Annotated in this window: 54 protein-coding genes and 3 tRNA genes (2 of these 57 cut by a window edge); 30 read left to right on the top strand and 27 right to left on the bottom strand. The window is 30.0% G+C overall.

Annotation, left to right across the window (positions count from 1 at the left end; genetic code table 11):
- The 8 genes from BMY86_RS03860 to BMY86_RS03825 all read right to left on the bottom strand — a co-directional run.
- Positions 1–405, bottom strand: partial view of a DUF389 domain-containing protein gene (locus BMY86_RS03860; protein WP_091465381.1) — the 5' end (the start) only. The gene continues 636 nt to the left of window position 1, outside the view; only the first 405 of its 1,041 coding nucleotides appear in the window; its start codon is at positions 403–405; the stop codon falls past the left edge of the window.
- A 10-nt stretch (positions 406–415) separates the two neighbouring features.
- The gene (locus BMY86_RS03855; RefSeq protein WP_091465378.1) at positions 416–1,471 is read right to left on the bottom strand and encodes a porin; all 1,056 of its coding nucleotides are present in this window, start codon (positions 1,469–1,471) and stop codon (positions 416–418) included.
- A 95-nt stretch (positions 1,472–1,566) separates the two neighbouring features.
- Positions 1,567–2,898, bottom strand: a complete 1,332-nt coding sequence (locus BMY86_RS03850) for an outer membrane beta-barrel protein (RefSeq protein WP_091465375.1) — start codon at positions 2,896–2,898, stop codon at positions 1,567–1,569.
- An 8-nt stretch (positions 2,899–2,906) separates the two neighbouring features.
- The gene (locus BMY86_RS03845) at positions 2,907–3,170 is read right to left on the bottom strand and encodes a hypothetical protein (RefSeq protein WP_091465373.1); all 264 of its coding nucleotides are present in this window, start codon (positions 3,168–3,170) and stop codon (positions 2,907–2,909) included.
- 72 nt (positions 3,171–3,242) lie between these two features.
- Positions 3,243–5,225 (bottom strand): KUP/HAK/KT family potassium transporter, encoded by a 1,983-nt coding sequence (locus BMY86_RS03840; protein ID WP_091465370.1) that lies wholly within the window; start codon positions 5,223–5,225, stop codon positions 3,243–3,245.
- 95 nt (positions 5,226–5,320) lie between these two features.
- Positions 5,321–5,998: a response regulator gene (locus BMY86_RS03835; protein ID WP_091465368.1), complete on the bottom strand. Its 678-nt coding sequence runs from the start codon at positions 5,996–5,998 to the stop codon at positions 5,321–5,323.
- Positions 5,991–7,067, bottom strand: coding sequence for a sensor histidine kinase (locus tag BMY86_RS03830; protein ID WP_245745596.1), 1,077 nt, complete (start codon positions 7,065–7,067; stop codon positions 5,991–5,993). The genes BMY86_RS03835 and BMY86_RS03830 overlap by 8 nt, the downstream gene beginning before the upstream one ends.
- A gap of 3 nt (positions 7,068–7,070) precedes the next feature.
- A complete protein-coding gene (locus BMY86_RS03825; protein ID WP_245745595.1) occupies positions 7,071–7,532 on the bottom strand; it encodes a nuclear transport factor 2 family protein in 462 nt (153 codons plus the stop codon).
- A gap of 145 nt (positions 7,533–7,677) precedes the next feature.
- Between BMY86_RS03825 and panB the strand changes: the two genes are divergently transcribed.
- The 9 genes from panB to ribB all read left to right on the top strand — a co-directional run bounded on the left by panB (position 7,678) and on the right by ribB (position 16,440).
- The gene (gene panB / locus BMY86_RS03820) at positions 7,678–8,496 is read left to right on the top strand and encodes a 3-methyl-2-oxobutanoate hydroxymethyltransferase (RefSeq protein ID WP_091465367.1); all 819 of its coding nucleotides are present in this window, start codon (positions 7,678–7,680) and stop codon (positions 8,494–8,496) included.
- A 50-nt stretch (positions 8,497–8,546) separates the two neighbouring features.
- Positions 8,547–8,900 (top strand): four helix bundle protein, encoded by a 354-nt coding sequence (locus BMY86_RS03815; RefSeq protein ID WP_091465366.1) that lies wholly within the window; start codon positions 8,547–8,549, stop codon positions 8,898–8,900.
- A gap of 71 nt (positions 8,901–8,971) precedes the next feature.
- A complete protein-coding gene (locus BMY86_RS03810) occupies positions 8,972–9,661 on the top strand; it encodes an RluA family pseudouridine synthase (protein ID WP_091465364.1) in 690 nt (229 codons plus the stop codon).
- Between the two features lie 49 nt (positions 9,662–9,710).
- Complete coding sequence (gene tpx, locus BMY86_RS03805) at positions 9,711–10,208, top strand: thiol peroxidase (RefSeq protein WP_091465361.1); 498 nt, start codon at positions 9,711–9,713, stop codon at positions 10,206–10,208.
- 3 nt (positions 10,209–10,211) lie between these two features.
- Positions 10,212–10,592, top strand: coding sequence for a diacylglycerol kinase family protein (locus BMY86_RS03800; RefSeq protein WP_091465358.1), 381 nt, complete (start codon positions 10,212–10,214; stop codon positions 10,590–10,592).
- A complete protein-coding gene (locus BMY86_RS03795; RefSeq protein ID WP_091465356.1) occupies positions 10,592–13,096 on the top strand; it encodes a DNA translocase FtsK in 2,505 nt (834 codons plus the stop codon). The genes BMY86_RS03800 and BMY86_RS03795 overlap by 1 nt, the downstream gene beginning before the upstream one ends.
- A complete protein-coding gene (locus BMY86_RS03790; RefSeq protein ID WP_091465353.1) occupies positions 13,077–13,766 on the top strand; it encodes an outer membrane lipoprotein periplasmic chaperone LolA1 in 690 nt (229 codons plus the stop codon). Before BMY86_RS03795 ends, BMY86_RS03790 begins: the two co-directional genes overlap by 20 nt.
- Before the next feature lie 66 nt (positions 13,767–13,832).
- Positions 13,833–15,317: an LptF/LptG family permease gene (locus BMY86_RS03785; protein ID WP_091465351.1), complete on the top strand. Its 1,485-nt coding sequence runs from the start codon at positions 13,833–13,835 to the stop codon at positions 15,315–15,317.
- Positions 15,310–16,440 carry a 3,4-dihydroxy-2-butanone-4-phosphate synthase gene (gene ribB, locus BMY86_RS03780; protein WP_091465349.1) on the top strand — a complete coding sequence of 377 codons (1,131 nt, stop codon included), beginning with the start codon at positions 15,310–15,312 and terminating at the stop codon, positions 16,438–16,440. The genes BMY86_RS03785 and ribB overlap by 8 nt, the downstream gene beginning before the upstream one ends.
- 56 nt (positions 16,441–16,496) lie before the next feature.
- On the opposite strand, the gene BMY86_RS03775 is transcribed toward ribB, so the two are convergent.
- Positions 16,497–21,803, bottom strand: coding sequence for an HYR-like domain-containing protein (locus BMY86_RS03775; protein ID WP_091465347.1), 5,307 nt, complete (start codon positions 21,801–21,803; stop codon positions 16,497–16,499).
- A 337-nt stretch (positions 21,804–22,140) separates the two neighbouring features.
- Here BMY86_RS03775 and BMY86_RS03770 point away from each other — a divergent pair.
- Positions 22,141–22,225, top strand: a tRNA-Ser gene (locus BMY86_RS03770).
- 41 nt (positions 22,226–22,266) lie between these two features.
- Positions 22,267–22,351, top strand: a tRNA-Ser gene (locus BMY86_RS03765).
- A 122-nt stretch (positions 22,352–22,473) separates the two neighbouring features.
- Here BMY86_RS03765 and BMY86_RS03760 read toward each other — a convergent pair.
- Positions 22,474–23,664 carry a pyridoxal phosphate-dependent aminotransferase gene (locus tag BMY86_RS03760; RefSeq protein ID WP_091465345.1) on the bottom strand — a complete coding sequence of 397 codons (1,191 nt, stop codon included), beginning with the start codon at positions 23,662–23,664 and terminating at the stop codon, positions 22,474–22,476.
- Between the two features lie 226 nt (positions 23,665–23,890).
- Between BMY86_RS03760 and BMY86_RS03755 the strand changes: the two genes are divergently transcribed.
- Positions 23,891–25,096: a PDZ domain-containing protein gene (locus BMY86_RS03755; RefSeq protein ID WP_091465342.1), complete on the top strand. Its 1,206-nt coding sequence runs from the start codon at positions 23,891–23,893 to the stop codon at positions 25,094–25,096.
- Between the two features lie 51 nt (positions 25,097–25,147).
- Here BMY86_RS03755 and BMY86_RS03750 read toward each other — a convergent pair whose 3' ends face one another.
- A complete protein-coding gene (locus BMY86_RS03750) occupies positions 25,148–25,543 on the bottom strand; it encodes a DUF1573 domain-containing protein (RefSeq protein WP_091465339.1) in 396 nt (131 codons plus the stop codon).
- Between the two features lie 155 nt (positions 25,544–25,698).
- Between BMY86_RS03750 and BMY86_RS03745 the strand changes: the two genes are divergently transcribed.
- Positions 25,699–28,329, top strand: coding sequence for a valine--tRNA ligase (locus tag BMY86_RS03745; RefSeq protein ID WP_177177115.1), 2,631 nt, complete (start codon positions 25,699–25,701; stop codon positions 28,327–28,329).
- A 113-nt stretch (positions 28,330–28,442) separates the two neighbouring features.
- Here the strand turns inward: BMY86_RS03745 and BMY86_RS03740 are convergent.
- A tRNA-Met gene (locus BMY86_RS03740) sits at positions 28,443–28,516 on the bottom strand.
- Between the two features lie 172 nt (positions 28,517–28,688).
- On the opposite strand from BMY86_RS03740, the gene BMY86_RS03735 reads away from it, so the two are divergent.
- Positions 28,689–29,081, top strand: coding sequence for an START-like domain-containing protein (locus BMY86_RS03735; RefSeq protein WP_091465335.1), 393 nt, complete (start codon positions 28,689–28,691; stop codon positions 29,079–29,081).
- 46 nt (positions 29,082–29,127) lie between these two features.
- Complete coding sequence (locus tag BMY86_RS03730) at positions 29,128–29,961, top strand: aminotransferase class IV (protein WP_091465332.1); 834 nt, start codon at positions 29,128–29,130, stop codon at positions 29,959–29,961.
- Here the strand turns inward: BMY86_RS03730 and BMY86_RS03725 are convergent.
- From BMY86_RS03725 to BMY86_RS03705, 5 genes are all read right to left on the bottom strand, one after another.
- Positions 29,954–30,514, bottom strand: a complete 561-nt coding sequence (locus BMY86_RS03725; protein WP_091465329.1) for a YqgE/AlgH family protein — start codon at positions 30,512–30,514, stop codon at positions 29,954–29,956. The two genes, BMY86_RS03730 and BMY86_RS03725, sit on opposite strands and share 8 nt — an antisense overlap.
- Before the next feature lie 174 nt (positions 30,515–30,688).
- Positions 30,689–30,964, bottom strand: a complete 276-nt coding sequence (locus BMY86_RS03720; RefSeq protein WP_091465326.1) for an HU family DNA-binding protein — start codon at positions 30,962–30,964, stop codon at positions 30,689–30,691.
- A 160-nt stretch (positions 30,965–31,124) separates the two neighbouring features.
- Entirely contained in the window at positions 31,125–32,072 is a 948-nt protein-coding gene (gene fmt, locus BMY86_RS03715; protein ID WP_091465323.1) for a methionyl-tRNA formyltransferase, read from the bottom strand.
- Positions 32,073–32,119: 47 nt separating this feature from the next.
- Positions 32,120–34,003, bottom strand: coding sequence for a RecQ family ATP-dependent DNA helicase (locus BMY86_RS03710; RefSeq protein WP_091465320.1), 1,884 nt, complete (start codon positions 34,001–34,003; stop codon positions 32,120–32,122).
- 10 nt (positions 34,004–34,013) lie between these two features.
- Positions 34,014–34,550 carry an AAA family ATPase gene (locus tag BMY86_RS03705; RefSeq protein WP_091465317.1) on the bottom strand — a complete coding sequence of 179 codons (537 nt, stop codon included), beginning with the start codon at positions 34,548–34,550 and terminating at the stop codon, positions 34,014–34,016.
- Between the two features lie 118 nt (positions 34,551–34,668).
- Between BMY86_RS03705 and BMY86_RS03700 the strand changes: the two genes are divergently transcribed.
- From BMY86_RS03700 to murA, 3 genes are read left to right on the top strand one after another with little or no spacing between them, the layout of a single operon-like run.
- Positions 34,669–34,953, top strand: coding sequence for a DUF493 family protein (locus BMY86_RS03700; protein WP_091465315.1), 285 nt, complete (start codon positions 34,669–34,671; stop codon positions 34,951–34,953).
- Between the two features lies 1 nt (position 34,954).
- Positions 34,955–35,761 (top strand): DUF4290 domain-containing protein, encoded by an 807-nt coding sequence (locus BMY86_RS03695; protein WP_091465312.1) that lies wholly within the window; start codon positions 34,955–34,957, stop codon positions 35,759–35,761.
- Complete coding sequence (gene murA, locus BMY86_RS03690; protein WP_091465310.1) at positions 35,762–37,072, top strand: UDP-N-acetylglucosamine 1-carboxyvinyltransferase; 1,311 nt, start codon at positions 35,762–35,764, stop codon at positions 37,070–37,072. It begins immediately after the preceding gene.
- 122 nt (positions 37,073–37,194) lie between these two features.
- Here the strand turns inward: murA and BMY86_RS03685 are convergent, their stop codons facing one another.
- The 3 genes from BMY86_RS03685 to BMY86_RS13020 all read right to left on the bottom strand — a co-directional run bounded on the left by BMY86_RS03685 (position 37,195) and on the right by BMY86_RS13020 (position 41,021).
- Positions 37,195–38,298 carry an endonuclease gene (locus BMY86_RS03685; RefSeq protein ID WP_091465308.1) on the bottom strand — a complete coding sequence of 368 codons (1,104 nt, stop codon included), beginning with the start codon at positions 38,296–38,298 and terminating at the stop codon, positions 37,195–37,197.
- 11 nt (positions 38,299–38,309) lie between these two features.
- The gene (locus BMY86_RS03680) at positions 38,310–39,527 is read right to left on the bottom strand and encodes an RsmB/NOP family class I SAM-dependent RNA methyltransferase (RefSeq protein ID WP_091465305.1); all 1,218 of its coding nucleotides are present in this window, start codon (positions 39,525–39,527) and stop codon (positions 38,310–38,312) included.
- A 138-nt stretch (positions 39,528–39,665) separates the two neighbouring features.
- The gene (locus BMY86_RS13020) at positions 39,666–41,021 is read right to left on the bottom strand and encodes a hypothetical protein (protein ID WP_177177114.1); all 1,356 of its coding nucleotides are present in this window, start codon (positions 41,019–41,021) and stop codon (positions 39,666–39,668) included.
- A gap of 123 nt (positions 41,022–41,144) precedes the next feature.
- Between BMY86_RS13020 and BMY86_RS03670 the strand changes: the two genes are divergently transcribed.
- Entirely contained in the window at positions 41,145–42,161 is a 1,017-nt protein-coding gene (locus BMY86_RS03670) for a WD40/YVTN/BNR-like repeat-containing protein (protein ID WP_091465302.1), read from the top strand.
- Here BMY86_RS03670 and BMY86_RS03665 read toward each other — a convergent pair whose 3' ends face one another.
- From BMY86_RS03665 to BMY86_RS03655, 3 genes are read right to left on the bottom strand one after another with little or no spacing between them, the layout of a single operon-like run.
- The gene (locus BMY86_RS03665) at positions 42,162–42,608 is read right to left on the bottom strand and encodes a sensor of ECF-type sigma factor (protein ID WP_143065583.1); all 447 of its coding nucleotides are present in this window, start codon (positions 42,606–42,608) and stop codon (positions 42,162–42,164) included.
- Positions 42,609–42,647: 39 nt separating this feature from the next.
- Positions 42,648–43,097, bottom strand: a complete 450-nt coding sequence (locus BMY86_RS03660; RefSeq protein WP_091465296.1) for a hypothetical protein — start codon at positions 43,095–43,097, stop codon at positions 42,648–42,650.
- Positions 43,098–43,128: 31 nt separating this feature from the next.
- Positions 43,129–43,671: an RNA polymerase sigma factor gene (locus BMY86_RS03655; protein ID WP_091465291.1), complete on the bottom strand. Its 543-nt coding sequence runs from the start codon at positions 43,669–43,671 to the stop codon at positions 43,129–43,131.
- A 91-nt stretch (positions 43,672–43,762) separates the two neighbouring features.
- Between BMY86_RS03655 and BMY86_RS03650 the strand changes: the two genes are divergently transcribed.
- On the top strand, positions 43,763–44,413 hold the full coding sequence (locus BMY86_RS03650) for an HAD family hydrolase (protein ID WP_091465289.1): 651 nt from the start codon (positions 43,763–43,765) through the stop codon (positions 44,411–44,413).
- A 1-nt stretch (position 44,414) separates the two neighbouring features.
- On the opposite strand, the gene BMY86_RS03645 is transcribed toward BMY86_RS03650, so the two are convergent.
- Together BMY86_RS03645 and BMY86_RS03640 are read right to left on the bottom strand one after the other, a co-directional pair.
- Positions 44,415–45,701: a cryptochrome/photolyase family protein gene (locus tag BMY86_RS03645; protein WP_091465287.1), complete on the bottom strand. Its 1,287-nt coding sequence runs from the start codon at positions 45,699–45,701 to the stop codon at positions 44,415–44,417.
- Positions 45,702–45,703: 2 nt separating this feature from the next.
- The gene (locus tag BMY86_RS03640) at positions 45,704–46,165 is read right to left on the bottom strand and encodes an SRPBCC family protein (RefSeq protein WP_091465284.1); all 462 of its coding nucleotides are present in this window, start codon (positions 46,163–46,165) and stop codon (positions 45,704–45,706) included.
- Positions 46,166–46,304: 139 nt separating this feature from the next.
- On the opposite strand from BMY86_RS03640, the gene BMY86_RS03635 reads away from it, so the two are divergent.
- Positions 46,305–47,150, top strand: coding sequence for a DUF2911 domain-containing protein (locus BMY86_RS03635; protein ID WP_091465281.1), 846 nt, complete (start codon positions 46,305–46,307; stop codon positions 47,148–47,150).
- A gap of 161 nt (positions 47,151–47,311) precedes the next feature.
- On the opposite strand, the gene BMY86_RS03630 is transcribed toward BMY86_RS03635, so the two are convergent.
- On the bottom strand, positions 47,312–48,433 hold the full coding sequence (locus BMY86_RS03630) for a cysteine desulfurase family protein (protein ID WP_091465277.1): 1,122 nt from the start codon (positions 48,431–48,433) through the stop codon (positions 47,312–47,314).
- 56 nt (positions 48,434–48,489) lie between these two features.
- A complete protein-coding gene (locus BMY86_RS03625; RefSeq protein ID WP_091465274.1) occupies positions 48,490–49,029 on the bottom strand; it encodes a Smr/MutS family protein in 540 nt (179 codons plus the stop codon).
- Positions 49,030–49,263: 234 nt separating this feature from the next.
- Between BMY86_RS03625 and BMY86_RS03620 the strand changes: the two genes are divergently transcribed.
- The 9 genes from BMY86_RS03620 to BMY86_RS03580 all read left to right on the top strand — a co-directional run.
- Positions 49,264–50,661 (top strand): anthranilate synthase component I family protein, encoded by a 1,398-nt coding sequence (locus BMY86_RS03620; RefSeq protein WP_091465272.1) that lies wholly within the window; start codon positions 49,264–49,266, stop codon positions 50,659–50,661.
- Between the two features lie 65 nt (positions 50,662–50,726).
- Positions 50,727–51,290, top strand: a complete 564-nt coding sequence (locus BMY86_RS03615; protein ID WP_091465270.1) for an anthranilate synthase component II — start codon at positions 50,727–50,729, stop codon at positions 51,288–51,290.
- Positions 51,291–51,384: 94 nt separating this feature from the next.
- A complete protein-coding gene (gene trpD / locus BMY86_RS03610; protein ID WP_091465268.1) occupies positions 51,385–52,377 on the top strand; it encodes an anthranilate phosphoribosyltransferase in 993 nt (330 codons plus the stop codon).
- Entirely contained in the window at positions 52,377–53,159 is a 783-nt protein-coding gene (trpC, locus tag BMY86_RS03605; protein ID WP_091465265.1) for an indole-3-glycerol phosphate synthase TrpC, read from the top strand. Before trpD ends, trpC begins: the two co-directional genes overlap by 1 nt.
- 32 nt (positions 53,160–53,191) lie before the next feature.
- Positions 53,192–53,815 carry a phosphoribosylanthranilate isomerase gene (locus BMY86_RS03600; RefSeq protein WP_245745594.1) on the top strand — a complete coding sequence of 208 codons (624 nt, stop codon included), beginning with the start codon at positions 53,192–53,194 and terminating at the stop codon, positions 53,813–53,815.
- Entirely contained in the window at positions 53,802–54,986 is a 1,185-nt protein-coding gene (trpB, locus tag BMY86_RS03595) for a tryptophan synthase subunit beta (protein ID WP_091465614.1), read from the top strand. The genes BMY86_RS03600 and trpB overlap by 14 nt, the downstream gene beginning before the upstream one ends.
- Before the next feature lie 117 nt (positions 54,987–55,103).
- Positions 55,104–55,865 carry a tryptophan synthase subunit alpha gene (gene trpA, locus BMY86_RS03590; protein ID WP_091465258.1) on the top strand — a complete coding sequence of 254 codons (762 nt, stop codon included), beginning with the start codon at positions 55,104–55,106 and terminating at the stop codon, positions 55,863–55,865.
- A gap of 155 nt (positions 55,866–56,020) precedes the next feature.
- Positions 56,021–56,635: a TetR/AcrR family transcriptional regulator gene (locus tag BMY86_RS03585; protein ID WP_245745593.1), complete on the top strand. Its 615-nt coding sequence runs from the start codon at positions 56,021–56,023 to the stop codon at positions 56,633–56,635.
- Between the two features lie 2 nt (positions 56,636–56,637).
- On the top strand, positions 56,638–57,671 hold the 5' portion of the coding sequence (locus BMY86_RS03580) for a TolC family protein (protein WP_091465256.1). 250 nt of this gene lie beyond the right edge of the window; only the first 1,034 of its 1,284 coding nucleotides appear in the window; it begins with the start codon at positions 56,638–56,640; its stop codon lies beyond the right edge, outside the window.

The following is a 57,671-nucleotide window of genomic DNA, read 5'->3' as shown; positions in this document are numbered from 1 at the left end:
AAAAGTGGGTTTAGAAAAACTTATTAATTCTGCAGTTTCAATAGAATAAGGATTAATTAAATAATACAACGTCGAGAAAAATATACTTACCAAAATAATTCTGAAAGCATTTTTCAAGCTTAATTTAAATAATTCTGTATTTGATGTTCCAAGCGAAAATCCGATTCCAAAAACAGGTCCCATTACAGGAGAAAGTATCATGGCTCCAATTACCGCACTTTTAGAATTGATGTTTAATCCAATGCAAGCAATAAATATAGCAAAGGCTAATAACCAAAGGTTTTTACCTTTGAAATCAACACCTTCTTTAATTTCTAAATAGGTTTTATGTTCGTCTTCTTGAGTTGATTTTAAGTCGAATAAATATCGAATGAATCTTTTAATTAAGGAAATTTTTTGAATCATTATTGTAAAATTAAAATTCAAAACTCAAAGTTGTAGTTATAGAGAAATTATCTTTCTTTTTTCCATCATCAAAAATGTTATTTGTTACATGATACCATTTTCCTTCTGTTCTTAATTTGCATTTTGAATTTGGTAAAAAGTCGAAATTGATAGAATTGCCAATAGTTTCGAAAGGTAATAAACTAGAAATAATTGCATTTTTATCATCTTGATAATATTCAATTCTATGAGCCATTTGCCATTTAGAATTGATCGAATATTGTGTTATCATAACAGGGCTATACCAAGTTGTACTTTCATTATTTAAAGTGGAAAGATCTTGATATCCATAATCAAATCCAAAAATAGAATGCCATTTCGAATTCCAAGTTGAATCCCAATATAAATTACTGAAATAACGCATGTTAAAATCACCAGCGTAAGTTTCTTTTCCTAAAAACGTACTCCAATTGATAGTGTTTTTACTGTTTGGCTTATATACTAATTGTGTTCCAAAAGACGGAATAATATCACTTTTAGGTTTTTCAATGTGTTGCCAACCATTTGTAATTAAACCTGCAAAACTCCATTTGTCATTAAATTGATGATTTATTTTTGCGCCAGTCATATAGTAAGGTGAATTTTCTGCTAATAAGGATCTAGTAGCAGTTAAATTAGAATGAGTAGTTGCTGATTCAAATCCAATATAACTTGGCATAATTCCAACTTCAAGAGTAGTTTTTTTACTTTGATTTAAATATACTCCTAAATAGGCTTCGTTTAAATATTTGATATTTTCAGCCGCATAATTATCTTCAACATAGGTTCCAGAATGTACAGAAATTTTAGCATATACATTTTCATAACTTATTGTTGCTCTTAATAATGCGATGTTTATATTAAAGCTATTATTTCGGTTGTAATTGTATAAAAAAGATTGTTTGTACTTTGTTTCAGGTTGGTCAAAATCATATGAATAATAAGTGTCAATATAACCTGATACTTCAATTTTTATTTTTGAAATACTGTCTTGAGCATTAACAAAAATTATTTTTAAAAGAAATATAAATATAACAACTTTTCGCATGTATTATTTTTTGCCAAATGTAACGTAATATTTAAAAATAAAAAAAGGCAAAAATCTATTGATTTTTACCTTTTATAAATTATAAGAAGAATTAACTATAGTCTAAAATTTACAGCTAAAATTATTCTGTTTTCGAATTTTTTTAAGTCGGCTTTCCAATTTGGGTCTAAAGTGTCATTTGAAAATCCTGTTTGAGATGTAGTTCCACCAGAACCTGTAAAATATGGAACATTTGCATTTCTATAAGCATATTCTAACCTAAATGTTACAATGTCGTTTGGCATAAAATCAAAAGTTGTGCTGAATTGACACATTTTTAAATCCTTTCCATTAGCAATTGCGATTTCGTAATCGTTTGGAATTGCGCCTGATTGAGCAGGAGTGAAAGCAAGATATCCACCTGGATTAGTTACATAATCTATTCTACTTGTCCAGCCAATTTTATTTTGATTGAACCAAAGACGATTAACTAATGAAGATCCCATCATAAAATTTTCTTTTGATTTTAATCCATCTCCCTGTTGAAATCCGTAATGATTATTCAAACTAAATGCTGCTTGTGATAATCCGTGTTTTTTTGTTTCATTTTTAAAATAACGGTAAACAATGCTGTTATCATGGTGAAAACGCATAATATTAGATAATTCAGGAGAACCACTTTTGCTATCTTTTCCATAATAAAAATTTGCTACTAACTGAATGTTTTCAGTAGGTCTATAGTAATTTGAATTACCAATTCCTGGATTTTTATTCCAGCTGTTATAGGATTGCCATCCGTTTAATAACCAAACTTCAGTTTTATAGTTTTTTGTTGGTAAATATTGAACTCTTGCCCCTTGAAAATAAAATGGAGTAAAATCACAAACCATGCTTCTTTGATAACTCCAGTTTTCTTGTGTTAAATAACTTTCTAAGCCTATATAACTCATAAAGATACCCATTTCAACATTTAATCCGTAATTTACATTGAAATGATAACCTGCAGCAGCTTCTCTAATAAATTTCAAATTACCGGTACTTGTATTTCTTCCTCTATAAATTGATCCATCAGTTTCTTGAATAATATTCAACATACTACCTGTTTGCAGCCATAAACGTCCAATAGTATTTTTATAATTTGATTCGATACCAATACTCGCTAATGCTAAACTAAATTCATTACTTCTTGCTGTAACTGCAGAAATGGTTTGAGTATTGTCTTTTGGATGTGAAAAATTATAATTAAAATGCCCATCTAAATATACAACCCCAGTTAATATTGTTTCTCCTTTACTGTCTTTTAATTGTAAGTGAAAATCTTTTTGTCTGTTTTGACCATTTACCCAATTTAAATTGTAATTTTCAAAAGGAATTTTATTGATTATTGTATCGTTTTGCGCCCATACAAATTGAGTTATTAGCGTTATAAAAATTAATTTTTTAATCATGTTTTTAGTTATAAAATAATTATGGAATGATCTTCGTAAAAATAGATTTCTAGTAAGTCGCTACTTTTTATCCATTCTCCATCTTCAATTAATAGATTGAAAGGTTTATTAGTTTTGTTTAATATCCAATATTCAATAAATGAATTGGTTCCATGGGTAAAACTCTCAATGTTTCCTATTTTTTCAGAACCATCTTTAAGTAATAATTTTACTTTTTTATTACTTAGTTGTTCCCATTTTTCATAAATAATTTTGGTTTTATCTAGTTTCATATATTTAAATTTTATTTTTCTAAGGTCTGATAAGTTATCGCATTTATTTATTGGTGATTGTTACACAAACTTTTATTTATTTGCGATTTCATAATCTTCACGTTTTAATTCAATATTTGTTATGGGTTGATAGATAAGAGGAACTTGTTCTGTTATTACATCACTTTTATCTAAACCAAAAGCTTTTTCGTCTGAAATACCCATGTTTTTCAAGTATTTATATCCGTTTAATAATAAGTTGTCTTTGATAGTAAAATCATTTTCAACCGATAAATATTTTTCTAATACAACAAATTTGAAATCAGGTTCATTATTATATTTCGTTGAACCATCAGGTCTAATGTGTAGATTCAATTCTTTATTTGCGACTAATTCTTGTACGATTTTTTTAAAGTACAATTCTGTTTTTGGCTGAATTCTAAATCCAACATTAATATTGATTTTTATAACTTTATCATCAATTAATTCCGAAACATTATAGCTTAAAGTGTAAGGTTCATTAGTTCTGTTTAAGTGTAAAAACCAATAAACATCTGCTCGTTTCGGTTTTTTAGAAAATATGGATTTGATGATTTTAGACTCTATATGATGTCTTCTATCGGCTTTTGACAAGTAAATTAAATGTGTTGCAAATTTTGGAATTGAATCGTCTTCACTCAATTCGGCTAATTTTTGACTATATTTTCCTAATTCAGTAAAATTGGTATATCGATTATGAATTTTTCTAGCTTCGTACCAAACATACATTACCATAAATATTCCTAATTCAAAGAATAAAAACATCCATCTTTCTTTAATTTTAGCTACGTTAGCAATGAAAAATGAAGATTCTACAATTGCAAATAATCCAACAATTCCCCAAACCGCAAATTTGTTCCATTTTAATCGGTATCTTAAAAAATAACCTAATAATAGGGTAGTCATCATCATGGTTATAGTTATGGAAAAACCATAAGCAGCTTCCATGTGTTCTGAAGAGCGGAAATATAAAATCATTAAAACACATCCAAACCAAAGTACATAATTTACACTCGGAATATAAATTTGTCCTTTTGTTTCTGAAGGTTGACGAACTGCAACTCTTGGCCAGAAATTTAAGTTTATTGCTTCACTTATTAATGTGTAACTTCCACTAATTAAGGCTTGAGAGGCGATAATTGTAGCTAAAGTTGCTATTATGATACTTGGTAATAAAAACCAATCGGGCATTATTTCAAAAAAAGGATTTCTACCATTTAAAAAATCTTCCGTTTGATGCATAAGCCAAGCAGCTTGACCTAAATAACACATAACTAAGCTTGTTTTTACAAAAATCCAGCTAATTCTAATGTTTTTTATGCCACAATGCCCTAAGTCGGAATATAGTGCTTCAGCACCAGTAGTACAAAGAAACACTGAGCCTAAAAGCCAAAAACCATTTGGATATTGAGAAAGCATTTCATAAGCATAATAAGGATTTAAAGCATTGATAATATCAGGATGTAAAAAGATTTGACTAATTCCAACTAATAATAACATGCTGAACCAAATTGCCATGATAGGTCCGAAAAACTTACCAATTACTTGTGTTCCAAATCGTTGAAAAAAGAAAAGAATAGATAAAATTAAAACTACTAAACCGACTGTTACATTGTTTCCTGCAATAATAGTATCTTTTAAACCATCAACCATGCCTAAACCTTCTATGGCTGAAGCTACAGAAATAGGAGGTGTTATAATTCCATCAGCTAATAAAGTAGTTGCGCCTAAAACCGCTGGAATAACTAATTTTTTTCCGTATCGTCTAACTAAAGCATAAAGTGAAAAAATTCCACCTTCACCATTATTATCTGCTTTAAGTGTTAGCCAAATGTATTTAATTGAAGTTTGAATAATTAATGTCCAAAAAATAGCTGATACACCACCGTAAACTAAAATTTCTTCTATTTTTCGGTTGCCTATAACTGCTTTTAAGGCGTATAATGGACTCGTACCAATATCACCATAAATTATTCCTAATGCAACGAGTAAACTAGCTGCTGTGACTTTCTTCGAAAAGCCGTGTTTTGTTTCCATATTGATTTGTAAAAATATTATGGTACAAATTTCGGCCTTATCCTATTGGTAAAAGATAAAGAATGATATGTGAAGTATAAAGAAAATATAAAGATTTATTGGAAACGATATCCTACACCACTTTCTGTAATAATGTGTTCTGGAGCATTTGGATTGTCTTCAATTTTTTTACGTAAAGTTCCTACGAATACTCTTAAATATTGTGTTTCTGTTTGAGCGCCAACACCCCAAATTTCTTTTAAAATATACTGATGTGTTAATACTCTACCTTCATTTTTAACAAACAATGATAATAAATTAAATTCTGTTGCTGTTAGTTTTATGATTTCGTTGTTTTTTTTAACCGTATGAGATATTAAATCGATACAAATAGTACCGTAATGGTAGATTGTTTCTTTATTGTCAATGGTATTTCTTCGAACTGATGCTCTAATTCTCGCCATTAATTCAGCATTTCGAAATGGTTTGGTTAAGTAATCTGTTGCACCATTATCTAGGGCTTTTACTATGTCTTCTTCTTGATTTAAAACGGATAGAATAATAATCGATTTATTGTACCAAGTTCTAAGTTCTTTTAGCACTTCATGACCACTTTTATCAGGTAAACCTAAATCTAAAATAATAACTTCAGGAGTATGATTTGCAGCTAATAAAATTCCTTGTTTGCCATTCTCAGCTTGAATAACTTTATAGTCATTGCTTTCCAAAGTAATTTCAAGGAGTTTTCTAATTTGTGGCTCATCGTCAATGATAAGAATATCTGCTTTACTCATTTTTTAAATTATTTATGAATGTAGTCTCTACAGGTACAAAAATATCAAATTTTAATCCGTTTGGGGTTGTGTTTTTGACTTCAATTTTTCCATTTAAAGCGTCAACAAATCCTTTTACGATTGATAATCCAAGTCCAGTTCCACCAGTAATTGTTTGAGGCACTCTGAAAAATTTATCGAAAATATTAGGTAAATGCTCTTCTGGGATACCATTTCCAAAATCTTGAAAGGATAATTGAAGTATATTATTTGTTTGATTTATGTCAATATGTATTTTTTTGTTTTCCGGAGTATAGATTAATGCGTTTTTAATAATGTTAATCACAATTTGTTCTAAAAAGCCAATATCAATTTTACAAATAGGTAAGGAGTCGTTAATATGAAATTCTATTCTAGGATTGTTTTGAAAATTGTTTTTTATGATTCGAAATAATTCTTCATTTAAATCGCACCATTCTAATTTTGGGATAAGTAATTCCGATTCTAAACGACTCATGTTTAATAGATTTTCAACATGATGATTTAGTTTTATTCCTGCGATTTGAATTTCTTGAAGTAATAAATTTTTGTTCTCTAAAGAAATTTTATCATGGTATTCGTTTAAGATATCTGTACTTCCAATAATTGTTGAAATAGGAGTACGTAACTCATGTGATAATGAGTTTAATAAAGTATTGTAAAGTTGTAAAGTTTTTTCTTTTTCTTCTTTTTCTCTAGCTTTTTCTTCAAACTTTTTGACTTTAAAAAGTAATACAGCATTTATTAATGCAACAGCAAAATACATGATGAACATTAAAAAGTCTTCAGGGTTTGAAATGTGAAAAGTAAATACGGGTGGAATGAATAAAAAGTTCCACGAAAGTGCGCTAATTACTGCTGATAAAATTGTTGGTTTTATATCGAAAAACATAGCATGTATCGATACAACTAATAATAATATTAATGCAACAATTTTATAATTAATAAATTCTTTAAAGAAAAAACAGCCTAAAACAAATACAACCAATGTAAGCAATACCCATAAATATTGTTTTTCCTTTTTAATGGTATATATTTTCGAAAGATTCAAAATTTACTTTTTTCTTCTGGTGTCAATGATATGAACAATTTTCCAGATATTATTTTCTAATAACAAAGTAAAGGAATTTGTTCCAATGTGACTCAATTTTCCGTCAATATAAAATTCGTAAGGCGTCCACACTTGAGCCATAGTTCCATCAATTTGTATGTTGTAACTCAAAAGTCTTTCTTCCAATTTCATGTTTTTAGGAATAGATGAAATTGATTTATAAAATTCTTCATTGGTTTCAAACGTTAATTTACCAACTGCATTTTTCTCCATTATCGATTGTAATTTCATGTCTTTATGACAAATGGTTTGGATTTTTAACGTATCTCCAGTTTGCAATCCTTCAAAAAATACTGAAATAGATTGTTTAATTTGATTCTCCTGTTCCTTTTGGTTTGGATTTTTCTCTTGAGCAGAAACAAATAGACACATTCCGAATAATAATAATGCAAAAAACTTTTTCATAATATTGAATTTTTAATATTGGTATTATTTGTAGAAAAATTGTTACAATCCATAACTTTATATTAATTTTGTATGATAATTTTCAGAAAAGAGGTTAGCTCGAAAAATTTCTAACTTCTAACTTCTGACTTCTAATTTATAAAAGATGTCTGTAGCGAAAAGCGATTATAAAAGAGTTACTACAAAGTCTCTTTTTGATATGAAACAAAAAGGTGAAAAAATTTCTATGTTGACCGCATATGATTACACCATGGCTAAAATTGTAGATACTGCTGGTATTGATGTAATTTTAGTAGGTGATTCGGCAAGTAATGTTATGGCCGGACATGAAACGACTTTACCAATTACGTTAGATCAAATGATTTATCATGCTTCTTCAGTTGTAAGAGCCGCTGAAAGAGCATTAGTAGTTGTAGATTTACCTTTTGGAAGTTACCAATCGGATTCAAAAGAAGCGTTGCGTTCTGCTATTCGTGTTATGAAAGAAAGCGGCGGACATGCAGTAAAATTAGAAGGTGGAAAAGAAATTAAAGATTCTATAAAGAAAATACTTCAAGCTGGAATTCCAGTAATGGGACATTTGGGTTTAACACCACAATCAATTTATAAATTCGGAACTTATACAGTAAGAGCAAAAGAAGATGCTGAAGCTGAAAAATTAATTGAGGATGCCAAATTGCTTGAAAAAATTGGTTGTTTTGCTTTAGTGTTGGAGAAAATTCCTGCAGCATTAGCACAAAAAGTTTCTGAAAGTATTTCGATTCCCGTAATCGGAATTGGAGCTGGTGGTGGAGTAGACGGTCAGGTTTTGGTATTACATGACATGATTGGTATGACACACGAGTTTAGTCCAAGATTTTTACGTCGCTATATGAATTTATTCGATGACATGACAAAAGCAATCGGACAATATGCTGCTGACGTGAAATCGAAAGATTTTCCAAATGCAAATGAGCAATATTAATTAGACTTCATAGAGTTATAGAATCTTAGATATAATATAAAATTATTTGCATGCACAGATTTAAAGAATTAGAAATTTGGAAAAAAAGTAGATTGTTTTGTTCTAAAATTTACAATGAAACTTCAATTTTTCCACAAGATGAAAAATTCGGAATAATAAATCAATTAAGACGTGCATCCGTTTCTATTCCATCTAATATTGCTGAGGGTTCTTCAAGAAGTTCTAATAAAGATTTTGCAAGATTTTTAGAAATAGCAATTGGTTCAGCTTATGAAGTTGAAACACAACTATTAATTTCAGCAGATTTAGGTTTTATAAATGAAGAGAAAGTTAAAGAATTAACGGAATTGTTAGAAGAAATAATAAAAATGACTTCAAGATTTCGTTCATCGTTAAAATTATAATAATTAAAATATTTTGTAACTTTTAAAAAAAAATCTAAAAAGTCTAAGTTCTAAGAAGTCTAATATCCAAAATGAAAATCGTTTCCAATAAAAATAACCTCCAAATTCTTCACGAAGACAATCATATTATTGTCATCAATAAACGTGTGGGTGATATTGTTCAAGGTGATAAAACCGGTGACAAACCGCTTTCAGATGTTGTAAAAGAATATATCAAGGAAAAATATAGCAAGCCAGGAGAAGTGTTTTTAGGCGTGGTTCATCGTTTGGATAGACCAACAACTGGAATTGTAGTTTTTGCAAAAACGTCAAAAGCCTTAACGCGTTTGAATGAGACATTTAAAAATAGAGAAACTCAAAAAACATATTGGGCTGTTGTTAAAAATGCACCGCCAAAACAGGAAGATACTTTAGTGCATTATTTAAAGCGAAATACTAAAAATAATACCTCAAAAGCTTTTTCAAAAGAAGTTCCCGATTCAAAACAAGCTAAATTATCCTATAAGGTTATTAAAAAACTGGATAATTATTATGCGCTGGAAATCGATTTGCATACAGGTCGTCATCATCAAATTCGATCACAATTAACGGCAATTGGTTGCCCTATAAAAGGTGATTTAAAATATGGATTTGATAGAAGTAATGCAAATGGTGGTATTCATCTTCATGCTAGAAAACTAATATTAACACATCCCGTAACAAAAGAAACATTAGAAATTATTGCGCCAGTTCCAGATGAAACAGTTTGGAAATTAGTGTAATTTTATAATAATTAATTTCGTATTTTTGACGCTTAAAAATAAATAAAAAATGGCTAAAGTAACTTTAGGAGGAAATCCAGTAAATACAAATGCATCTTTACCAACTGTTGGTTCTGCTGCTCCACATTTCAAATTAGTAGGAAACGATTTATCTGAAGTTTCTTTACAAGACTTTAAAGGTCAGAGAGTTATATTAAATGTATTCCCGAGTATTGATACTCCAACATGCGCTACATCAGTTAGAACTTTTAACAAAATGGCTAGCGAATTAGAAAATACAAAAGTATTATGTATTTCTAGAGATTTACCTTTTGCTCAAAAACGTTTTTGTGGTTCAGAAGGATTAGAAAATGTAATAAATTTATCTGATTTTAGAAATGGAGATTTTGGAAAAGAATATGGTTTAACATTAATTGATGGTAAATTAACAGATTTACATGCTAGAGCAATTGTTGTAGTTGATGAAAATGGTATCGTTGCACATACAGAATTAGTAAGTGAAATTGCAAACGAACCAAATTACGAAGCTGCTTTAAAAGTATTGTAATTTATGATTCAAGACAAAAGATTTGTTTCTGGAAGAATTAAAAGTGTTGGCTTTGCTGTAAAAGGTGCTTATAAATTAGTTACTACAGAGCATAGTGTAATGGTGCAATTTTCCATAATGATCTTAATGGTTATTGCAGGTTTTTACTTTCATATTTCTAGAGAAGAATGGATGTTACAAATATTAGCATTCGGTTTAGTTTTAGCAATTGAAGGTTTAAATACAGCTGTGGAAAAAATTGCCGATTTTATTCATCCTGAATTTAATGAAAAAATAGGTTTTATAAAAGATATTGCTGCTGGAGCCGTTATGTTTGCTGCTAGTAGTGCTATTGCAATAGGTTTTATTATTTATCTTCCTAAAATTTTAATATTGTTCAATTAATGGCAAAAAAGGAAACATCAAATACATCCGAAAATAAATTGAGTAATACAATTTTTAAAACATCCAGAGGACAAAAGTTCGTAGTGGGTGTTTTGTTTGTTATTATTGCTATCATTTTATTATTATCGTTTGTTTCTTATTACATTTCTGGTAATAACGACCAAAGTCAGATTACAGAATTAGCAAATAGAGATGTAGTAGTAGAAAATTGGTTAGGAAAAATTGGCGCTTGGTTAGCTAATTTATTCTTACATCAAGGATTTGGAGTTTCTTCCTTTTTATTCGTTAAGATTTTCTTTTTAATTGGAGCGTATTTAATTGTTGATTTGCCTTTATCTAAATTAAGAAAAATCATTTTTTGGGACATATATTTAATTATTACCATTTCAATTTTATTTGGATTATTATGGGATTTTGTTCCTCATTTGTCAGGAATTATTGGTTTTGAAATCAACGATTTAATTCAAGATTATGCCGGTAAAATTGGAACTATATTATTATTAGTTTTCACCACGGTAATATTTTTAATTTTTAAAATTAAAATGTCACCAGATAAAATTAAAGATTATTTAGATGCAAAAGCTGCTGAAAAAGCAGAAGCAGATACTATAGAAGAAATAAAAGAAGATATTACAGAAACTATTGATGAGCCTGTTGTAGATGAATTTATTGAAAATCCAGTACTTCAACCAACGACTTATAAAAAGCCAATTATTGAGGAAGATGAAGATGATGAAGAATGGAAAAACATGCAAGTGGTTAAAAGACCTGAAACTACTTCCTTTGAAGTGGATAAAGAAGCTTTAAAGCCAACTATTCAACATCCTTCGGAAATTCATTTAGATTCACAACCCAAACCGGTTGTGGAAGAAGTTCCTCACAAAGAAGCTCAAATTATTGAAACTGAAGATGCTTCATTTGTTATTGAAAAACCAGAAGAAGAAGATATCGTTGAAGAAAGTTTAGCTCAAAAATTAGTGCAAGATTTTGGTGAATTTGATCCAACCTTAGAGTTGTCTAATTTTAAAATGCCTTCAATTGAATTATTAAAAGATTATTCAGGAGTTGGAATTACTATCAATCAAACCGAATTAGAAGAAAATAAAAATAGAATTGTAGAAACTTTAAAAAACTACAAAATAGATATTGCGAGTATAAAAGCTACTGTTGGTCCAACGGTTACTTTATACGAAATCGTTCCAGAAGCAGGTATTCGTATTTCTAAAATAAAAAGTTTAGAAGATGATATTGCTCTTTCTTTAGCGGCATTAGGAATTCGTATTATTGCACCAATTCCAGGAAAAGGAACTATCGGTATAGAAGTTCCAAACGCCAATCCGTCAATGGTTTCTATGAAAAGCGCTATTGCTTCTCCTAAATTTCAACAAGCAGAAATGGAATTACCAATCGCTTTAGGTAAAACTATTTCAAATGAAACGTTAGTTGTCGATTTAGCTAAAATGCCACACTTATTAATGGCTGGAGCAACTGGACAAGGTAAATCGGTAGGATTAAATGCCGTTTTAACATCGTTATTATACAAAAAACATCCTGCTGAAGTAAAATTTGTTTTAGTAGATCCGAAAAAAGTTGAATTAACGCTTTTCAATAAAATTGAAAGACATTATTTAGCGAAACTTCCGGATACTGATGAAGCAATCATTACTGATAACGCTAAAGTAATTAATACGTTAAATTCATTATGTTTAGAAATGGACAATCGTTATTCTTTATTAAAGGATGCGATGGTTCGAAATATTAAAGAATATAACGAAAAGTTTAAAAATAGAAGATTAAATCCAGAAAACGGTCACCGATTTTTACCTTATATTGTATTAGTTGTGGATGAGTTTGCCGATTTAATTATGACAGCTGGTAAAGAAGTAGAAACACCAATAGCTCGTTTAGCTCAATTAGCGCGTGCCATTGGAATTCACTTAATTATTGCTACACAACGTCCGTCTGTAAATGTAATTACAGGTATGATTAAAGCCAATTTCCCAGCTAGAATTGCTTTTAGAGTAACTTCAAAAATTGACTCAAGAACGATTTTAGATTCTGGCGGAGCCGATCAATTAATAGGACGTGGAGATTTATTATACACTCAAGGTAACGATTTAATTCGTGTACAATGTGCATTTGTTGATACACCTGAAGTAGAAAAAATATGTGAATTTATTGGTTCGCAAAAGGCTTATTCTAATGCTTATTTACTTCCTGAGTATGTTGGAGAAGAAAGTGGCATAAGTCTTGATATAGATATTTCCGAAAGAGATTCTTTATTTAGAGATGCTGCAGAAGTTGTAGTTACTGCGCAACAAGGTTCGGCATCTTTAATTCAAAGAAAACTTAAATTAGGATATAATAGAGCGGGAAGATTAATCGATCAATTGGAAGCAGCTGGTATAGTTGGACCTTTTGAAGGAAGTAAAGCCAGACAAGTTTTAATTCCAGATTTAACTTCATTAGAGCAATTTTTTAATAATGAACAAAATAATTTATAATAGGAGCATGAGAAATTTATTAAAAACGGCAACAATTTTTTTATTTTTAATAACATTAACAGCAGGAACTACAGCACCAGCAAAAGATAATAATAAAGCAAAAGCATTATTAGATAAAGTGGTTTCTAAAGCTAAGTCATATAAAAATATTGTTATTGATTTTAAATATTCCATTTATAATGCGAAAGAGAAAATCAATCAAGATAGTAACGGAAATGTTGCTATGGAAGGAAATAAGTATGTGTTAAACTTCATGGGAATTACAAAAATTTACGATGGGAAGAAAATCTATACTATTGTACCTGAAGATGAAGAAGTTACTGTTACGAATAATGATGAAAGTGATAAAAATGCCATTACTCCAAACAAAATATTTACTTTTTTCAAAAAAGGATTTAAATATTCTATGGATATTAAACAAACCATTCCAGGTAAAACGATTCAGTATGTAAAATTAACACCATCAAGTGTAACAGATACTAGAAAAGAAATTTTAATTGGAATTGATACTAAAACGAATCACATTTATAACTTAATTGAAACAGGTAAAAACGGAACAAAAACAACTTTAACAGTTTCTACGTTTAAATTTAACCAAGCTTTAGCAAAAAATCATTTTACCTTTGTAAAATCAAAATATCCAAATTATTATATCAATAAAGCAGATTAATAATTAAAAAAATAAATTAAATAAGTGGTTAATAGTATTTTAACCACTTTTTAAATTTTTCATTAAATGAAAATTATAGATAAATATTTATTAAAATCTTTCTTAGTTACGTTTACTTCTGTATTCGTAATTCTTTTTTTTATATTCGTTTTACAAAGTATTTGGTTGTTTATAGCCGAATTAGCGGGTAAAGATTTAGATTTTATTACCATTTTTAAATTTATTCTTTACTACTCACCAATTATGGTTCCTTTGGTTTTACCCTTATCAATTTTATTAGCCTCAATCATGACTTTCGGAAGTTTTGCCGAAAATTACGAGTTTGCAGCTATGAAATCGGGTGGAATTTCTTTAAATAGAGCTATGAAATATTTAATATTTTGTACTTTAATTTTCAGTTCAATTGGCTTTTTATTCGCAAATAATATCATTCCAGAAGCACAATATCGTTTTATCAATTTAAGAAAAAACATACTTCAAACCAAACCAGCAATGGCAATTGGAGAAGGTCAGTTTAATGAAATAGGAGAAACCACAACCATAAAAGTTGATAAAAAAACGGGTGATAACGGAGAGTTTTTGGAAGGGATTACCATGCATATGAAAAAAGGTGAATATTCACCTGTAACTACTATCATTAAAGCTAAAAAAGGAGTGTTAAAAAGTCAAGAAGACACTAATTTACTTCAGCTTGATTTGTTAGATGGTAATTATTACGAAGACATTCAACCTCAAAAAATTGAAGAACGTGCTAAAATGCCTTTTGCAAAAAGTAGTTTTAAAAAATATACAATCAATATTGATTTAGCAAAATTAAATGGATCTACTGAAGAAGGTGGTGGAGAAATTGTGAACGCTCATAACATGTTACCAATGGGCGAATTAAAATATACCATAGATTCATTACAAAGAAATTACAATAAAGATGTGGTTTCCTATAGTGATAATATTGATCAAAAAACTCAAAGTTTAACAGATGCACTTCAATTAAGTCAACCAACACCAATGGTAACTGAAACAAAAAATGGAGCAACTGAAGACTTGTTATCTCTTTTTCCAAAAGAAAACCAAGGAATTTTATTAGATGTAGCTAAAAGCAATGTTTCAAATACCATTTTTTCTTTAGACAATTATTATACTGATTTAGAAATGAAAAAGAAGTATATCAATGACTTCTGGATTGCCTATTATGATAAAATTATTATTGCGTATTCTTGTCTTTTAATGTTTTTTATTGGTGCACCATTAGGAGCTATTATTAGAAAAGGAGGAATTGGATTGCCAATTGTATTTGCAGTATTAATTTTTATTACGTTTAACTTCGCCAATACTTTTGGGAAAAAATTAGCTGGGCAAGATGCCTTACATCCATTTATTGGTGTTGCAGCAGGAGCGATAATACTAACTCCATTTGCAATTTTATTTACGTATAGAGCTACAAATGATATGGGATTAACAATTGATTTAGATTGGTTAATTAATCCGATAAAAAATATCATTAATAAAATAATAAACAACGGACAACAACAAAACACACAAACTAATGAGTAATACAATACAACTCAACACAATTGAAGAAGCAATTGAAGATATTCGTCAAGGTAAAATAATAATTGTAGTTGATGATGAAGATAGAGAAAATGAAGGTGATTTTTTAGCAGCAGCCGATAAAGTAACGCCAGAAATGATCAACTTTATGGCGAAACATGGAAAAGGATTAATTTGTGTTCCTTTAACCGAATCGAGATGTAAAGATTTAGAATTACATTCAATGGTTACAAACAATACCGATAATATGGAAACTGCATTTACAGTTTCTGTAGATTTAAAAGGTAATGGAGTAACAACAGGTATTTCTGCTTCAGACAGATCTAAAACAATTGAAGCTTTAGTAAATCCTGAAACTAAACCTTATGAATTAGGTCGTCCAGGACATATTTTTCCATTAATTGCAAGACAAGGTGGGGTTTTAAGAAGAACAGGGCATACCGAAGCAGCTATTGATTTTGCAAGATTAGCTGGATTTTCTCCCGCAGGTGTAATTTGTGAAATCATGAATGATGATGGAACAATGGCTCGTTTACCGGAATTAGTTGAAGTGGCTAAAAAATTCGATTTGAAATTAGTTTCAATTGAAGATTTAGTACGTTACAGAATGCAACATGATAGTTTGATAAAGAAAAAAGAAGATTTTGAAATTCAAACTAAATTCGGAAAATTCCGATTAAGAGCATATTTACAAGTTACCAATAAAAAAGTACATATTGCTTTAACAAAAGGAAGTTGGAAAAAAGGTGATGAAGTGTTAACGAGAATCAATTCAACTCAAATTACAAATGATATTCTAGGTAATTTAACGTTTAATGAAGATCAGCATTTGAAACGCATTTTCGATAAAATTGAAAATGAAGATAATGCCGCTATTTTATTCATTAATCAAGAATTACAATCTACAGATTTATTAGATAGATTAACAGAATTAAAAAAGCTACAAGAACAAGGAACAATGGAAGCACCAAAAATAAAAATCGATACTAAAGATTTTGGAATTGGAGCTCAAATTTTACACGATATTGATATTACTAAAATAAAATTGATGACCAATTCGTTTCAACAACGCAGAGTGGGTATGATTGGATACGGTTTAGAAATTACAGATTATTTAGAATTCTAATAATTAAAAAAGGGCTGAAAAGCCCTTTTTAATTATAATCAATTCCGATTTGATTATTATTGTTTGATTATTTGTTTAGTTTCTTTGAATGTTCCATTAGTTATTTGAATAAAGTACATTCCACTTTTTAAGTTTGTTCCAAATTGGAATTGTTCATTGTCCGTTTTGAATTTTTGTATTAATCGACCACTTTGATCAAAAACTTCAATTAAAGTTGGTTCGTTTTCTATTTTATTAGAAATATCTAAATTGAATTCATTTGCTGATGGGTTTGGCCAAATTTTGAATTCTGGTTTAATGCTTTCTTCAATTATTATTTCATCTGACATTATTTTTGTAATAAGTGATGAAGTATCACAAACTTGTCCACCATGAACTTTTAAATTGCCTCCACCAATTTTTTGTTCAACAGTAGTAGTGCCATTCCAATTGCTAGCATACCATAAACCACCATTTTTATTCCAAACAGTAATGGCTATTTGATCATTATTGCCTGGTTCTCCATAATCTGTCATTGTAACTTGTAAAGTAGCATTACCGTCAACTGCAATTACATTCAATGGATTTGTTATGTCTTGAATATTTGCTTTTCCAACAAAAACTGCTTTTTTCGGGCAATTTGTAGTAACACTTAACGAAGTCATAGAGTTGCCTTTAACTTGATAAACATGTAATCCATCATTTTCTATTCTTCTTATAATTGTGTTGATATTACCTTGTAAACTAGTTTTATTTTTGTTGTATTTTACATTGAAACCATAATTGTTTTTAGTGCCAATTGTTCCAGCTTTTATACCAGATGAATTGGCTAAGGTTAAATATCCACCACCTGTAATAAATAAATCTCCTAATGGTTTAGAAATAGTGACTAAAGCATTTTCATCTGAAGAATTTCTACAATAATAACCTGTTACAATAATTCCAATTGTTATTGTTTGTGAATCTCCCGAGATACTTGTATTCCAATTATAAGTTGCGGTACCAACTTTTGTGTCACCAGCATTAACTAAGCCAATTGGAACATTAGCAGCAATTATGGCATTATTATTATCTCTATTTACAAAAGTGACTTTTGCATTGGTAATGTTTCCAAAATTTATATCTGAATTAGTTTCAGCAGAAATATCTTTAATTGTGGCACTTAGTGTAACTGTTGCATTTGAACTTGTTGCAGAACTTGTTGAAACATAAGTACTTCCGGTGTAATAAGCAAGCGCATCTTCACAAGTAATAATTAAGTTTGATGCACTTGAAGCACTTAAATATGAAGAACATCCACTGTATTCTGCCGTAATTGTATAACTATTTGGTGCAAATAGCATTGGGATATTTGGCAACTCAGCTAAGCCAGAACTATTTACATTGGCAATTCCTAAAACAGTTGTTCCTAACTTAAAGGTTACTGTACCACAAATTGAATAATCGGTACAAGTTGTTAATTGCGCTGAAAAAGTCACTAAATCGCTATATTGTTGAGAGTTAACATTAGTACTTACAACAATTGAAGGTTGTATTTTATTAACTTCAATGGTTTGATTACATGATGTTTGATTATTACATTTATCTGTAGCTGTCCAAGTTATCGTTGTAATTCCTAATGAGAATGAATCTGTTAATGAATTTTTATTATCACTTCTAACAAATGAAATATCTGGAATACTGCAATTATCATTAAATGTTGGATATCCAATTTGAGCAGCTGTTAATGTTTTAGTACAAACTCCAGTGTCAGTAATTAAATTAGTTTTATTTAATGGACATGAAATTGTTGGTGGAGTATTATCTAAAACAGTAATTATTTGTGTTTGATTTGCAGCATGATTTCCACAATTGTCTACTAAAGACCAAGTTCTTGTAATTATTTTAGAACCTTGACAAACACCATCTGCTGTTGAATCTGAATAAGCTGCTTCTAATCCAGTTGAGCAATTATCACTTTCGTTAATAACATCACCAGTTATAGAAACATTTGCATTATATCCACATGAACTATTGGTATAAATTGTGATATCAGCTGGTTTTGAAAATGATGGTGCTGAATTATCTAGAACAGTAATTATTTGTGTTTGAATTGCAGCATGATTTCCACAATTGTCTACTAATGACCAAGTTCTTGTAATTATTTTAGAACCTTGACAAACACCATCTGCTGTTGAATCTGAATAAGTTGCTTCTAATCCAGTTGAGCAATTATCACTTTCGTTAAAAACATCACCAGTTACAGATACATTAGCATTATATCCACATGAACTATTGGTATAAATTGTTATATCAGCTGGTTTTGAAAATGATGGTGAAGATGTATCAATTACATTAATAGTTTGAACCACACTACTTGAATTTTGACATGCATCAGTAAAGGTCCAAGTTCTTGTAATTACCACATGACAAGGATTGCTTGCATCAACAGTATCTTGACTAATTCCAACAATCACACCTGAACAATTATCTTGAGCGGATAAACTTTCAGCCGCAGGAACATCATCTAAACATTGATAAGAAGCAGTAGCAGGACCAGCAGGAGGAACAGGATCAACATCATCAATCACATTAATAGTTTGAACCACACTACTTGAATTTTGACATGCATCGGTAAACGTCCAAGTTCTAGTAATTACCACATGACAAGGATTGCTTGCATCTACACTATCTTGACTAATTCCAACAATCACACCTGAACAATTATCTTGAGCGGATAAACTTTCAGCCGCAGGAACATCATTTAAGCATTGGTAAGAAGCAGCAGCAGGAGCAGCAGGAGGAACAGGATCTACATCATCAATTACATTAATAGTTTGAACCACACTACTTGAATTTTGACAAGCATCAGTAAACGTCCAAGTTCTTGTAATTACCACATGACACGGATTGCTTGAATCAACAGAATCTTGACTAATTCCAGCAATCACACCCGAACAATTATCTTGAGCGGATAAACTTTCAGCCGCAGGAACATCATTTAAGCATTGGTAAGAAGCAGTAGCTGGAGCAGAAGGAGGAACAGGATCAACATCATCAATTACATTAATAATTTGAATTACACTACTTGAATTTTGACATGCATCGGTAAAGGTCCAAGTTCTTGTAATTACCACATGACACGGATTACTTGCATCTACACTATCTTGACTAATTCCAACAATCACACCCGAACAATTATCTTGAGCGGATAAACTTTCAGCCGCAGGAACATCATTTAAACATTGATAAGAAGCAGCAGCAGGAGCAGCAGGAGGAACAGGGTCTACATCATCAATTACATTAATAGTTTGTACCACACTACTTGAATTTTGACAAGCATCAGTAAAGGTCCAAGTTCTAGTAATTACCACATGACAAGGATTGCTTGAATCAACAGTATCTTGACTAATTCCAACAATCACACCCGAACAATTATCTTGAGCGGATAAACTTTCAGCCGCAGGAACATCATTTAAACATTGATAAGAAGCAGTAGCAGGAGCAGCAGGAGGAACAGGATCAACATCATCAATTACATTTATAGTTTGTACCACACTACTTGAATTTTGACAAGCATCGGTAAATGTCCAAGTTCTTGTAATTACCACATGACAAGGATTGCTTGAATCAACTGTATCTTGACTAATTCCAACAATCATACCTGAACAATTATCTTGAGCGGATAAACTTTCAGCCGCAGGAACATCATTTAAGCATTGGTAAGAAGCAGTTGCAGGAGCAGCAGGAGGAACAGGATCAACATCATCAATTACATTAATAGTTTGTACCACACTACTTGAATTTTGACAAGCATCAGTAAACGTCCAAGTTCTAGTAATTACCACATGACAAGGATTGCTTGAATTTACACTATCTTGACTAATTCCAAAAATCACCCCCGAACAATTATCTTGAGCGGATAAACTTTCAGCCGCAGGAACATCATTTAAGCATTGGTAAGAAGCAGCAGCAGGAGCAGCAGGAGGAACAGGATCAACATCATCAATTACATTAATAGTTTGAACCACACTACTTGAATTTTGACAAGCATCAGTAAAGGTCCAAGTTCTTGTAATTACCACATGACACGGATTACTTGAATCAACTGTATCTTGACTAATTCCAACAATCACACCCGAACAATTATCTTGAGCGGATAAACTTTCAGCCGCAGGAACATCATCTAAACATTGATAAGTAGCAGTAGCTGGAGCAGCAGGAGGAACAGGATCAATATCATCAATTACATTAATAGTTTGACTTACAGTTGCACTTTGGTTTCCACTCGCATCTTGAGCTTTCCAAGTTTTTACTCTTGTGTAAGTATTATTGCAATTACCTGGCGTTGTGATATCTGAAACTTCAATTATTTGAGGATTTGTATCACAATTATCTATTGCTGTTGGGATGTTAAATTCTAATTGATTAGAGCAACTAATTGTTTGATTTGATCCTGTACTTGTTAGTATTGGTGGAGTAGTATCGTTAACAGTAACAGTAAATACACAATTAGAACTACCACATGAATTAGTTGCTGTTGCTGTTACAGATGAAGTTCCTTTAGGGAATAGGTATGGTGAAGTAATAGTTATAGTACCTATTTTGTATGAAATTGTTGGCGATGTACCGGTTGCAGTCGCTTGAAAAGAAACCAATTTTCCACAAGAATTGATTTCACTACTTACGGTTATATTTTGCGGACAAGTTATGGTTGGTGACATACAGATTGGAGCCTTTATTTCAAAGTTATTAGCTTTGCTTGAACCAGCATATGGATTGTTTGAAGGATCACCTTCAAATTCTGCTTTAATTCCATTTGAACCATTATAATTTCCTACCGCTTGTGAACAAATAAAACTAAATGAAGCTTCAGCTGATGAATTTGTGGAACTTTGTCCTAATAAGACACCATTTAAATAAAACTTTATAACTCTGCCAATAACTAAAACGTTACCAGGATTACTAGTTAATTTTGCAACTACATTTACAGTATCTCCTTGAAATGCATTTGTCGGACTAGTTAAATTTATACTCGAATTGGCATCTTTAAAATCAACCCAAGCTTGAAATCCACTAGATAACCCCGTTGCATAAGCTCTAAGTGTAGATCCTAAGCAATCATCTGTACAAACAATCCATGTGGTAACAAATGTACCAGAACTATCAGCTTGTACTTCCCAATGTTCGTGATTTTCACCTGTATTTGGAGTTTCATCAGAATGAAGTACAACCAATTCAATTGTTTCGTTTGGTGCAAAACCACTACCTGTAAAAGTTGCTAATTCTCCAGGATAATAATCATCTTTATCAGATGTTAATGATTGTCCATAGCTAAAAGTAAATAAAGAAAATAAAAATATTAATCCTAAATATTTTATTCTTAAGTTGTAAATTACATTCATACGATTATTTGTTAGGGTTACGAATCATTTTTAGGCTTTAAAAACCCAAAAACATTATTTAAAAATGTATGAAAATTGTATAGTAGGAATTTGTAGTATTTAGGATAGGCGACTAAATTCTTGATAAATTTATCTTAAATGTTTTTTTAAAATAAATAAAATCGACTAATGGATGGAAATAATGTTTGAACTGAATGAATTGAATGTTTTTATTTAGGTTTTTTTAACGTAAAGAGTATCAGATGATTAAAAATTAATAAAAAAAAGTTACATAATTCGTTTGGAGATTATAAAAAAGAGGCTATATTTGCACCCGTAATAATCGAAAGAGATTATTGGAGAAATGGCAGAGTGGTCGAATGCGGCAGTCTTGAAAACTGTTGACTGTAACAGGTCCGGGGGTTCGAATCCCTCTTTCTCCGCGAAAATTATTTATTGTACGACTAAATTCTATTATCATATAGGAGGAATGGCAGAGTGGTCGAATGCGGCAGTCTTGAAAACTGTTGACTGTAACAGGTCCGGGGGTTCGAATCCCTCTTCCTCCGCAAATAGAGTCGTATAAACTAAAACAACCCTTAATGATTTAAGGGTTGTTTTTTTTGTATATATGTAAAAAAAAATCGGAATTAATAAATAATCCCGATTTTTATATTTGTTGGAAAATATATTATGAGTTGTAAACTCTTAATGCTTCTTTTAATATTTGAACCGATTTAATTAAATCTTCTTTTTTCAATACATAAGCAATTCTGATTTCATCTAAACCAACTCCAGGAGTAGAGTAAAAGCCTGCTGCTGGCGCAACCATAACAGTTTCTCCATTTAAATTGAATTCTTCTAATAACCATTGTGCAAAATCATCTGCATTTTTTACAGGTAATTTAGCAATGCAATAAAAGGCTCCTTTTGGATTAGCAATTGTAACACCTTCAATTTTTTGCATTTCTTCAACTAAAGTATTTCTTCTGTCTACATATTCAGTAATAACTTCATCAAAGTAACTTTGTGGAGTGTCTAACGCAGCTTCACTTGCAACTTGAGCATATGTTGGAGGACTTAATCTTGCTTGAGCGAATTTCATAGCAGTAGCCATAAATTCTTCATTTTTAGAAACTACACATCCAATTCTTGCTCCACACATACTAAATCTCTTAGAAACAGAATCAATCATGATGGCATGTTGTTCTAATCCAGGAACATTTAATACAGAATAATGTTTTAATCCATCATAAGCAAATTCTCTATAAACTTCATCCGCAATTAAGAATAAATCGTGTTTCTTAACAATTTCTGCTAATTTTTCAATTTCTTCTTTAGAATATAAATAACCAGTTGGATTACCAGGATTACAAATTAAAATTGCTTTAGTTCTAGGAGTAATTAATTTTTCAAAATCTTCCATTGGTGGTAAAGCAAATCCTGTTTCAATTCCAGAAATTACTGGTACAACTTTTACGCCACTTGCAGTAGAAAATCCATTATAATTTGCGTAAAACGGCTCAGGAATAATAATTTCATCTCCTTGATCTAAAGTAGAACCTAAAGCAAACAATAAAGCTTCAGAACCTCCAGTTGTAATAATAATATCTTTTGTTTCAACAGGTAAACCTTGATTTTTGTAATAAGCAGAAAGTTTATTTCTATAACTTTCAAATCCAGCACTATGGCTGTATTCTAATACATTAATATCAAAATTTTTAACCGCTTGTAAAGCAACTTCTGGAGTTTTAATATCTGGTTGTCCAATATTTAAATGGTAAACTTTTGTACCTCTTTTTTTAGCTCCTTCAGCGTATGGAACTAATTTTCTAATTGGCGATTCAGGCATTTGTTGCCCTTTGTGTGAGATTTTTGGCATAACTTAAATTTTTGCTTTGCAAAAGTGCAAAAAAATACGGATTCCATAATAATATTTCGTTAAAAAATATTTAATGAGTAAAAAAAATCGTACATTTAGTTAAATAATTATGGTTATGTTCACGTATTGTAGATTTTTATCACTTTTACTCTTTTGCGTTAATGTTTATTCACAAAATATTTGGGATTTTTCCGAAAATAAGAATAAAATTACGATACCTTTTCAATTGCTCAATAATACTATTATTTTACAGCCAAAATTAAATAATGTAAAACTTAATCTTATTTTAGATACAGGTTCTGCATATAATGTTCTTTTTGCATTTCCTTCTAAAGATAGTATTGCCTTTTATGATACTTTTAAAATAAAAATCACTGGTCCAGGAACTGAAGCTCCTATTGATGCTTATATTTCACGAAATAATAGAATTGAATTCAAGAATTTATCTTCTAAAAAATTAGATGTTATTTTAATGTTGGAAGAGAAATATGATTTTTCTACTAATATGGGTATACCCATTCATGGTATTCTAGGTGCTGATTTTTTTAATAATAATAAAATAGAAATTCAGTATGATACCAAAAAAATAATAGTTTATCGAAAAGAAACAGAAGGATATAAAAGAAAAATATCAAATCATAATAAATTACCTTTTGTTTTAAAAGATAATAAGCCTTACATACCCGTAGAAATCAATATTGATGAATACAAATTAAAACAATTAGAATTACTTGTAGATACTGGACTTTCAGATGGTTTATGGATATTTGAAAAAGAACTTCAAGAAATTAATAAAACTTTTATCGTAGATTATTTAGGTTCTGGAATTGGTGGAAATATATTTGGAAAACGAGTACGATTTAAAAACATTAAATTTTCAGATTTTGAGTTCGATCAACCAATAATTTCTTTGCCAGATACCATTTCATTTGCTAAAAAGAATTTATTAACAAGTAGAGATGGTTCCTTTGGTGGTGAAATTCTGAAACGATTTAATGTAATTTTCGATTACAGTAAACAAGTAATGTATCTAAAGAAAAATAGTAATTTTAAAGATAGATTTTATTACAATGTTGCAGGAATTGATATTCATCATAATGGTATTGAAATCATTGAAGAAAAAAATGTGGATATGAAATTCACCACAATTAATTATACGGGAAATGCTCTTGATGAAAATAAATATTCTGTAAAATACTCTATAAAACCTGGAGTAGAGATTGTTTATATTAGAAAAAATTCAATTGCTGAAAAAGTAGGTTTGATGGTGGATGATAAGATTATTTCGGTAAATGGAAAAAAAGCTTCAAATTATAAATTACAAGAATTAAGTGAAATTTTTCATAAAAACATTGATGAAATTATAACTATTGAAATTGAAAGAGATGGTATGTTCTATACTTTTGAATTATTGTTAAAAGAAGAAATATAAAACAAAAAAATCCCGAAGTTACTCGGGATTTTTTATTGATATTTTTTTAAATTACTTTTTTTCTTCTTTAACCATTACAGTACCTTTAATCCTTAAGGCTACCATTCCGTTTTCTTTATTAACAGCGTTGCTTTCAACTGTAATTGTTTTACTTATTGGTCCTGGATTCATATTGTATTGTACTTCAATTATCCCTGTTTTTCCTGGTAAGATTGGATCTTTTGGTTTGGTTGGAACAGTACATCCGCAACTACTTTTTACATCTTTTATAATTAAAGGTGCGTCTCCTGTATTTTTAAATTCAAAAACTCTTTTTCCAGAATCTTCTCCTTTAAAAACATTTCCATAATTAATAGTTTCTTCTTTAAATTCAATCTTAGCACCAGTTTGTGCATATGTTGAAAATCCAGACACTATTAAGACTAATATAAATAATAATCGTTTCATTTTATTAGATTTTGATATTTGTAAAAATATGTTTTTTTGAACTAATTAACAAAAAGTAAATACATTTTTTTTATTCTATATTATATAATTACTTTTGCAAATACATTTCAAAAATTATACCAAACAGTCAATATTTATATAAAATTATTTGCAATATGATACCAGCCCAATTTGATGCTAAATCTGTAGAACAAAAATGGTACAATTACTGGATGAAAAATAATTATTTTCATTCTAAACCAGATCAACGTACACCTTATACAATTGTAATTCCTCCACCAAACGTAACGGGAGTATTACACATGGGACATATGTTGAATAATACCATTCAGGATGTTTTAATTCGTCGTGCACGTTTAAAAGGATTTAATGCATGTTGGGTTCCTGGAACGGATCATGCTTCTATTGCTACTGAAGCAAAAGTTGTTGCGAAATTAAAATCAGAAGGAATTAATAAAGCCGATTTAACTCGTGAAGAGTTTTTAAAGCATGCCTACGATTGGACCGATAAATATGGTGGAACAATTTTAGAACAATTAAAACAATTAGGTTGTTCTTGTGATTGGGATAGAACGAAGTTTACAATGGATCCAGATATGTCGGCATCAGTTATTCGCTCTTTTGTAGATTTATATAACAAAGGAATGATTTATCGTGGTTACCGAATGGTTAATTGGGATCCGGAAGCTAAAACAACGTTATCAGATGAAGAAGTAATTTTTGAAGAACGTCAAGGAAAATTATTTTATATCAAATATCAAATTGAAAATTCAAATGATTATTTAGTTGTTGCTACAACGCGTCCAGAAACAATTTTTGGTGATACTGCAATTTGTATCAATCCTAACGACGAAAGACATTTCAATTTAAAGGGTAAAAAAGCGATTATTCCTATTTCTGGAAGAGTGATTCCTATTATTGAAGATGAATATGTTGATTTAGAATTTGGTACTGGTTGTTTAAAAGTAACCCCTGCACATGATGTAAACGATAAAGTTTTAGGAGATAAACATAATTTAGAAATTATCGATATTTTCAATGAAGATGCCACTTTAAACTCATTTGGATTGCATTATGAAGGTAAAGATCGTTTTGTTGTTCGTACAGAAATTGAAGCAGAATTAACTTCAATTAACGCTTTAAGTAAAGTAGAACCATATACTAATAATGTTGGTACTTCAGAAAGAACAAAATGTGTAATCGAACCACGTTTATCAGATCAATGGTTCTTAAAGATGGATGAATTAGTTAAACCTGCTATTCATGCCGTTTTAGAATCAGATGAAATTAAATTATATCCAAGTCGTTTTAATAATACTTACCGTCATTGGTTAGAAAATATTCGTGATTGGAATATTTCTCGTCAATTATGGTGGGGACAACAAATTCCTGCATATTATTATGGTGATGGTAAAGAAGATTTTGTTGTTGCTGAAAATATTGAAGACGCAGTAAAATTAGCTCAAGAAAGAACTTCTAATCCTAATCTTCAGGCTTCAGACTTAAAACAAGATGCTGATGCTTTAGATACTTGGTTTTCTTCTTGGTTATGGCCAATGTCAGTTTTTGGAGGAATTATGGATCCAGAAAATGAAGAATTCAAATACTATTATCCTACTAATGATTTAGTAACTGGTCCGGATATTTTATTCTTCTGGGTTGCTCGTATGATTATTGCAGGATACGAATATGCTGATGCAAAACCATTCAAAAATGTTTATTTAACAGGTTTAGTTCGTGATAATCAAGGACGTAAAATGTCTAAGTCATTAGGGAATTCGCCAGAACCACTAGGTTTAATTGAGAAATTTGGAGCTGATGGTGTTCGTGTAGGATTATTGTTAAGTGCTTCAGCAGGAAATGATATTTTATTTGATGAAGAATTATGTAATCAAGGTAAAGCTTTCGCGAATAAAATTTGGAATGCTTTCAAATTAATTAAAGGTTGGGAAGTATCTGAAACAATTGCACAACCAGAATCATCTAAAGTAGCAATTGAATGGTATGAAGCGAAATTCCAACAAGTTTTAGCTGAAATTGAAGATAATTTTGATAAATACAGATTATCTGAAGCTTTAATGGGAATTTACAAATTAGTTTGGGACGATTTCTGTTCTTGGTTCTTAGAAATGATTAAACCAGGATACCAACAACCAATTGATAAAGTTACTTTCGAGAAAGCAATTGAAATGTTGGAAAATAATTTAAAATTATTGCATCCATTTATGCCGTTCTTAACGGAAGAAATTTGGCAACATATTGCAGAAAGAACTCCAGAACAAGCTTTAATTATTGCTGAATATCCAAAAGTTAAAGAAGTTAATACTGAATTAATTGCGCAGTTTGAATTGGCTACAGAAGTAATTTCTGGTATTAGAACGATTAGAAAAGATAAAAATATTCCATTTAAGGATGTAATTGAATTGAAAGTTGTAAATAATGAAAAAGCGACTACCTATTTCGATTCAATCATTATGAAATTAGGAAACATTGTTGATTTAATGTACGTTTCTGAAAAAGTTGATGGCGCTTTATCGTATAGAGTTAAATCTAACGAATATTTCATTCCTGTTACGGGTAATGTGGATATTGAAGCTGAAATCGCTAAATTAACAGAAGAATTGAATTACACTAAAGGATTCTTACGTTCGGTACAAGGAAAATTATCAAATGAAAAATTTGTTTCTGGTGCTCCAGAACAAGTAATTGCAAACGAACGCAAAAAAGAAGCAGATGCTTTAGCGAAAATCGCAACGTTAGAACAAAGTATCGCTGGGTTGAAATAAATCAATTATAGCAAAATATAAAAGCCTAAACTGTAAAGTTTAGGCTTTTTTTTTAGAATCATTTTTAAAATAAAAAACCCTAACTAATTCATTTTGAATTGTTAGGGTTTTAGTAGCGAGAGGCAGGGTCGAACTGCCGACCTCAGGGGTATGAATCCTGCGCTCTAACCAACTGAGCTACCTCGCCATTTTATTGGTCTTGCATGTGTCTCAATGCGGGTGCAAATATAGAACTATTTTATTTTATTCCAAAAAAAAATAATAAAAAATACTAATAAATTTTACGTTAAAAAATTTATCGCAAAATGTAGTTGTTATATCAATTTTTTTTCTATTTTGCTGAAAATTTACTAAAGACTATGAAACAGAAAATTAAGTACGAGCTAGAATTTCCTATACACTCTTCGCCACAATTATTATATCAATATATGTTAACGCCATCAGGTTTATCTGAATGGTTTGCTGATAATGTAAATTCAAGAGGTGAGTTTTATACTTTCATTTGGGATGATTCTGAAGAAAAGGCAAAATTAGCTTCTAAAAAAGCAGGTGAGAAAGTTAAATTTAAGTGGTTAGATGATGATGGTAAAGAAACAGATTACTTTTTCGAATTAAAAATACAAGTAGACGAAATAACACAAGACGTTTCATTAATTGTTACCGATTTTTCCGAAGAAGAAGAAATACATGAATCGAAATTATTATGGGAAAACCTAGTTTCTGATTTAAAACATGTAATTGGTTCGGTTTAATCTAAGATTTGAAGTATATTTGTCCCGATTTTATCGGGATTTTTTTATGATTAATTTTAACGGAAACTTACAAGACAATAGCCAAATTTCTATTGAAAACAATAGAGGATTTCTTTTTGGCGATTCAATATTTGAAACTTTAAAAGTAAATGGTTCAAAAATTTTATTTTTAGAAGAACATTATTTAAGATTAATGGCATCTATGAGAATTTGTAGAATGGAAATCCCAATGCCATTCACCATGGAATTTATGGAAGAAGAAATTCTGAAACTTATAAATGTTCAAGAAAATAAAACAAGTAATAGAGTGCGTTTTACTGTTTTTAGAAATGCTGAAGGATTGTATAATCCGAATTCAAATGAAATTCAGTTTATTATCACTTGTTCAAATTTATCTTCAGAAAATTATATTTTCAATTCATCTAATTATGAAGTTGAATTATTTAAAGATTTTCATGTTTCAAAACATTTGTTATCTACATTAAAATCAAATAATAAAATGACAAATGTAGTTGCAAGTATTTTTGCAAAAGAAAACGACTTTGCGAATTGTCTTTTAATTAATGATGATAAAAATGTTGTAGAAGCCATTAATGGCAATATTTTCATGAAAATGGGTAATCAATTGATTACGCCACCTATCACTGATGGTTGTTTAAACGGAATTATGCGTAAACAAATTATAGCTATTGTAAATAAAATGGAAAACATTGAATTGGTTGAAAAAAGCATTTCACCTTTCGATTTACAAAAAGCAGATGAGTTGTTCTTAACGAATGTAATTATTGGTATTCAGCCAATTACAAAATATAGAAAGAAAGAATTTTTAACAGTGTTATCTAGTGAACTTGTTGTTCAGCTAAATAACACTATTAGTTAAGAGATGGATTTTCGGGCGAATTTGAAAAATAAACATATTCGCCTCCAATTTCATTTAATTTTTCTTTCCAGAAGTTTTGACTGTTCTTACTGATGACTTTATTTTGAAGTTCATTCTCTAGAATTATCCAAGAGTTTTCCTCTAATTCATCTTCTAATTGATTAGTATCCCAGCCACTATAACCTAGAAAGAATCGAATGTTCTCTTTAGTGATTTTTCCATCGTTAATTAAGGTTTTTGCGCTTTCAAAGTCGCCACCCCAATACAATCCATAAGAAATTTCAATACTATTTGGGATTAAATCTGGTACATTGTGCAAGAAATATAAATTATCTTGTTCAACCGGACCGCCATTATAAACCATAAAGTTAGCTTCAATTTCTGGAATTAAATCATTAATAGAATAGGATAGAGGTTTGTTTAAAATAAACCCTACACTTCCTTCTTTAGTGTGTTCTGTTAAAAGCACAACTGCTCTGTTAAAAGACACGTCGTTTGAAATAGTTGGTTCTGCTACGAGTAAACAACCTTTTTTAGGTAACATTGAAATCATAAGCAACTAATTTTATACTGAATTTAACAAAAAATTAAATTTAAAGAAAATAAAATCGACAAAAAGCTTAAAAAATCAGTAAATGATTTTATTAATTCTAAATTTTATAGAATATGTTAATAAAAAAGCCTTTCTAAATCAGAAAGGCTCTTTATAAATAATCAAATATGATTCTTATTTGTTAACTGCTCCGTCTAATTCAGCACCAGCTTTGAATTTTACTACATTTTTAGCAGCAATTTTGATAGTTTTTCCAGTTTGTGGATTTCTACCATCTCTTGCAGCTCTTTTAGAGATTGACCAAGATCCGAAACCTACTAATGATACTCTACCACCTTTTTTTAATGTTCCTTCAACGCTTTCTAAAAAAGATTCTAAAGCTAATTTAGCAGCCGCTTTTGTAATACCAGCAGAAGCTGCCATTGCATCGATTAATTCTGATTTGTTCATAATTAATTAGTTATTTAATTGGTTAAACTTAATTTCTTTTACAAATTTATACGTATCATTGAATTGTGCAAGTATTTACGTGTATTTTATATAAAAATGTTAATAAATAACATCAATTGTTAATAACGTAGGTTTATTTTTACGTATTTCAGCGAAAATCTTAGTAAACAAAGGCTTCAGCGCTTAATTGGATTCCGTTTAATAATTCATGCGTTTGCATTTTCTTTTTTCCAGGAAATTGTAAACTTTCTATCTGAATAAATCCATCCGCTACAGCAATCTTCATTTCTTTCTTGGTTGTAATAATAGTTCCTGCTTTTAAACTATGATTTTCAGAAATGAATCTAGTGTCATATAATTTTACATTCCATTCATTATCGCCATCTTTAAAAAAGGTCCAAGCAGTAGGGTAAGGGCATAGTCCTCTAATATGATTGTAAATTTCATTTCCAGATTTCGACCAATCAATTTTACAATTGTCTTTATTTAATTTGTATGCTGTTTTTAAATCGGCTGTTTCAGTTTGAATGGTAGTAGTTACATTTCCACTTTCAATCAACTTTAAAGTTTCAATAACCGTATCACTTCCAATGTGCATTAATCTATCGTGTAACTGACCTACATTTTCATTTGGTTCTATGTTTGTCTTCTTACTTAAAATCATAGCGCCAGTATCAATTTTATCATCGATAAAGAACGTTGTCACTCCAGTTTCTGTTTCTCCATTAATAATCGCCCAGTTAATAGGAGCGGCTCCTCTATAATTAGGTAATAAAGAAGCGTGTAGATTAAACGTACCAAATTTTGGCATTTTCCAAACCACTTCTGGTAACATTCTAAATGCTACAACAATTTGTAAATTAGCATTATAACTTGCTAATTCAGCTAAAAATTCTTCGTTTTTTAAATTAGTTGGTTGTAATATTGGTAAGTTTTTTTCTAATGCATAAGTCTTTACGGCACTTACAGATACTTTCTGACCTCTACCAGCTGGTTTGTCTGGAGCTGTAATTACGGCGGCTATTTCAAAATGACTATTATAAATTTTATCAAGAATACCAACAGCAAAGTCGGGTGTTCCCATAAAAACAATTCTTAATTTTTCCATGATATTGTAAGATGCAAAGCAAGATGAATTGCTATGTTGTTTAATGTTTATTTAATTTGATATTGATTATTAGAATTCAAAAAGATACTGTCGTTTTCTAATAAGTTTTGAATTGCAAAGATAATTTCTTCTGTTGTAAATGATAACAAATTTTCAATTTCATTTGAGGATTTCGCACCATTTTTTAATAAATTGATGATACTGTCCGAAACCGATTTTACTTCTGTTTTACTTTTTGAATTACAATACGAACAAATTCCGCAATCTTCTTTTTGTTCTTCTCCGAAATAATTCGAAATTAAAACGGATTTACAAGTAGTAGTATCCGTTACAAAATGAAGCATACTTTCATATTGCTCAATTTTGATTTGATTTTGAGTTTCAAGATGTTTTACAATCCTATTAATAGTATAATTATCTTCTCGTGGTTCGTTATATATAATAGTAATGTCGTTACTCTGTAATTTCAACTCGATAATTTCTTGCGATTCTAATTTCTTAAGAACATCAATTACTTTTTCTTCAGTAGTATTAGATTTAGTTGCAATTAAAGAGGTATTGATATTAGTAACTTGTTCAAAAATACCTGTATAATTTCTTAAAATGACATTGATAATTTCTGCATCATTTGGGTTTAAACTACAGTATCTAATGACTTCTCGACTTTCTAATAAAAACTGTAAAGTAGCTTTATTACTTATTGAATTACTTAAAGTAATTACTCCTTGTCGGTCTAAAAATTGTAAGCAAGCAAATGTTTTAGTAACCGATAAATTATACTTGATGCAAAATTGATTAAGATTTAGGTAGAAAGTTTCCTGAAATCCATCGCCATAAGCAATTTGAAAATGATTGTTTAAATCTCTATAAACTAAAGTTAAAAAATCTTTATGCGGTAAATTATCAATAAAGTATTTTTTAAAATTATCTGGATTTATTTCTGGAGTTAAAAGTAAGGCAAATGCTTTATTGCCATTTCTACCAGCTCTTCCAGCTTCTTGATAATAACTTTCTAAGTTTTCCGGAATTTGTAAATGAATAACCGTTTTCACATTGGGTTTGTCAATTCCCATTCCGAAAGCATTCGTGGCAACCATAATTTTAGCTTGTTCGCAAAGCCATATATTCATGTTTTTATCTTTTTCTTTTGTAGATAAACCACCATGATAATAAGTTGCGGTAAAACCTAAATCGTTTAAAGTTTGACTAAATTCTAAGCACATTTTTCTATTGCGAACATATACAATAGAAGGCTCAGGATTTTTATAATAAATTTGTCTTAGCTTGTTTAATTTATCTTCCGTTTTGATTATATGATACCCTAAATTTTCTCTATAAAAGGAATTTTTAAAAAGCTTCGGATTTGTTAATTGAAGCAAAGTACAAATATCATTTTGAACACGAGTTGTAGCAGAAGCAGTTAAGGCTACAAACGGAACGGTAAAATATTCTTTAAGAGATGATATTTTTAAATAAGCCGGACGAAAATCGTGTCCCCACTGACTGATACAATGGGCTTCGTCTATTGCTACTAAATTGATGTTTAGGTTTTTAATTCTTTCCAAAACCCAATCTTGTTGCAATCGTTCTGGGGAAACATATAAAAACTTATAATCGCCATAAGCACAATTATCTAGTAAGTTATTGGTTTCTTCAAAAGAAATATTCCCAGTTAAAGCAATCGCTTTTATGTTTTTAGATTTTAAATTCTCAACTTGATCTTTCATTAAAGCGACAAGAGGAGAAATAACCAAACAAAGTCCGGGTTTGAGTAATGCTGGTATTTGAAAACAAATTGATTTTCCGCCACCAGTTGGCAAAAGCGCGAATGTATCGTTACCTTGTAAGATATTTTCAATAATTTCTTCTTGGGCAGGTCTAAACGACTCATGTTTCCAATAAGATTTTAAAATATCTAAGGGTTTACTCATTTAGATAGTATTAGTCTTTTAAATGCTCTAAAATAAACTGATATCTATTTTCTACAGTTGTTTTTGGAACTTCGTGTAAATCGTATCCGTATTTTTTATAAGTATCTACTAAAAAGTTGTGAATTTTACTAGCTTCTTCATATGTTTCATAACGAGTTTCATCGCTAGTATAAATTTCTTCCCAAGGAGGTAATAAGAAAATCTTGTCGTACTTATATTTTTCGCAAGCTTCTATGAAATTTTGAGGGTAAGAATCACCAATAAAGTCCATATAAGCAATTACATCCGGAATTCCTCTATCGATAAAAACAGGTTTTTCTTCAGTAATAGCCTTTTCATATTGTTTAATTCTGCCTTCTAAAAGCATTTCACTAAACAACATCGGGTTTTCTAAAAATAAATAGTCGATTCCTTTTTCTCTAGCTTGTAAAATAACTTCTCTTGAAATTTCAGGATAACAAACGTGTCCTTCTTTTTCTAAATGGTTAATTAACGTAGTTTTACCAGAACTTGGTCCGCCTATTAATAGAATTATTTTCTTATTCATTTTATCCTTAAAAAAGCCAAATGTACTATCATTTTTTTTATTTTGAAAATCTTAATTATTTATATTTTTAAATCAAACATTATAAATGTATATTTGTTGTTTATTACTTTAATATAACATGGATAAAAAAACAGAAGATTTTTATATTAGACTTAAATCAGAATTAGAAGAATCAACTACTTGGCCTGCTGTTTATTTATATAAATTTATTGTTCCAACAAATGCTACGAATGTAAATACAGTAGAAAATACGTTTAACAATATGGGGGCTGTAATAAAAACACATTCTTCTAAAACAGGTAAATACACTAGTATTTCTGTAAATGTAACAATGCAAAATCCTGATAAAGTTATCGAGAAATATCAGGAATTATCAACAATAGAAGGAATAATTTCGTTATAATATGTCATATAAAACAGACGATGCTATAGAATATTTAGAGTATAACTCTCAAAGACCACATCTAATTATTCCTGAATATGGAAGATATGTTCAGAAATTAATTGATCAAATTACAGTAATTGAAGACAGAGAAAAGCGCAACAAAGGTGCTCGCTATGTTATTTCAGTTTTAGGAAATTTGAATCCACATTTGAGAGATGTTCCAGATTTTCAGCATAAATTATGGGATCAATTATTTATTATGTCTGATTTTAAATTAGACATCGATTCTCCCTATCCAATTCCTACACGTGATGTAATTGCTTTAAAACCAGAGCGATTAAATTATCCACAGAATTTTCCAAAATATCGTTTTTACGGAAACAATATCAAATACATGATTGATGTAGCGTGTAAATGGGAAGATGGAGAATTGAAAAATGCTTTAATTATTGTGATTGCTAATCACATGAAAAAGTGTTTTTTAAGTTGGAATAAAGATACCGTTACGGATGAAGTTATCTTTCAGCATTTATTAGAATTATCTAACGGAAAATTGAATTTAACAGCTACAACTGAAGAATTATCGACATCTCAAAACTTAATGAAAGTCAATAAAAAACAGTCGAATAAAACACAATTTTTCAATAAGAATTCTAATCAAGGAAATCAAAATTCAAACAGAAATCAGAATTCTAAAAATAACAATAACAATAACAATAATTCTAATCCGAATAATAATAAGGCAAATATGAATAACCCTAATTATAAAGGAAATAGAAATCAAAATCAAAATTCAAAAAATAATAACAGAAATAATAATATCTAAATGGGAACTTTCAAAATTGAAGGCGGAAAGCCATTAAAAGGGAATGTACAACCTCAAGGTGCAAAAAACGAAGCATTACAAGTTTTATGTCCAGTTTTGTTAACTTCAGAAAAAGTAAGAGTAACAAATATTCCGGATATTATTGATGTTAATAAATTAATTACTTTATTAGGTAATTTAGGTGTAAAAATTCAGAAAAACGGACCTGGTGATTATACTTTTCAAGCAGATGAAGTAAATGTAAATTACTTAGAAACAGAAGCTTTCAAAAAAGAGGGCGGAAGTTTACGTGGTTCTATTATGATTGTTGGACCGTTATTAGCGCGTTTTGGTAAAGGATTTATTCCGAAACCAGGTGGTGATAAAATAGGAAGAAGAAGATTAGATACGCACTTTGAAGGATTTATCAATTTAGGTGCGAAATTTAGATATGTAAGAGAAGAACATTTTTATGGTGTAGAATCGGAAGGGAAGTTAAAAGGTGCGTACATGCTTTTAGATGAAGCTTCAGTTACAGGTACTGCAAATATTGTAATGGCTGCTGTTTTAGCGGAAGGAACTACCACAATTTATAACGCAGCTTGTGAACCTTATTTACAACAATTGTGTAAAATGTTGAATTCAATGGGAGCTAAAATTACAGGTATTGGTTCTAACTTATTAACGATTGAAGGAGTCGATTCTTTAGGTGGTTGTGAGCATAGAATTTTACCTGATATGATTGAAATAGGTTCTTGGATTGGTTTAGCGGCTATGACAAAGAGTGAAATTACAATTAAGAATGTTAGTTGGGATAATTTAGGTCAAATTCCGAATGTATTTAGAAAATTAGGAATTACAGTAGAGCAAAAAGGAGATGATATTTATATTCCTGCTCATAAAGACGGTTATGAAATTAAAACCGATATTGATGGTTCAATTTTAACGGTTGCAGATGCGCCTTGGCCAGGATTTACTCCAGATTTATTAAGTATCGTTTTAGTTGTGGCAACGCAAGCAAAAGGAGATGTGTTAATTCACCAAAAAATGTTTGAAAGCCGTTTGTTCTTCGTAGATAAATTAATTGATATGGGAGCAAAAATTATGTTGTGTGATCCGCATAGAGCAGTAGTTATGGGGCATGATTTCCAATCACAATTAAAAGCTACTACAATGAGTTCACCAGATATTAGAGCGGGAATTTCATTATTAATTGCGGCTTTATCTGCAAAAGGAACGAGTACCATTCAGAATATCGAGCAAATTGATAGAGGTTACGAAAGAATTGATGAACGATTAAGAGCATTAGGTGCGAATATCGTAAGAGTATAAAAAGAAAAGCGACAGAAATGTCGCTTTTTTGTTTTTATACCAGACAGGTTTGAAAACCTATTTGGTAAAAAAATCCTCAACTATAGCTATAATTGAGGATTTAGAATATTGATTTTGTAAAATTAATTTACAATTACTTTCTTCGTTAAATTACCGTTTTCAGATTCAATTTGTAAGAAATAAAATCCTTGTGGTAAATTATTTAATTTATAAGTATTTTGATTGAAAATTGGATTTTCAATATTTTTAATTACTTGTCCATTTACATTAACTAAAGTTAATTTTGTAATAGTTTCTACAGTATAAACTTCAACTTCGTTGGTATTAGTTGGGTTAGGGTAGATGCTTACTGCAGAATCAGCCAAGAAAGATTCTGATGATAAAAATACACTTGGCCATCTGTTTTGTGCTGCTGGTCCTCCCCAAATAACTGTTGCTAAATATGGATTATCAATAAAAGGATTTCTGTTACCTTGTGCATATGTATTTGCAGTATTTCCATGATATGTATTTCTATTATCTTCATATTGAGATACTGGATCTTCAGCATTCCATTGCAAAAATAAATCAATCATATTTGAGTCATTAGCAACTGGATTTCCATTTCCAACATTTATTGGTAAACATTGTGTTGGATATCTTAAATACATATACATCATCATTCTGGCAATATCACCTTTCCATTCATCACCAGGATACCATGTAGAAGCTGTTACATCATGAGAATTTCCAGACCCAGCAACAAATTTTTCACTAGCTCTATCATTATTTCTATCTACATCACTTGATCTAAGGTGGTGAGCATCTTCACCAGCATCACTTGCTCCGCCGTCATCTAAAGCAGGAGTACCTAATGATTTTGCGTAAACGTGTTCTCTGTTCCATTCACAAGAAGTTGCACCACCATTGCTAAATTTATCTCTACTTCTATGGTCATTATCATCACTTGGTGAAGAAGGACAAGTATTATTACTAAATCCATATACCAATAATACATTTGATGAGTTTGTAGGATCCAAATCTGTTGCTTGACATGCATTCCAAACTTCTGAATAAGTTAAAAATTTAGTATGTGTTGTAGTGATTTTAGTTTCTAAGGCGCTTTTCAAAGCCATTCCAGTTAATGACCAATTCATACCATTATAGTATGGACTTGCTGGCGCTCCATTTTGTGCAAAGCCAACAAATGTACTCAGTAGTACAATTAAAGAGTAAAATTTTTTCATATTATTTGGGATTAATTTTTTCTTTCTAATAAAGCCATGTAAAATCCGTCAAAACCAGATTCATGAGCTAGAACTTTTTTGTCTACTACAAAGGTAAAGTTTTTTCCTGTTTCTGTAGTTAAAAATTTCTTTACTTGTTCCTGATTCTCAGACGGTAAGACACTGCATGTTGCATACACTAACTTTCCGCCTGGTTTTACAATTTTTGCATAGTTTTCTAAAACCTCAGCCTGAACTTTACGAATGTTATCGATAAATTCCGGTTGTAATTTCCATTTACTATCTGGGTTTCTTTTTAAAACTCCTAAACCACTACAAGGTGCGTCAATTAAAACTCTATCTGCTTTTTCATGTAATTTTTTGATGGTTTTGGTACTTTCAATTACACGTGTTTCGATGTTATGAACACCGTTTCTTTTAGCTCTTTGTTTTAATTGTTTTAATTTACTTTCGTATAAATCCATCGCAATAATTTGTCCTTTGTTTTCTAACAAACTAGCAATATGTAATGATTTTCCACCTGCACCAGCACAAGTATCTACTACGCGCATACCAGGTTTAATATCTAATAATTCTGCGACTAATTGAGAAGAAGCATCTTGAACTTCAAATAATCCATCTTTAAAAGCATTCGTTAAAAATACATTTGCACGTTCTTTTAATACTAATGCTGATGGGTATTCTTTTAAAGTTAACGTTTCAATATTACTTTCTAATAAAATTGATTGCAATTTTTCCTTTGTAGTTTTTAAAGTATTAACTCTTAAAATAACTTTGGCTTGTTCATTTTGAGCAGCAATTTCTTTTGTCCAAATTTCTTCACCTAATTCTTTCACACCAATTTCATCCATCCAATCCGGAATAGATTCTTTGAATTTTCTATCTTTAGATAATTCGTCAAATTTCCCTTTAATTCTTCTAACTGGAGTTCCTTCAAAATATTTCCAATCAGGTAACGTATATCCTTTTAAAGTTGCCCAAACAGCAAACATTCTCCATACATTATCTCTTTCTATTGGGAATTTTTTTACTTCTGCAATTTCTGCATATAAACGTTTCCAACGTACAATATCGTAAATAGTTTCAGCAACAAACTTTCTATCGTTGCTTCCCCATCTTTTGTCTAATTTTAAGGCTCTTGCTACAACTTTATCAGCATATTCTCCTTCATTGAAAATAGCCATTAAACCGTCTATAACTGCAAAACTGATGTTTCTGTGAAATCTCATGGATTTTAAAAATAAAAAATGCCTGCAAAGATAGTAATTTTATGCATGCAAAAAGTGTTTAATGTACCAAATAATTTTTAGTAAATCAATATTGTAAAAAAATAAAAAAAGCCGATAATTTTATCGGCTTTTAATTTGTTATCTTCCTCTACCTGAGTTTCCATGTCCACCTCTAGTTGGTGAACCACCACCTCTTGGCGCTTCCATTCTTGGTGAAGAGCCTCCGCCTCGTGGAGCTTCCATTCTAGGAGATGAACCACCACCTCTTGGAGATTCCATTCTAGGTTGTGATTGGATTCTAGGTGATTCACTTCTTGGTGCATTCGATCTAGGTGATTCTAATCTTGGTTGAGCATTTACTCGTGGATTAGAAGTTCTAGGTTGTGATTCAATTCTTGGTGATTCACTTCTTGGATTATCGATATTTGCATGTCCTCTTGGACTAGATATTTCTTTTGGTGAACTATTTCCTCTAGGATTATAAGTTCTAGGTTGTGATTCTATTTTTGGAGAATCAGTTGAACCGTTTCCTCTTGGGCTATTTACATCTCTAGGAGTATTTATTTCTCTTGGATTATTTGTTCTAGGTTGTCCTTCATTTCTAGGAGAACCAGTATTTACATTTCCTCTTGGATTAGATTCTCCTCTAGGGTTTGATGCAATTGCATTATTTTCTCTAGGTTGAGCATTGTTTCTTGGTCCGCCTTGATTTGTATTTAATTCTCTAGAACCTGGAACTCGCGTTTTTATTTCTCTATGATTATCCATTTCATATCTGTTAGAATAGCCTCTATTTCTGTGAGAGAATGAATAATTTGGATGACTTCTTTCATAACCATTACATCTTCTACCGTAATAAGCATAATAGGCAGTGTGACATCTTCTATACGATACATAGTTGTAGGTGTGTCCGAAATTGATATAAACTGAAATATGATTTCTATATCTAAAAATCGGGAACGGATTCCAGCAATGGTAGTAACTTGGATAATAATTCCAATACCAAGACGAACAATATGGACGATAATAATTTACCCAAAATGTTGTATAAATTACAGGTGTATGAACGTAAATTGGTTCATAGATATAATTATCTCCATACATATAAACATCTCCAACAACTTGAACTTGTACTTTATTGTTGCTGTCTTTTTGTACTTCAACTGTAGCTACATCTTGATATACATCTTTTTCTAATACTGCTTGAATAACAATAATATGAGAATTTCCTTCAACAGATTCAACTACACGTAAATAATCAACTAAATTATCATTATTTAAATCTAAATTAGTTATTTGCGATTTGGGATCATTTAAACGTCTTTCAAAATCTTCTAAGTTTGAAGCATCTCCAAAAATAGATGCAACTGCTTTTAAATCTAAGTTATCACTAATATCAGTGCTATTAGCCGTGACAGTAGTTTTGTCTTGTGCAAATGTGGGTAGGGCAAGTAGTAGTGAGCCAATAACCGTTGCGAATATTCTTGTTCTCATAATATTAGGTATTAAGTTAATATTTTTCTCTTTTAGTATTATTTCCAATTATTGTGCCAAGTTTTTATTTTATGCTTTAAAGTTTTCGATTAAAATTGTAAATTAGCTATAAATACTAACGCTATGAAGAATTTAATTATTGTTTGTTCTTTTTTGTTTTTTAGTTGTAAATCTGATTACAAGGTTATTTCAGTTGCAACAAAAAACATTGATAAGATGAGTATTAGAACCTTAAATATGGATTTGGATAATCTGTGGTTTACAGGTAGTGGAAGTAAGTTTGGAAAAATTTCATTTGAAAACGATAGTTTGGAAATTATTCAAATTGATGATTCTAAAACAGAATATAGAAGCTCTGCAATTACAACAAATAATTTTTTTATATTAAGTATTGAAAATCCGGCCAGACTCATTAAAATCAATAAACAAACGAATATGTTAGAAGTTGTTTATAAAGAAAAAAATGAAAAAGTTTTTTATGATAGTATGATTTTTAAAAACGATGATTTTGGGGTAGCAATTGGAGATCCTACAGAAGATTGTTTGTCGGTTATTATTACTGAAAACAAAGGAGATAATTGGGTTAAAATTCCGTGTGATAATTTGCCAAAAATAGTAGAAGGAGAAGCCGCTTTTGCAGCTAGTAATACCAATGTAAAAGTTATTGGTAAGACCATTTTTGTAGTTTCTGGTGGAAAAAAATCGAGATTATTTAAAAGTATTGATAAAGGTAAAACCTGGCAAGTATATGAAACTCCAATTGTTCAAGGAGAAGCGATGACCGGAGCTTTCACAATGGATTTTTATAATGATAAAATTGGGATTATTGCAGGTGGGAACTATGAAAAACCAACTGAAAATTTTAATAATAAAGCCATGACGTTTGATGGCGGAAAAACATGGAAATTAATGGCTCAAAATGAAGGTTTTGGATATGCTTCATGTGTGCAATTTATGCCAGAAAGTAAAGGGAAAGTATTGTTTTCTTGTGGGGCTACTGGTGTTTTTTATTCTAAAAACGGAGGTAATACATGGAAAAAAATCCTTGAAGATGTAGACTTTTATACGCTACGTTTCAAGGATTCTAATACGTTGTATTTGGCTGGTAAAAATAAAATTACCAAACTTGTTATTGAATAGTTATCTTCTTCTTGGAGGAGGATTTCTTCTGTCTTTTAGTTTTTCTAACAATTTTCTATGAAATTCATGTTCTAATTGCTCTAATTTAAGAACTTTTTCGGCTGTAATTACTGGAATTAATTCGGCGCGCATTTTCTTTTTTAAAGCCATTATTTCAGCTTCTTTCTGTTCGGCTTCTTCAATCTTTTTTAAAGCTTCTTCACCTGTTAAATTTCTGTTTTGAATCTTCAATTTCAATTGTTCTTCTTTTAAAAGCATAATTTTTTCGTCGTATTTATTATAAATCGGCCAAAATTTTTCTGCTTCTTCAGAAGTTAAAGAAAGCTTTTGCGAAATAAATGCAATTTTTAAAGACTTTATTTTTTCTTTTCGAGTATCGTTTTCTTGCCCAAATCCGAATTGAATTGACATCAAAAACAATATAAAATATGTAAGTTTCGTTTTCATAATTTTAGTTTTATTTATTAAATATTTAGTTTAAATATATTAATCTAAATCATTGTAAATAAGTTCATTTTCTAATTCTGATATATCTTCGTTTTCCAAAAGCTGACCAATTTCATAAACACTTAATTCTTCCGAATTTAACTCTAAATAATTCATAGCAGCCAATTCTGTTTTTTTCGTTTCTGATGCATTATAGAACAATGGAGAAATAATGGTGATTAACAATACAGCTGCAATACTAGTAACTTTCAAAATAGTTGCTTTTAATGATATAACTTTCGTTTTTTGCGGAAGAATCGTATCAATTAGTTTGCTTTCGTTATTTGAAAAATAATCATCAGGAATACTAAAGCCAGTGTTTTTGGGTATAATTTCAGAATTATACGTTCCATTCCATTTAGATAAAATAGTGTCGCTTAAATTATCAAAATAGTCATCTGGAGTTTTAAATCCGCTTTTTAATTTGTTATTTTCTAAATCAGTTTTCATTATATATAGGACTCATTTTACCTAAAAAGGTTTAATTCGTTTTTAAATATTCTTCAATTTTTTTTACAGCATGATGATAACTTGCTTTCAATGCACCAACCGATGTATCTAAAATCTCACTCATATTTTCATATTTCATTTCTTCGAAATATTTCATTTTAAATACTAATTGTTGCTTTTCAGGAAGAGTAGCAATGGCTTTTTGTAATTTAATTTGTATCGCATCACCTTCAAAATACACATCACTTTCTAATTTCTGAATGGCTTTTTGCTGAACATCTTCATTTGAAACACCTTGTTTTCTAGCTCTTTGTTCAATAAATGTTAGCGATTCATTAGTAGCAATTCTGTAAATCCAAGAATATAATTTGCTTTCACCTTTAAAATTTGAAATATTCGAAAAGACTTTAATAAAAGTGTTCTGTAACACATCATCGGCATCATCATGATTCAAAACAATGTTTCGAATATGAAAATACAAAGGTTTCTGATAGTGTTGTATCAGCCTTTTAAACGCTTCATTTTGCGTTTTCGGATTGGTTAAAGTCTCTATAAATATTTTCTCTTCTTGCAAAATTACAATGGATTTTAATAGTTAGACTAAATTTAAGTAAAAAGGTTTAATTAAGAACTTATTTTTTTAATTTCGCAAAAAAATTATAGCTATGTTACAAACGGTTATTTTTGATATGGATGGTGTAATTGTGGATACAGAACCTGTACATCATTATGCTTATTATGAACATTTTAAATTATTAGGTATTGAAGTTTCACCTGAAATGTTTGCTACATTTACAGGTAATTCCACAAAAAATGTTTTTCAAAAAATTAAAGACCATTTTGGCGTTGAAGAAGAAGTAGAAGTTTTAGTGAATAAAAAAAGAAGCATTTTTAATGATGCTTTTGATACAAAAGAAGATTTATTTTTATTGGAAGGTGTTGAAGATTTAATTAAAAATTTACATCAAAACGGAATTCAATTAATTTTAGCTTCTTCTGCTTCTAAAGTTACGATAGACAGAGTTTTTAAGCGTTTTAATTTACATCAGTATTTTTCGCATATTGTTTCTGGTGAAGATTTTCCACAATCAAAACCCAATCCAGCTATTTTTAATGAAGCAGTAAGATTGTCTACTTCTCCAAAAGAAAATTGCATCATAATTGAAGACAGTACTAACGGAATTAAAGCAGCTCATGCCGCCGAAGTATTTTGCGTTGGATATAAAAGTGCAAATACTAAAAAACAAGATTATAGCTTAGCAAATATTGTAATTGATAAATTTGAAGAATTAGATTTTTTAAATCTATTAAAATAATTTATCCAACTGCATCTTTATAAACACGTAAACATTTTTCTCGAGCTTCTTTGTGATCTACAATGGGTTCTGGGTATTTTGTAGTACCGAATTCTGGAATCCATTTTTTGATATATTGTAAATCTTTATCAAATTTTTTGATTTGTTCAGTTGGATTGAATATTCTGAAATAAGGTGCTGCATCTACACCTGAACCCGCTGCCCATTGCCAATTTCCAACATTACTTGCCATTTCATAATCTAAAAGTTTTGAAGCAAAATAGGTTTCGCCCCAACGCCAATCGATTAATAGATGTTTGCATAAAAAACTTGCTACAATCATTCTAACACGATTATGCATATGTCCGGTTGCATTTAATTCGCGCATGCCAGCATCTACAAAAGGATAACCGGTTTTTCCTTCACACCATTTTTGAAATAATATTTCATTATTGTCCCATTTTATAGCATCGTATTTTGGTTTAAAACTTTGATTAATTGTATGAGGGAAATGCCATAAAATTTGCATGAAAAATTCGCGCCAAATGAGTTCGTTTAAAAATGTTTTATTTTGAAATTCTGAAGCGTATTTAACTAGTTTTCTGATGCTAATTGTTCCAAATCTTAAATGAATACCAATTAAAGAAGTTCCTTCAATTGCTGGAAAATTTCTAGTGTTTTCGTAATTAGATACTAATTTTTCTGAAATATTAAATTCAGGTAAAGCTATCTTAGTTTTCTCAAATCCGATTTCATTTAAATTCAAAAAAGGGTAGGAGTGATCAGTAAATTTATGCAATAAAGTTTCTGAAGGGTAATTTTGTAGGTGATTTTGAGTTAATGCATTTTTCCATTTATTGGAATAAGGCGTATACACCACATACGGAGAACCGTCATCTTTGGTAATTTCAGATTTCTCAAATATTACTTGGTCTTTAGAAGTTTTAAATTGAACTGCATTTTCTTTAAAAAGTTGATTCAATTCTAAATCCCTTTTTCTAGCATAAGGTTCGTAATCCTGATTTGTATATACTGCTGTTATATTATTTTCAGAAAGCAATTTTCTGTAAACTTCTAGAGGTTTTCCGTGAAATACCGCTAGTTTCTTTCCAATTTGATTTAGTTGAGATTGTATTGTAGCTAATTGATTATGAATAAAAGTAACGCGAGCATCGTTTTTATCTAAATATTGCAAAATATTTGAATCAAAAATAAAAATAGGCAATACTTCTTCGTTTTCATGTAAAGCATGAAATAAAGCGGCATTATCTTCAAAACGTAAATCTCTTCTAATCCAAAATATTGTCATAACTATTTAATTTCTCCAAAAAGTTGATTTAATTTTTCTCTTCTAAATGTAAATATTTTTTGTAATTCTGATTTTACAAAAACAGCATGAGCTAATTTACCTAAAAAACCAAAAGGAAGTTTATAATGAACTATATCTTCCATTTCAATGCCACCTGGAATTTCTTTAATAAAATGCTTATGATGCCAGAAAGTATAAGGTCCAAATCGTTGTTCGTCTACAAAATACTCATCTTGAATTACATGTGTAATTTCTGTAACCCATTTCATTTTAATCCCTAAAAGCGGACTAACAAAATACTCAATTATTTGACCAGCATACATTTTTTTATCGGCGCCACTTAATACTTCAAATTTCATTGAATTCGGTGTAATTTCCTTTAAATTGTTAGGGTCAGATAAAAATTCCCAAGCCTCTTTTTTTGAAATAGGTAACGATTGTTTGGTATGAATTTTGTAAATCATCTTATGTATTATTAACTTTACAAAGATACAATTGTTTAATCTTTTTTCAATAATATTAAACAAAATATATTTTAAAATTTAAAATTTTATTAACTTTACGTTCTTATTTTTAAGTTAACTTAGCAAAAAATTATACATTATGATTAGAGTATTTATATATTGTTTATTATTGATTACAGGAATTTCTTCGGCTCAGATTACAATTCCTCAAGCAAGTCCGGTTTCTAAAGTTGATCAAACAGTTGGTTTAACCCAAATTGGAATCAATTATCATCGACCAAGTGCTAAAGGTAGAGCAGTGTATGGAGAATTAGTTCCTTACGGAAAAAATTGGAGAACAGGTGCCAATGAAAACACAACTATTACTTTTTCTCAAGATGTAACTATTGATTCAAAAGTGTTGCCAAAAGGTACTTATGCTTTATATACTACTCCAAAAGCAGATTCTTGGGATATTATATTTTATAAAGATACCAACAATTGGGGATTGCCAGAAGTTTGGACAGAAGAAAAGGTAGCTTTAAGAACGACTGTAAAACCAGAAAGTTTAAACAGATTAGTGGAAACATTTACTATTTCAATAAACAATGTTACTACAGAATCAGCTAATTTAGAATTGTCTTGGGAAAAAACTTTAGTATCATTAAAAATTGAAGTTCCTACTCAAAAAGTAGTTCTAAAAACGATTGAAGATACAATGAATGGTCCTTCAGCTAATGAATATTTCACATGTTCACAATATTATTACCAATCGAATACCGACTTAAACAAAGCATTAACTTGGATTAATCAAGGAATTGCTATTTCAGGTGATAAGGCACCATTTTGGTACTACAGATTGAAATCGTTAATTCAATACAAATTAGGTGATAAAAAAGGTGCTATTGAAAGTGCTAAAATTTCATTAGAAGGCGCAACAGCTGAAAAAAATGAAGATTATATCAAGCAAAATAAAGACAGTATCGAATTGTGGTCTAAAAAATAATTCGTAACTTTATACTAATAAAAAATAGGGCTGTCTAATTAATAGGAAAACCAATGGTTAGAAGTTCTGAATTTACTTCAGAATGGAGGTTTTCGAGACTCTTTAGACAGCCTGATTTTTGTAAAACATAAAAAAAGAGTTCAATTTTGAACTCTTTTTTTTTATATAGTTTTTAAACTTTCAATAAAAATATCAATTTCTTCTTTTGTGTTATAATGACTAAACGATATTCTTAAAGAAGGTTTCTTTGTGTTTTCTTCCGATAAAAATTCGGCTAATACATGTGAAGGTTTTACACTACCACTCTGACAAGCACTTCCTCTTGATACCGCAATTCCTTTCATGTCTAAATTGAATAATATCATTGCTGTTTTTTCTTCTGAAAAAGGTAATAACACATTTAAAATATTATAAAACGTATTTTCTCCATTAATAACAATTCCTTCAAAATTATTGTGTAATTGTTCAATACAATATCTTTTTAAATCAGTTATATAATCTGTTTCTTCAGTTAAAAATTCATGCGCTAAATCAAAGGCTTTTGCCATTCCGGCAATTTGATGAACGGCTTCAGTTCCTGCTCGTAATCCTTTTTCTTGTTCACCCCCAAATAACATTGGTTGCATGATTCTATTTTTTCTGATAAAGGCAAAACCAATTCCTTTCGGACCGTGAAATTTATGTGCGCTTGCCACTAAAAAATCAATAGGTGTTTTATCTAAATCTATTTTTACTTTTCCAATAGATTGTACGGTATCACAATGAAAAACTGCTTGATACTTCTGGCAAATAGAAGTCACGCGATCTAAATCTAATACTGTTCCAATTTCATTATTCACATGCATTAAAGTTACTAAAGTTGGAATTTCACTATCTAATTTTCTTTCTAAATCGAATAAATCTAATGTTCCATTTGGTAATACTTTTACATACTCAACATCGATTCCAAATTCTTTCTGTAAGTTTAAAACAGTATATAAAGTAGCGTGATGCTCAATTTTACTTGTAATGATTTTTTTTATGTTATGGTTTTTAACCATTTCTCTTAAAATCCAATTGGTAGCTTCTGTAGCATTAGCAGTAAAAATGATTTCTTGTGCCGAACAATTTAAATGTTTTGCGATTGTTTTTCTTGCTGTTTCAACATTTGTTTTTCCGCTTCTTCCAAAACTATGTGTTGAAGATGGATTTCCAAAATCATTTTCTAACGTATTGATAATCGTTTGAATAACTTCAGGGCGTAAAGGTGTAGTTGCGGCGTTATCTAAATATATTTTTTTCATGTATCATTGTGAGGAACGAAGCAATCTTTAATAAATTACTAAGTTATTTTTTTTAATTAATTTTGTTTGATGTAAATCTCCATAGCTCCTAATCCGTATCGACTATATTTTGCTTCTTGAATTACAATATTTTCGTATCTTTTTAATAGATATTCTAATTCCGATTTTAAGACACCATCGCCAACACCATGTATTAAAACCACTCGGTTGTATCGTTTTGAAATAGCAAAATCCATAGCGCGTTTTGCTTCTTCTAATTGAATGTTTAATTTATCGAAGTTAGTTAAATTCTGATTTCTTCCAGTAATTATTTTTTCAAGATGTAAATCAACTTCAAAAACCATTTGTTCTTTTTTGCTGATTTTTGTTAAAACGGAAGTCTTCTTTTTAGGAATTTCTTTTTCAGCTAAAACCCTAGAAACACTAACATCAAAGTTGATTTTAGGAGCATCGGATGAAATAACAATTAGTTCTTTTGGAGAATAGGATAGATGAAAACCATCAACTGTTTCAATAAAAATTTTATCGTTTTTTATTTCCACAATTTTGCCTTCCAAATTGTCGTCTAATACTTGTACAACGTCTCCTATATTCATTTATTCTTTCTAATTTAAATCGGGTTCAAAATTAAATAATTCAAATTTAATTTGGTAATTAAAATACAACTATATACATTTGTCCCATAATGAAGAACAGAATTCAAAATACTTGGTGGTGGATTAACTTACGTCAAACGTCGTGAGCAGATCCTCTATAGTATTAATATAACCATATACTTAAAAGGCTTGTCAATCACGACAAGCCTTTTTTTATTTTCTAAACTCAACAAAATGAACAAATATCAATTACATACAAAATCTAAAAAAATACTAGCCGACACTTTTACGCCAGTTAGTGTTTATTTAAAAATAAGAGATAAATTTCCTAATAGTATATTATTAGAAAGTTCTGATTATCATGCGAATGATAATAGTTTTTCATATATCTGTTTTAATCCAATTGCTCATTTTAGTATTGAAAACAATTGTATTGTCAAACAATATCCCGATAATACTATTGTAAAGACTGAAATCAACAATACTAATGTTGTAAATGAATTATCTCAATTTTCACAACAATTCTTAGTAGAATCGGATACGTTTAAATTTATTCATAACGGACTATTTGGGTATATTTCTTACGATGCTATTCAATATTTCGAGAAAATCAATATTAAAGAAAAGTCAAAAGAAAACGAAATTCCGTTGATTCAATATGCTGTGTATCAAAATGTAATTGCAATAAACCATTTTAATAATGAAGCTTATATTTTCTGTAATTCTTTAAATGATGAAAATAATATTGCTGAAATTGAATTGTTATTACAAAGTAAAAACTTTGCTTCTTATAATTTTAAAAAGGAAAATGAAGTTGTTTCCAATTTAACAGATGATCAATTCAAAGAAAATGTAGCGTTAGCGAAAAAACATTGTATGCGGGGTGATGTGTTTCAATTGGTTTTGTCTAGACGTTTTTCTCAAGAATTTAAAGGTGATGAGTTCAATGTTTATAGAGCGTTACGTAGTATTAATCCGTCTCCCTATTTGTTTTATTTTGATTATGGAAATTATAAAATATTTGGTTCATCACCTGAAGCTCAAATTGTTATAAATGATAATATGGCTGAAATTCATCCAATAGCTGGAACTTTTAAACGTACAGGAAATGACGAAGAAGATGCTTTATTAGCTAAAAAACTTGCAGAAGATGCTAAAGAAAATAGTGAACATGTGATGTTGGTAGATTTAGCTCGAAACGATTTGAGTCGAAATTGTAATGAAGTTCAAGTACAAAAATATAAAGAAGTACAATTTTTTTCTCATGTGATTCATTTGGTTTCAAAAGTGACAGGAAAATTGAAAAATTCTAATAATTTTATGAACTTAGTCGCCAATACGTTTCCTGCTGGAACTTTAACAGGTGCTCCGAAAGTTAAAGCCATGGAATTAATTGAAGAAATCGAACAAACGAACAGAAGTTTTTATGGCGGAGCAATTGGTTTTATGGACTTTAATGGGAATTTCAATCACGCCATTATGATTCGTTCTTTTTTGAGTAAAAACCATAAATTATATTTTCAGGCTGGAGCTGGAATTGTAGAAAGTTCTTCAGAAGAAAATGAAATGCAAGAAGTTTATAATAAGTTAGGAGCTTTACAAAAAGCATTAGATTTAGCAGAAACAATTTAATTTCAAAAGAAAATAATTAATTTAATGTCACACTGAGCTTGTCGAAGTGTCTTTATTTAAAAAACATGAAAATAGCAGTTATAGATAATTACGATAGTTTTACATACAATTTAGTTCACTATTTGGAAGATTTAGGAGCAGAAGTTACTGTTTTTAGAAATGATGAATTTGAATTAAAAGAATTAGAATCATTTGAAAAAATCCTTTTATCTCCCGGTCCAGGAATTCCAGATGAAGCTGGTTTATTAAAAGATGTGATTAAAACCTATGCAAAATCAAAAAGTATTTTTGGTGTTTGTTTAGGATTGCAAGCAATTGGTGAAGTTTTTGGAGGAACTTTAACTAATTTGGATAAAGTCTATCATGGTGTTGCAACAAAAGTTACTAAAACTGAAGATGATTTTATTTTCAATGATTTACCAAATGAAATGGAAGTAGGTCGTTACCATTCTTGGGTTATTTCAAACGAAAATTTTCCTCAAAATTTAATCATCACTTCTACAGATGAAAATGGAGAAATTATGTCGATAAAGCATAGTGTTTACGATGTTCGAGGTGTGCAATATCATCCAGAAAGCGTATTGACTCCACACGGGAAAAAAATTCTAGAAAATTGGCTTAGCCACTAGCAATCAACTACATATTCGCTAATTAAGTTGCTTTATTGATTATAAATCAGTGAAGTACAGCCCAACTTATGTCTAATTTTAAAAATATAATAACATGAAAAATATAATAAACCGATTAATCAATCACGAAATTCTTTCCAAAGAAGAAGCTAAAAATACATTAATTGAAATCTCTAACGGAACTTGTAATTCGCATCAAATTGCAGCTTTTTTAACTGTATACATGATGCGAAACATAACTATTGATGAACTTTCAGGTTTCCGTGAAGCCTTACAAGAACTTTGTGTTCCAGTCGATTTTTCAGCCTATGATACTATCGATTTGTGCGGAACAGGTGGTGATGGTAAGGATACTTTTAATATTTCAACTTTATCATCTTTTATTGTTGCAGGTGCAGGATATAAAGTCGCAAAACATGGTAACTATGGCGTTTCTTCAATTTCTGGTTCTAGTAATGTAATGGAACAAATGGGTGTGAAATTTTCCAATAATCAAGACTTTTTAACTCAATGTTTGGAAGATGCTAATATTGCTATTCTTCATGCGCCTTTATTTCATCCAGCAATGAAAAATGTAGCGCCAGTTCGAAAAGATTTAGGTGTAAAAACTTTTTTCAATATGCTCGGACCAATGGTTAATCCATCTTTTCCTAAATTTCAAATGGTAGGTGTTTTTAGTTTGGAATTGGCCCGTATGTATGCATATTTATATCAAAAAACGAATACAAAATATGCAATTCTTCATGGTTTGGAAGGTTTCGACGAGGTTTCATTAACAGATACTGTCAAAATCATCACAAACGATACCGAAACCATTAATTTTCCTATAGATTTTCAATTTAACAAAATACATTTATCTGAAATAAAAGGAGGAAATACAGTAGAAGATTCTGCTAAAATATTCCATAAAATATTAAAAGGCGAAGGCTCAGAAGCTCAAAATAATGTGGTATTGGTTAATTCTGCACTAGCTATTCAAACGATTTCAGAATTGAGTTATTCCGATTCATTGGAAAAAGCAAAAGAAAGTTTATATGGAAAACAGGCACTTGCAAAATTAAACACACTAATTAAATTAAGTAACTAATGACAATTTTAGATAAAATTATATCAGATAAAAGGAGAGAAGTAGCATTGAAAAAATCAATTGTAACTATTTCTCAATTAGAAAATACAGGTTTATTTAATTCTAGAACCAATTCGTTAAGCAAATTATTGCAAAATTCATCATCCGGAATTATTGCAGAGCATAAAAGAAAGTCGCCTTCAAAGCAAACAATTAATTCTTCATTTGCGGTTGAAGAAGTGGTAAAAGGCTATCAAAATGCTGGAGTTTGTGGGATTTCGGTTTTAACGGATATGAAATATTTCGGTGGAAGTTTAGACGATTTATTATTAGCGCGAGCATCCGTTTCGATTCCATTATTACGAAAAGAATTTATTATAGATGAATACCAATTATTGGAAGCTAAAGCTCATGGAGCAGATGTAATTCTTTTAATAGCTGCGGTATTAAGTCGACAAGAAATTAAACATTTATCAGAATTTGCACAATCATTAGGGTTGGAAGTGTTGTTAGAAGTACATAACGAAGAAGAATTGCAAAAAGCCATAATGCCTAGTTTGAATATGATTGGTGTAAACAATAGAAATTTAAAAACCTTTGATGTCAGTTTAAATTATAGTAAAGAACTAGCCGAATTAATACCAAAAGAATTTATTAAAGTTTCTGAAAGTGGTATTTCAACTGTTTCTGATGTGCAAGAATTGCAACAATTTGGTTATCAAGGATTTTTAATTGGGGAAAACTTTATGAAAACAGATAATCCTGGTTTAGCAGTGAATAATTTTATAAAGCAATTGTCATGAAAAACTCCAATTTAAAACTCAAAATATGTGGTATGAAGTTTTCAGAAAACATTCAGGAAATTGCTCATTTGGAACCCGATTTTTTAGGATTCATTTTCTATGATAATTCCGTTAGAAATTATTTAGAAGATACTATAATTCTTATTCCAAAATCGATTCAAAAAGTGGGTGTTTTTGTGAATGAAAGTCCTGAAGAAATCATTAAAAAGATAAGTAAATTCAATTTGAATTTCATTCAATTACACGGAAACGAATCTAAAAGTTATTGTTTAGATTTAAACAATCAACTATCAGAAAATCAATTAAATATAAAAATAATAAAATCATTTTCAATTGATGATTTATTTGATTTTTCTTTACTGAATGATTTTCAATTTGTTGATTATTTTTTATTTGATACGAAAGGAAAATTATTAGGTGGTAATGGTATAAAATTCAATTGGAAAATTCTAGATAAATATCATCTAAACAAACCCTATTTTTTAAGTGGTGGAATTGGTTTAGAGGATGTTTCTAATATCATAGCATTTTTAGAACAACCAGTATCGCAATATTGTTATGGAATTGATGTGAATAGTCAATTTGAACTTGAAGCAGGATTTAAAAACAAAGAAAAATTACAACAATTTAAAACACAACTATATGAGTCAGTTTAAAGTTTCTGAAAAAGGGTTTTATGGAAAATTTGGAGGCGCATTTATACCAGAAATGTTATATCCAAATGTGGAAGAATTGCGCATTCAATATCTTTCAATTATAGCAGAATCAAGCTTTCAGGAAGAATACCTGAATTTGTTGGAGCAATATGTGGGAAGGCCAACTCCATTATATTTTGCTAAACGATTATCTGAAAAATACAATGCAAAAATCTATTTGAAAAGAGAAGATTTATGTCACACTGGTGCTCATAAAATAAACAATACTATTGGTCAAATTTTATTAGCAAAACGATTAGGAAAAACTAGAATCATCGCTGAAACAGGAGCAGGGCAGCATGGTGTGGCAACTGCAACTGTTTGTGCTTTAATGGGATTAAAATGTATTGTATATATGGGCGAAATTGACATTGAACGACAAGCGCCAAATGTAGCGCGTATGAAAATGTTAGGAGCGGAAGTTCGTCCAGCTATATCAGGTTCAAAAACCTTAAAAGACGCTACAAATGAGGCCATTCGAGATTGGATTAACAACCCAACAGATACATTTTATATTATTGGTTCTGTAGTCGGACCTCATCCTTATCCTGACATGGTTGCTAAATTTCAAAGTATAATTTCAAAAGAGATAAAATCACAATTACATACTCAAGAAGGAACTAAATTTCCAAATTATGTAATTGCTTGTGTGGGTGGAGGAAGTAATGCTGCTGGTGCTTTTTATGAATTTTTAGATGATGAACATGTTGGTTTAATTGCTGTTGAAGCAGCCGGACATGGTGTTGATTCTGGTGAAAGTGCCGCAACTTCTGTTTTAGGAAAAATCGGAATTATACATGGAAGTAAAACGTTATTGATGCAAACAGATGACGGACAAATAACTGAACCATATTCTATTTCTGCGGGATTAGATTATCCTGGAGTTGGGCCATTACATGCTCATTTGAATGATGTTGGACGTGCCGAATTTATTGCAATTACTGATGAGGATGCTATGAAAGCCGGATTGGAAATTTGTAATCTTGAAGGCATTATTCCAGCGATAGAAACGGCTCACGCTTTTGCTGTTTTGGATAAAAAGCAATTCAATCCAACAGATATTGTGGTAATTAATTTATCGGGGCGTGGTGATAAAGATTTGAATACCTATATCAATTACTTTAATTTTTAATTTAACCGCAAGGCACGCAAAGTGAGTCGCAAAGCTCGCTATGACTTTTAAATGATTTTTAATCTTTGCGAACCTTGTGCAAAACATCGCGTCTTTGCGGTAAAAAAAAATATAAACATGAATAGAATCAATCAAAAATTACAAGAAAATAAAAAATTGCTATCGATTTATTTTACAGCTGGATATCCAAATGTAAACGATACTGTTTCAATAATAGAACAATTAGAAAAAAGCGGAGTAGATATGATTGAAATTGGTTTGCCTTTTTCCGATCCGTTAGCAGATGGACCAACAATTCAAGAAAGTTCAACTATTGCGATACAAAATGGTATGACAACCCAATTACTGTTCGAACAATTAACAAATATTCGGAATACTGTAAAAATTCCTTTATTGATTATGGGATATTTTAATCCGATTATGCAATTTGGAGTAGAAGAGTTTTGTAAAAAATGTAATGAAATTGGCATTGATGGCTTAATTATCCCAGATTTACCTATAGATGAATACCTTTCTGAATACCAATCGATTTTCGTAAAGCATAATCTAAAAAACGTGTTTTTGATCACCCCACAAACTTCAAACGAGCGAATCACAGAAATTGATTCAATTTCCGATAGTTTTATTTATATGGTAAGTACTGCTGCTGTTACTGGAAGTCAATCTGGTTTTGGAGAAGAGCAACTAAATTACTTCAAAAGAATTTCAAATCTAAATTTAAAGAATCCACAAATTGTTGGTTTTGGAATTTCTAACAAAGAAACTTTTAAGCAAGCAACTTTACATCAAAAAGGAGCAATAATTGGTAGTGCTTTTATAAAATTCTTAAAAGATAATTCAATTGAAAAGATCCCCAACTTTATTAATTTTATTATATAAATTTTTTATGTTTAGTTGTAAAACCTGGCTTTGTCAGGTTTTTTTTATTTCTATAGTTTGTTTTTTGTTTTGTTAATAGAATGTTAAAATTAAATTAAACGATTGTTTAAATTAAACGATTGTTTAATTTTGTCCAGAATTTAAAAGTTAAGATTATGGACTATAATTCAAAACAAATAGAAATCTTAAATGTTTCCTTAAAACTTTTTGCTGAAAAAGGCTTTGATGGTACATCAATTAGAGATATTGCTAAAGCTGCAGATATTAATGTTGCTATGGTTTCTTATTATTTTGGTTCAAAAGAAAAATTACTGGAAGCAATTGTACTTTATCGTGTTTCTGGTTTTAGAATGATTTTGGAAAACTTACAGTTTGAAGAAATTACTCCAATAGAAAAAATTAAAAAATTTGTAGCATTATATGTTACGAAATTATTTCAAAACAAAGATTTTTATCAAATCATACATTTTGAAATTGTAAATCAGAAACGCGCTTGCGACTTCTCCGCTTTCTCTGAAATAAAAAAGAAAAACTTATTACTTCTTGAAAACATTATTGCTGAAGGCCAAAAAGCTGGTGTTTTTAAAGCCAACTGTAATTCATTATTAATTCCAGCATTAGTGATTGGAACATTCTCTCAAATTCATAATAATAAAAAGTTTTATATCGAAATGATGAATTTGAAAGATGAAGTAGAATTTGAAAAATACATGCTTAATGATTTCAAAGAAGAAATAACAAATGTAGTATTAGGAATGTTAATCAAATAAAAATGAATATCAATAAATTTATAATTTTCGCCTTATTTTCTTTTGGGTTTAATTACGCTCAAGAAAATAAAACGCTTTCATTAAAGGAAGCAATCAACATCGGAATTACTAAAAGTAATCAGGCTATTTTAGCAGATACAAAGGTAAAAACTTCTGAATGGGATGTTAAAACAGTTAAAAATAATCAATTGCCAAGTGCTTCAGTTTCTGGACAGTTTTTCAAACTAACTAAAGCAGATGTAAAAGGTAATTTAATTCAAGGGTCTGGTGGAGGAGTAGACATTAATCAATTAATGATTGGTCAGGCAAATGTTACTGTTCCTGTTTTTAATGGTTTTAAAATTCAAAACGGAATTAAAGCTTCTCAAAATTTAAATTTTGCAGAAGTGAGTAATGCGCAACATACTAAAGAACAAATTGCTTTATATGTGACTCAATTGTATTTCGGATTGTATAAAACACAACAAATGATTGTGTTAACGGAAGATAATTTGAAAAGTGCTCACCAACGAGTTGTCGATTTTCAAGCTTTGGAAGATAACGGCTTGTTAGCACATAACGATTTATTAAAAGCTCAATTGCAAGAATCGAATATTGAATTATCGCTTGAAACTATTAAAAAAAATAATGCAGTATTAAATTTTCAATTAGTCAACTTTTTACAATTAGCGGAAGGAACAAAAATTAAAATTTCAGAAGAAGATTTTTCTTCTTTAAAAGTTGCTACCGATAATTCAGTTCAAAGAAAGGATTTAGAAGCCTTAAGTTTTCATCAGCAAGCAGCTCAAACCAACATTAAAATTGCAAAAGGGAATTACTATCCATCTTTTAATTTAATTGGAGGTTATATCGCTTTAGATGTTAAAAATGCGTTGACTGTTACCAATGCCATGAATTTTGGAGCAGGAATCTCATATGATCTTTCTTCTATTTTCAAAAACAAAAAAAATGTAGAAAAGGCTAAAAGTCAAGCTTTAGAAGTTGAAAATCAAATTGCAATTTTAAACGAAAAAATTACGGAAGAAGTTCAAGAAGC

Source organism: Flavobacterium urocaniciphilum, assembly GCF_900110615.1.
Classification (GTDB): domain Bacteria; phylum Bacteroidota; class Bacteroidia; order Flavobacteriales; family Flavobacteriaceae; genus Flavobacterium; species Flavobacterium urocaniciphilum.
This window is presented reverse-complemented; position numbering and strand designations above follow the sequence as displayed.

What these genes read in the sequence shown, in the direction of transcription:
- BMY86_RS03855 (WP_091465378.1), bottom strand. Translation starts at nt 1,471, where the DNA reads ATGCGAAAAGTTGTTATATTTATATTTCTTTTAAAAATAATTTTTGTT.
- BMY86_RS03850 (WP_091465375.1), bottom strand. Translation starts at nt 2,898, where the DNA reads ATGATTAAAAAATTAATTTTTATAACGCTAATAACTCAATTTGTATGG.
- BMY86_RS03845 (WP_091465373.1), bottom strand. Translation starts at nt 3,170, where the DNA reads ATGAAACTAGATAAAACCAAAATTATTTATGAAAAATGGGAACAACTA.
- BMY86_RS03840 (WP_091465370.1), bottom strand. Translation starts at nt 5,225, where the DNA reads ATGGAAACAAAACACGGCTTTTCGAAGAAAGTCACAGCAGCTAGTTTA.
- BMY86_RS03835 (WP_091465368.1), bottom strand. Translation starts at nt 5,998, where the DNA reads ATGAGTAAAGCAGATATTCTTATCATTGACGATGAGCCACAAATTAGA.
- BMY86_RS03825 (WP_245745595.1), bottom strand. Translation starts at nt 7,532, where the DNA reads ATGAAAAAGTTTTTTGCATTATTATTATTCGGAATGTGTCTATTTGTT.
- panB (WP_091465367.1), top strand. Translation starts at nt 7,678, where the DNA reads ATGTCTGTAGCGAAAAGCGATTATAAAAGAGTTACTACAAAGTCTCTT.
- BMY86_RS03815 (WP_091465366.1), top strand. Translation starts at nt 8,547, where the DNA reads ATGCACAGATTTAAAGAATTAGAAATTTGGAAAAAAAGTAGATTGTTT.
- BMY86_RS03810 (WP_091465364.1), top strand. Translation starts at nt 8,972, where the DNA reads ATGAAAATCGTTTCCAATAAAAATAACCTCCAAATTCTTCACGAAGAC.
- tpx (WP_091465361.1), top strand. Translation starts at nt 9,711, where the DNA reads ATGGCTAAAGTAACTTTAGGAGGAAATCCAGTAAATACAAATGCATCT.
- BMY86_RS03800 (WP_091465358.1), top strand. Translation starts at nt 10,212, where the DNA reads ATGATTCAAGACAAAAGATTTGTTTCTGGAAGAATTAAAAGTGTTGGC.
- BMY86_RS03795 (WP_091465356.1), top strand. Translation starts at nt 10,592, where the DNA reads ATGGCAAAAAAGGAAACATCAAATACATCCGAAAATAAATTGAGTAAT.
- BMY86_RS03790 (WP_091465353.1), top strand. Translation starts at nt 13,077, where the DNA reads ATGAACAAAATAATTTATAATAGGAGCATGAGAAATTTATTAAAAACG.
- BMY86_RS03785 (WP_091465351.1), top strand. Translation starts at nt 13,833, where the DNA reads ATGAAAATTATAGATAAATATTTATTAAAATCTTTCTTAGTTACGTTT.
- ribB (WP_091465349.1), top strand. Translation starts at nt 15,310, where the DNA reads ATGAGTAATACAATACAACTCAACACAATTGAAGAAGCAATTGAAGAT.
- BMY86_RS03775 (WP_091465347.1), bottom strand. Translation starts at nt 21,803, where the DNA reads ATGAATGTAATTTACAACTTAAGAATAAAATATTTAGGATTAATATTT.
- BMY86_RS03760 (WP_091465345.1), bottom strand. Translation starts at nt 23,664, where the DNA reads ATGCCAAAAATCTCACACAAAGGGCAACAAATGCCTGAATCGCCAATT.
- BMY86_RS03750 (WP_091465339.1), bottom strand. Translation starts at nt 25,543, where the DNA reads ATGAAACGATTATTATTTATATTAGTCTTAATAGTGTCTGGATTTTCA.
- BMY86_RS03745 (WP_177177115.1), top strand. Translation starts at nt 25,699, where the DNA reads ATGATACCAGCCCAATTTGATGCTAAATCTGTAGAACAAAAATGGTAC.
- BMY86_RS03735 (WP_091465335.1), top strand. Translation starts at nt 28,689, where the DNA reads ATGAAACAGAAAATTAAGTACGAGCTAGAATTTCCTATACACTCTTCG.
- BMY86_RS03730 (WP_091465332.1), top strand. Translation starts at nt 29,128, where the DNA reads ATGATTAATTTTAACGGAAACTTACAAGACAATAGCCAAATTTCTATT.
- BMY86_RS03725 (WP_091465329.1), bottom strand. Translation starts at nt 30,514, where the DNA reads ATGATTTCAATGTTACCTAAAAAAGGTTGTTTACTCGTAGCAGAACCA.
- BMY86_RS03720 (WP_091465326.1), bottom strand. Translation starts at nt 30,964, where the DNA reads ATGAACAAATCAGAATTAATCGATGCAATGGCAGCTTCTGCTGGTATT.
- fmt (WP_091465323.1), bottom strand. Translation starts at nt 32,072, where the DNA reads ATGGAAAAATTAAGAATTGTTTTTATGGGAACACCCGACTTTGCTGTT.
- BMY86_RS03710 (WP_091465320.1), bottom strand. Translation starts at nt 34,003, where the DNA reads ATGAGTAAACCCTTAGATATTTTAAAATCTTATTGGAAACATGAGTCG.
- BMY86_RS03705 (WP_091465317.1), bottom strand. Translation starts at nt 34,550, where the DNA reads ATGAATAAGAAAATAATTCTATTAATAGGCGGACCAAGTTCTGGTAAA.
- BMY86_RS03700 (WP_091465315.1), top strand. Translation starts at nt 34,669, where the DNA reads ATGGATAAAAAAACAGAAGATTTTTATATTAGACTTAAATCAGAATTA.
- BMY86_RS03695 (WP_091465312.1), top strand. Translation starts at nt 34,955, where the DNA reads ATGTCATATAAAACAGACGATGCTATAGAATATTTAGAGTATAACTCT.
- murA (WP_091465310.1), top strand. Translation starts at nt 35,762, where the DNA reads ATGGGAACTTTCAAAATTGAAGGCGGAAAGCCATTAAAAGGGAATGTA.
- BMY86_RS03685 (WP_091465308.1), bottom strand. Translation starts at nt 38,298, where the DNA reads ATGAAAAAATTTTACTCTTTAATTGTACTACTGAGTACATTTGTTGGC.
- BMY86_RS03680 (WP_091465305.1), bottom strand. Translation starts at nt 39,527, where the DNA reads ATGAGATTTCACAGAAACATCAGTTTTGCAGTTATAGACGGTTTAATG.
- BMY86_RS13020 (WP_177177114.1), bottom strand. Translation starts at nt 41,021, where the DNA reads ATGAGAACAAGAATATTCGCAACGGTTATTGGCTCACTACTACTTGCC.
- BMY86_RS03670 (WP_091465302.1), top strand. Translation starts at nt 41,145, where the DNA reads ATGAAGAATTTAATTATTGTTTGTTCTTTTTTGTTTTTTAGTTGTAAA.
- BMY86_RS03665 (WP_143065583.1), bottom strand. Translation starts at nt 42,608, where the DNA reads ATGAAAACGAAACTTACATATTTTATATTGTTTTTGATGTCAATTCAA.
- BMY86_RS03660 (WP_091465296.1), bottom strand. Translation starts at nt 43,097, where the DNA reads ATGAAAACTGATTTAGAAAATAACAAATTAAAAAGCGGATTTAAAACT.
- BMY86_RS03650 (WP_091465289.1), top strand. Translation starts at nt 43,763, where the DNA reads ATGTTACAAACGGTTATTTTTGATATGGATGGTGTAATTGTGGATACA.
- BMY86_RS03645 (WP_091465287.1), bottom strand. Translation starts at nt 45,701, where the DNA reads ATGACAATATTTTGGATTAGAAGAGATTTACGTTTTGAAGATAATGCC.
- BMY86_RS03640 (WP_091465284.1), bottom strand. Translation starts at nt 46,165, where the DNA reads ATGATTTACAAAATTCATACCAAACAATCGTTACCTATTTCAAAAAAA.
- BMY86_RS03635 (WP_091465281.1), top strand. Translation starts at nt 46,305, where the DNA reads ATGATTAGAGTATTTATATATTGTTTATTATTGATTACAGGAATTTCT.
- BMY86_RS03630 (WP_091465277.1), bottom strand. Translation starts at nt 48,433, where the DNA reads ATGAAAAAAATATATTTAGATAACGCCGCAACTACACCTTTACGCCCT.
- BMY86_RS03625 (WP_091465274.1), bottom strand. Translation starts at nt 49,029, where the DNA reads ATGAATATAGGAGACGTTGTACAAGTATTAGACGACAATTTGGAAGGC.
- BMY86_RS03620 (WP_091465272.1), top strand. Translation starts at nt 49,264, where the DNA reads ATGAACAAATATCAATTACATACAAAATCTAAAAAAATACTAGCCGAC.
- BMY86_RS03615 (WP_091465270.1), top strand. Translation starts at nt 50,727, where the DNA reads ATGAAAATAGCAGTTATAGATAATTACGATAGTTTTACATACAATTTA.
- trpD (WP_091465268.1), top strand. Translation starts at nt 51,385, where the DNA reads ATGAAAAATATAATAAACCGATTAATCAATCACGAAATTCTTTCCAAA.
- trpC (WP_091465265.1), top strand. Translation starts at nt 52,377, where the DNA reads ATGACAATTTTAGATAAAATTATATCAGATAAAAGGAGAGAAGTAGCA.
- BMY86_RS03600 (WP_245745594.1), top strand. Translation starts at nt 53,192, where the DNA reads ATGAAGTTTTCAGAAAACATTCAGGAAATTGCTCATTTGGAACCCGAT.
- trpB (WP_091465614.1), top strand. Translation starts at nt 53,802, where the DNA reads ATGAGTCAGTTTAAAGTTTCTGAAAAAGGGTTTTATGGAAAATTTGGA.
- trpA (WP_091465258.1), top strand. Translation starts at nt 55,104, where the DNA reads ATGAATAGAATCAATCAAAAATTACAAGAAAATAAAAAATTGCTATCG.
- BMY86_RS03585 (WP_245745593.1), top strand. Translation starts at nt 56,021, where the DNA reads ATGGACTATAATTCAAAACAAATAGAAATCTTAAATGTTTCCTTAAAA.